Source organism: Janthinobacterium sp. P210006 (assembly GCF_036231885.1).
Classification (GTDB): domain Bacteria; phylum Pseudomonadota; class Gammaproteobacteria; order Burkholderiales; family Burkholderiaceae_D; genus Janthinobacterium; species Janthinobacterium violaceinigrum.
On record NZ_JAZARD010000003.1, the window covers coordinates 115,344 to 173,014 of the forward strand.

Genomic DNA, 57,671 nt, shown 5'->3' on the forward strand with positions numbered 1-57,671 from the left:
GGTCGACCTGCGCCCCGGCATGCGCCTGCGCAGCGAGCCATCGCAGCGCCAGTACCTGGCGCCGCCGAACCAGGCGTTCTCGGCATATGTCGCCACCGGTTCGCTGGCATGGCACGTCAGCACCAATGTGGCCAACGGCACGGCAGTGCAAGCCTTCGATGCCTTCCTCGGCACCATCGCCGCACCGCAACTGGTCCCGCCGCAGTCCCCATCCGGTCCCGTAAACAGCCTGATCGATCTGCAGCAATCAGGCAGCGCATTTCGCCATCACCGCCTGATCTATCCGCAAAACGTCATTGCGGCCGGCGCCCCGGGCAGCAGCAGCGCCAGCACCAACGTCCAGATCACGGGGGCCGCCACGCTGGCCGCCCTGCGCAGCAATCCCGCACTCACCGCCACTTTCTTCGGGCGCGACGTGGTCATTCCCGAGATCGCGGTCCTGCTACAGCTGGGTAACAATGCAAACCCGGAATCGGTATACCTGCCGGTGGGAACCACCGTCGCCAATCTGCTCGAGCGCTACACCACCTGGCTGCCGGTCGCGCAGGCCCAGCGCGTGGTATCGCTCAGCCGGCTTGCGCTGACGACGAATGCCAATCCGGGCGCCGTGGCCTATTTCACCGTCCAGTTTGCCGCGCCCAACGCGCTGGTCAACGACGTGCAGGCGTTCGCGCTGCCGCTGCTGGCCGGCGACTATGTAACCATCGCGTTTGGAAGCCCGTCTTGAACGCCGCTGCCGCCGGCCTGCAGTTCCTGCAGTCGCCAAGCTGTCCGCTGCTGTACGCCGCCTCCGACGATGGCACCGTGCCGCCGCCCGGCTCGGTGCGCCGCGGCTTCCTGCTGCCGCCAGGCGCGCAAGGCGGCGCCATCCTGACCCTGGCCCAGACCTGGGCCATGCCCGGCACCTACCTGTTCCTCGAACAGCCGCTGGCGGCCGGTGGCGAGACGGCCTTTGCCATCGCCGCCTGGAACTTGCTGGGCCAGCCCAGTTTCAGCTCGCCGCGCATCGCCTGGTTCGACAGCGGCGTGCCCGCGAACGGCCAGCTCAACGGCTACGTACTGGCGCTGGCGCAAGGCGGCTTGCGCACTTCGCGCACGCTATACCTGCCTTACCGTAACTACGCGCTGACGGTCGGCGTGGGCACGGCCTTCGGCCTGGACCCGGCGCAGCCAGGGTTCACGCTGTCGCAGAACGCGGGCGCCATTGCGTTCAGCTGCGGCTTTGGCGCCAGTGCGCTGGGCGGCACCGGCCCGGTCAGCATCGCGCTGCAGGGCGAGCATGCCGGCAGCCTGCAATTCCAGCTGGCACTGGGCGCCACCGGCGGCGTGCCCGACCTGGCCTTGCTCGATGTCGGCATGCGCACCTACTATCCCACCGCTGGCAGCGGCACGGACGATGCCACCTTGCTCAGTTCACTGCACTATCCCCTGTTCGACGTGGCCCAGACACCCACGCTGCAAGCGACGCTGGCGCCGTGGAGCGCGGCCGAGGAACGCAGCTTTTTTGCATTCGCGGCGGCCACCGGCGCCCTCACCTCCTGCTATGCGGGCGTCACCGGCCACGCATTGACCCTGGCGCCGCTGCAGGACGCGAGCGGCCCCACGGCCACGCCGGCGCGGCTGGTGCTGGCAGCCCGGCCCAGCGCATTTCCCGCCTCGTCCGACGACCTCTACACCCTGATTCCGAAAGGCGACTTTCTCGTCGCCGCCAGCGGCCAGCCGCAGGCCCAGGCGCCCAGCGCCGCCACGGTCATGGCCACGGCGGCGGGCAGCCGCTTCATGTGCGGCCTGTCGGGCGTCGAATATATCGGCCTGGCCGCAGCCAATGCGCTGTCGTTCTTCAGCGGCGCGCCCGCGTTTGCCGACGGCTTCGATCCCGCGGCGGCCAACGCCGCGCCCACCCGCCTGACGGCTGGCGCGACGACCGCCTGGGCCCTGCCCTGCGCGTGGCTGGCGGGCGAGGCTGCTGCACTCAGCTACTTCGCCCAGCCCGATGGCGCGGTGCTGTACCAGCCGTCCAACGCCGGCGCGCTGGCGCCGCTGGTGTATCTGGAGGTGGGAGCGAACACGCTGCCGGCCGCCGTGACCGCGGCCAACGCCATGCCGCTGCTGCCGTATGCGGGCATCGACGGGCAGGACCTGGCCGCCTGCCGGATGCTGGAAACCCGGGTCATCAGCCCGCTGCGGCGCGCCACGATCGCCGCGCGCGGCAGCGCGCCAGCCGCCGCGGCCTGGCGCGCGCAGCCTGGCGTGGCGGCCAGCGCCAGCACCGGCCTGGGCAGCGTCACCCCGCAAGGCCTGCTCGCGCAGTTTGCCGACCCCACCTTGCACACCATCGAGTCCCTCGTCATCGCGCAAATGGCCGACGGCAGCCGCTTCGCGCTGCACACCATCGCCAACGGCGATCCGCTGCGCACGGCGCTGGCCAGCAACCAGCTGCTGCTGGTCATGAGCAATCCCGCCGCGATTGCCCCCTACCTGTCGCCCGACCCCGCGCAGCGCGAGATCACCATCCAAGACTGGCGCTTCGCGCTCGACGCCGACCAGTGGACCCCGGCCACCACGCCGCCGGCCCTGCACACCGCCATGATCTGGAAATTCGCGCGCGGCGCGCTGGCCGACCTGATCAACGATCCCGGCAGCTGGGCGCAGGCCCGGGTAGCCGGTGCTCCTGCGCCTGTGCCCTTCAACCTGGACGACGGCGCCGCCAGCGCGCGCATCGGCGCGCAGATCAGCGACGCGATCGCCCAGTTCGACAACGGCCGCGGCGACATCGATTTCGCCGCCTTCGTCACGGCCGTCACCGATCCGAACTGGCAAGGCATCCTGTTCCTGAACGTGAGCACGCCGCTGGCCCAGCTCCCCCAGCAATGCAAGGGCTTGGCGGCGGGAATCGACCCGTCGCTGTTTCGCGCCCACCACCTGGCGATCGAGATCAGCAAGATCGACGCCAGCGCCACCCCGCTGACGCTGCGGCCGTCGTCGATGTTCGGCCTGGTCGACTATAACGCGCCCGTCACGCCGCTACGCGCGAGCGGCGCGCCCTACCAGTTCCAGGTCGATTCGCTCAAGGTGCGCTTTCTGAACTCGGCGATCGCCTCGTTCGCCAGCAAGGTCGAACTGATGGTGCGCCAGCTGTTTGGCGACGCGGTCGACCAGGCGCCCGCCGACAGCATACTGTACCTGTTCGGCGCCCTGCAGCGCCAGACCGTGGCCGGCGTCGTGCACGACACCTACCTGTTCCGCACTGCGCAAAACCAGCCGAAGGTCTTCCCCATCGTGGCCGGCAATGTGTTCAACGCCATCGAGGTGGGCAGCGCGCAATTCGTCACCGAATTCGATTCCGCCAACGATGGCTTGACCCATACGTATTTCGCGCTGGCCGGCCTGCTCGATTTTGCCGCGCTCGAGATGGACGTGTTCTCGTTCGGCCGCAGCGGCGGCGACGCGCCCGCCGGCCTGCGCTTCAGCAAGCTGATGATACGCATGGCATTCGCGCCCGACCAGCAGGACAGCGCGCGCTTTGCCTTCGATGCGGGCGGCATGGCGTTCGACCTGGCCACCAGCGTCGCCCGGCCAGACAGCCTGTACCAGCACTTTCCCCTGTCGCTGGCAGCACTGCTGCAAGCCGATTCCGTCAGCACGCCGGGCGGGGCTGGCTATCTGGGCTTGCAAAGCGCGCTGACCCAGAGCGACCTGGCCTATCCCTGGTACGGCCTGGTGTTCGACCTCGATCTGGGCACCCTGGGCGCGCTGGCCGCCAAAGCGGGCTTCATCGCCCAGTTCATCGCGGCCTGGAGTCCGGCCGCCGGCAGCTACCAGGTCTTCGTCGGCCTCAAGCTGCCCGGCAGCGATGGCGGCAAGGACACGATCAGCATCGAAGGCGTGCTCGACCTGGGCTTCCGTGCCCTGGTGCTGGGACAGAACGGCGCCTCCACCTATTACCTGCTGCTCAACGCACTGGCGCTCAAGTTCCTGGGCATCAGCTTTCCCACCGGAGGACAAATCGACATGGCCCTGTTTGGCAATCCCGACGACCAGCACAACTCGAGCCTGGGCTGGTATGCCGCCTACACCAAGGACCAGGCCCAAAAACCCGCCGGCGCCAAGGACCGTTTGGCGCACGCGGCCTTGCGCCAGACCGCGCTGCGGGCGCTGGGCGGGCCGCAGGGGGACGCAACATGAAAGTGCTGGTCTGGAACATCAAATTTTTCTCGAGCAGCCGCATCGTGGGGCAGACTGCCACCGGCTATGCCGAAGCGGAAAACCTGAGCCGCACCAAGAACGACGCCGCGCGCGCCCTGGCCACGCTGAGCTACATCGTCAGCACCGTCAGGCGCACGGCGGCCGACGTGTTTGTCGTGGTCGAGCCGCGCGCCTCCGCCGGCGAACCGGGCACCCTGGCCGACAGCAGCAGCGGCGGTCCGGCCGGACTGATCCTGCTGCTGGCGCACCTGCGTTCGATGCTGGGCAACACCTGGTACCTGGTGCCGCCGCAACGCATCAACTCGACCCAGATCGACATCATCGACGGCGGCAGCCGCTACACCGAGTGCATCGGCGTTTTCTGGAACAGCAAGAACGTCACCTTCACGGGCCCGTGGATCAATACGGCCACCGGGCCGGCTGCGGCGGGCACGCCTGCCGCCTACACGGGCGCCTACGCCAACGTGGTGCCGGCCGATAGCACCTGGGCCGGGACGACCTCGTTCGCCGACATCACGGGGTTTCCCGATCCCACCTCGCGCCGCCCCTTCCTGACCACGTTTACCGAAGTGGCCGCGCCCCAGCGCACGCTCGAACTGTATTCCGTCCATTGCGACACCGCCAACGGCGCGCGTGCCGCCGACGCGATCCGGCGCATCGGGTTTGTCGACGCGGCCAAGAAAATCATCCTGATCGCGGGCGACTTCAACGTCGATGTCAGCGCGCCAACGGGCTCCGGCTACCTGTCGATGAACTCGACATTCAGTAAGGGATTCGCCAAGCTGTATCCGGGGCCGATCCAGACATTCTATAACCGTTTTCCGCAATTCGGCCCCACCATGCTCAGGCGCGGACCCGACGCGACGCCGGGCAATTACAGTAAAAACGAGACGCTCGATTTTGCCCTGATCCATCTGGGCGCCGAAGCGGGCAACATCGACAACTGTCTGTGCGAGGCGATCGACCGGGTCGCTCAGACTCCAAGCCGGATCGGGCGGGCCATGAGCTATGCGCTGTCGGATTTCACGCGCGGCGACAATCCGATACCGGTGGACCGTTTTCGCGACCGCTTCAATTTCGGCAAGATCGGCACGCCCGCGGGCATTCCCAGTGCGCCAGCCGTGCTGGCCGACGGCACCAGCGACCATCTCCCCATACTCCTCACCGTATAAGAACAACCATGCTCACAGCACAGCAGCTCGCGTACGCCCTCAGGCAACAGGCAGGCAGCAACGGCCAGGTCCGGATCGACGATGCCCTGCTGGGCATCAGCGGCTTCGACGACCTGGTGCGCCGCAACCTGCAACGTGACGACGGCGCCGTACTGCTGCTGGTGGACCCGGCCACGATCCCGCTCGACCCGCCGGCGGCCGGCTTTACGCTTGCCGGTGCCGGCGTGCCGTCCGGTGCCGACGGTTTCCTGAACCTGGACGGGCGCGCGGCGTCGATCGCCTTCGCGTTCGGCAGCAGCATCGACGTCACCCTGACCTTGCAGCCGCAGCAGCTGGCCAGCGGCGCGGCAGCCGACTGGGCGCTGGGCAGCAGCTTCCCCGAAATCGCATTCGAGCCCTACGACCAGCTGGCCCTCACCGGCAGCGCGCTGGTGCTCGCCAGCGCCCAGGCGGACCAGGGATTGCGCCTGGCCTGCAGCCTGGTCCCGGACGGCATCCTGCGCGCGCTGGCCGACCTGCTGCAGCTGAAGGCCGCGCTCCCGCTGGGCGGCGATCTGCTGCGCGACGCCAAGGGCCAGCTGGCGTTCCGGCTCGGGGCCGAGCTGAATATCGCGCCGTTCGGCATCGACGGCATCCTGACGCTGGAGCAGCCGCGCGTCGTCGTCCAGTACGCGACCACCACGGGGGCCGACGGCACCGTCCAGCACTTCACCGACGTCGCGCTGGCCGCGACGATCTCGGCCGGATCGGCAAACGACGGCCAGGTGGTGCTCGACGTGACCCTGGCGCTGCCGCTGTCGGACCCGGAATCGCCATTGATCCAGCTGTCGGTGATGCCGCGCGCCTTCAGCGCCAGCCTGCTCAGCCTCGGTTCGCTGGTCGGCGGCCAATCGTGGAACGCATTCTTCAGCGGCCCGGCCCAGGAGCTCAAGCCGTATTTCGACACCTTCGGCTTCATCGGCTACAACATGACCCTGACCACCTCGGCCCAGGTCAACGCGCTGACCCTGGTCGTGGGTACGCTCAAGCCCTGGCCCCTGTGGGACGCCTATACGCTATCGCTCAGGGCAACCTGGGACGTCACTTTCCTCCGGCCTGGCACGGTACAGACGCTGCTGCTGCATGCGGGTTTCGATTACGACGGCAAGATGCAGTTCGACGTCGACGTGTATCTGCCCAGCCTGCACATCACGGGCCGCCAGAGCGGCGCTCCGGTCGTGCTGTCGCTGGCCGCCGTCAACAAGACCCTGTTCGGCGGCGACCTGAACGTGCCGGCCGACCTGCTCACCATTTCGGTGGGCAATTTTTGGATCGATATCGACAAAACCAGCCGCCAGCTGGGCATCGGCGCCATCGCCAGCGCCAGCATCGCGCTGTTCGGCACGCGCCTGCTGACGGTCGAGGACATGGCCATCAGCGTGGCAATCGATGCGTCCGGTCCCGTCAAGAAGTACAGCGCCACTTTGGACGGGGTGATCGGCCTGGGGCCGATCCGGGCCCAGGTCAACGCCGCGCTAAGCAGCGATCCCAAAGTGGGCTGCACCTTCACCGTGCACTTGGTCGACGAGACGGTCGGCACCATGCTGGGCCACCTCGTGCACCTGGTCGACCCCACTTATACGGTGTCGTTCGGCGCGCCGTGGGACAAACTGCTCGACATCTCGCTCGACGCCCTGGTGCTCAAGGTCGACATCACCAACAAAAAGGTCGACATCGACTATGTGAAGACGATCGATCTCGGCTTCCTGACGCTGACCCAGCTCGGCATCTCCTGGCAACAGAACGCCAAGGGCCCCAGCACGACGAAGATCACGCTCGCGGGCAATCTGCTGGGCGTGGAATTCGGCGGCGACTCCGGCAAGCCGCCGCTGGCCTGGGACCCGATCAACGACAACCCTCCCGCTGTGCCGGGCGGCGGCGACAAGCTGCTGGACCTGCGCTATGTGGGCATCGGCCAGCACGTGGGCTTTGCGCCCAGCTGGCAGCCGGCCAACGTGGAAGCCGTCATCGCCAAGCTGGAACAGCTGGCCCTGCCGGCCGGCGGCTCGAACCTGCCCAACCTCACCTCGCCCGACGGACTGCGCTTTCGCAGCGACAGCAGCTGGCTGGTGGGCGCCGACTTTACCGTGCTCGGCACCGTCAAGCTGGCGTTCGTGTTCAACGATCCGAACCTGTACGGCCTCCTGATCAGTCTGGCGGGCGAGCGCGCCAAGAGCTTTGCCGGACTCAAGTTCGAAATCCTGTACCGCAAGGTCACCGACACCATCGGCGTCTACCATATCGAGCTGCAGCTGCCCGACGCCATGCGCCACCTGGAGTTTGGCGAGGTGTCGCTGACCTTGCCGCAAGTCACCATCGACATCTACAGCAACGGCAATTTCCGCATCGACCTGGGCTTCCCCAAGGGCCTGGATTTCAGCAATTCATTCTGCCTGCAAGTGTTCCCCTTTATCGGCTATGGCGGCTTCTACTTCGCCCTGCTCGACGGCGACACCTCGAGCCGCGTCCCCAGGATCAGCAACGGCCGCTTCGACCCCGTCATCGAGTTCGGCATCGCGCTGTCGGTCGGCGTCGGCAAGACCATCGACGAAGGGATACTGTCGGGCGGACTATCGGTGGTCGTGGTCGGCATCGTCGAGGGTGTGATCGGCTGGTTCAACCCCAGCGACGCCGCCGTGGACAAGGTGGAATACTACTGGCTGCAGGGGACCGTCTCCATCGTCGGCCGCCTGTACGGCACCATCGACTTCTACATCATCCAGGCCAGCGTCTCGGTAACGGCCTATGCCAGCGTGATCGTGGTCATCGAAGCCCATCAGCCCATCCTCATTTCGATGTCGGTCGGCGTATCCGTCCAGGTCAGCATCAAGATCGTGTTCTTCACCATCCACTGCTCGTTCAGCGCCACCGTCAGCGCCTCGTTCAGCATCGGATCGGCCTCGCCCACGCCGTGGGTGCTGGCTTCCGGCAGCGGTGCGCCGGCGCGCCTGCAGCTGTTTGCCGACAACGCCGGCGTGCACGCGCCGCAGCAGCGCATGCACGCCGATTTTTCCCGCCTGGCGCGGCGCCAGCTGATCCAGCGCCGCCTGGACGCCGGCGACATCACGCTCGACTGGCAGCCGCAAACCGTCTTCGCCGCGCCGCGCGCCGTCACCCTGCACGCGATGCCCGCCTTCACCAGGGCCAATGGCGGCGTGGCTGGCGTCATGCTGCTCGGCATAGGCAACGGCATCCCGGCTCGCGCGGCCGGCTTGCGCGCGCACACGGCGCTCCAGGCCGGTGCCGCAGATGCCGGCATCGGCGACGTGCTCGAGGGCCTGGTGCGCTGCGCCATCCTCAATGCGCGCGCCACGCTGGGCGAAACCGATGCGACCCTGGTCAGCCACGACGACGTGGCGCTGCTGGCACGCGCGTTCGCCGACGACGCCACGCTGGCGGCCGCGCTCAGCTACGGCGGCTTCCTGGACACCTTCCTGGGGCTGAACTACCGGTTCACCATCGCAGCGCCGGCCGCGCAGGCGAACGGCGACGAGACGGGGGTGGCCGTGTTCCCCATGCCGCCCGTACTCAGCATGACGGCCGGCGCGGGCGCGCCGCTCGATTTCGGCGCCTACAACGCGCTGGACGCCACCACGCTCGAGAAAATGCGCGCCTATTTCGCGCTGCTGGCGGTCGACTACGAACAGTTCGTCGCCCAAAGCGGCGATGCGGCCGCCCCCATGGTGCGCGCCGCCGCGCCCACGCCGATGGCGCAGGTGGTGTTCGAGCAGTACTTCGCCATGCTGATGCGCTCGGTGGTCAAGGCGGCCGGCGACGTCATGCAGAGTTTGCCTTTCAGCCTGGACCAGCCATTCGGCATCACCCAGGTACGCGCGGCACTGGGCGACCCGGGCTTGCCCGCCTTGAATGTGGTCTCGCCGAACCGCGCCAAAACAGCGCTGCTGGCGCAAGGCAGCCGCATCACGTTTGCCGGCGTGCAGCACCAGGTCGCGCTGGGCGAAAGCTTTGCCAGCGTCGCCGCGGCCTTCAACAAGGTGCTCCCGGCCGACGCGCAGCTGAGCGCAGCCGGACTGGCCCGGCGCAACGCCGCCAACGGCGCCCTGCTCGGCGCCGGGATCAGCGTCGCCTTCGGCGGCCTGGCCTGGACCAGCCTGACCGGCGAAAGCGTGAACCTGATCGTCACGCGCCTGCTGGCGCGCGCCGCGCCGCAGAGCTTTTTGCAGCAGCTGCCAGGCCTGCAGACGCAGGCGCAAGCCCTGCTCGAGGCCAATCCCGCGGTGTTTCCCACGCAGGACCCGATCGCGGCCCTGCGCCTGCCCATCGATCCCGTGCGCTTTGCGCAGCTGGCAATGCCGCCGCATTCGCCGTTCGGCCCCTATGCCACGGTTGCGGGCGATACCTTCACCTCGGTCGCCGCTTCGCTGATCGGCCTGGCCGGCGGCCTGATCGACAATGCAGCTGCCGCCGCCTGGGTCATCGCGCACAACACGCTGCCGTCAGCCGACCCGGCCGCGCCGCTGCCGGCCGGTCTTGCCCTGGCCTTGCCCCCCGTAGCGCATACGCTGCTGGCCGGCGACAGCATCGACAGCCTGGCCGATATGCTGATGACCACGCCGGCCACGGTCACTGCGGCGCTGCTGGCGCTGCCGCCGGCGACGGCGCTGCTGGCGCCGCAAGCGATGCTGGACCTGCCGGACCTGGCCTACGCGGTGCGCGCGGGCGACAGCTTCACCAGCCTGGCCTCGCTGTTCAACCTGAGCCTGGACGGCCTGGCCGCTACGCTCGACGCTTCGCAGACGCCGGTCTTTGCCGCCAATGCGCAGATCATCGTCGCCGACGCCGAGCAGATGACGGTCAAGCAGTTGCTTGCCGCGCTGGCCGCCACCCAGTGGCGTACGATTGCGCCGATGGCGTCGCGCTTCATGCTGTCCGGCCTGCGCTTGCCGGACCCAGCCGACAGCGCGTTCCGGAAGCTGACGCTGGAACAGATGCGCGAGCCGCATGCGCTGGGCGCCATCGCCACCCTGCCCCTGTACGCGCAAACCGGGCAGCAGTTCGCGCTGGCCCCGCCGCTGGCCGACGATTACCAGTTCACGCTGGCGCCGGATGGAAAAACCAGCTGGATGGTCAATCCCGCCCCGCTGGCGTTTCCGCTCAGTAGCGAGCAGCGCGACGTCATCGCCGCGATCGGCGGCGCCGCCTTCGCCCCGCCCGTCTCTCTTGCCGCGCTGCCGCTGTTCCGGCTTGCGCCCACGCGCTACACCTTGCAGCGCCACCTGGCCTGGCAGCCTGCCAGCTTGCCGGCCGACGCCGTGTATGCGCCGGCCGCCGCCGGCAGCGTCACCGGCAGCCCCGATATCTGGATGTTCCCGGACGCGCTGTGCGCGCAGCTGCAGGCCGACGGCGCCGCGCAGCCGCCGTACGCCCTTTCCATCGGCACCCAGGAAACCGCCGGCGCCGGCATGAGCGTCCGCGGCGCCAGGGCGTATGCGTGGGCTACGGCGGTACGGGTCGGCGTGCAGCAGCTGTCCGGCGCGGCCGCGGCCAGCGCCAGCGGCGCCTCGACCATCATGGTGACCGGCGTCGACGACAGCGGGCTCGCCCTGCTCGACGCCGTGCTGGCGCAACTGGGCCACGACGACGCCACCCTGTTCCTGCTGTATTCGCCGAATCCCGCATCGACGGCCAGCGGCATGTTCTCGGACGACCTGGGCGCCCCGACCGCGCTGGTCCAGACCAACCTGTCGACCCTCAGTCATAGCGCCGCGCCGCTGCTGCGGTCGCAACGCTCGCCGTTCCTGCTCGACCAGCAAAGCGGCGCCCCGACCTATGTGGCCCCGCTGGCTCAGGCGGCGGCCTTCGTGCAGATGCTGTGGGAATGCTCGATCGTGCGCAGCGGCGGCTACTACCTGCGCTACGCGGCGCCCAATGACGCGCTGCCGGCCGCCTTGTTCAGCAAGGGTGCGCAAGCGGAACTGACGCTGCTGATCGTGCTGAAATCGCAAAATGGCGCGCATGCGCCCATACTGCCCTTCAATAACTGCGCCATCGCCGGCGACAACCTCGATCCCGGCACCAGCAATGTATTCGTACAGCCGGCAACCTGGCTGGTGCCCGGGCAAAGTTCGCTGAACGATGCACAGGCCTATGCCCTGCAGACGTTTGGCCTGGCGCTCGATGCCGGCGCCATTGCCACCATCAACGCGGACGTTCCGCAACTGCTGCGCCCCGGTGCGCTGGCCGAGGTCCCCTCCGGCACCGACGCCGTGCGCCTGGACGACACGCTGGGCACGCTGGCCGCGCGCAATGGCCTGACGCCCGCGGCGCTGGCGAGCTACGCGGGCAATGCCCACGCGGCGCTGCTGGTGCCCACGGGCCTGCTGCAGTTCAGCGCCGGGGCACTGAGCCGCGCCCCCGCCATCGCGGCCGGCAACGCCGGTTTCCAGCTCAACCGCCCGAACCCGGACCCGTCCAACGCGCTTCAGGCAACCGCGATGGATGGCGACAGCATCGTTGCCGAGCTGTTCCACATGCTGGCGCAGCGCGTGGTGCCCAACCTGACCGGCCCGGCCGGATTCTACGCCAGCGGCGCGGCCGTGCCGACCGGCCCGGCCCAAAGCCTGCCGACGGAAAACGGCGCCAACGCGCCATCGGACACGCTCAATGACCACTGGGACTACCACCAGGCAGTGGCGATCGCGCCGTTCGCGCTCAACGCCTGCGGCAGCCGCAGTCCCGCACTGCCGGCGGCAGCGCGCAGCCCGTATGCCGGCGTGGACGCCGGTGCGCAGGTGACGCTCGCGTTCGAATTTGCCGACCCATACGGCAACACCTTGCCGATGCCGGGTGGCGCCCAGACCCTGAGCCAGCCCGTACGCTATTTCGACGAATTGCTCGGCATGGCGCGCTGGCCGGCGACGGCGCTGGCCTACACGCTCAGCGGCGACGGCAGCGCCGATCCCGCGCTGCAAGTGGCACTGTCGATGCAGCTCGATAAGTATTGCGTCTCGCCGACGGTAAGCCCCGATAGCGCGCTACGCAACGCGGCCACCGATCGCGCCACCTACGCGCGCGTCTACTACCAGCTGGCGCAGCCGGATATCGGCTTCACGCTGGCGACCACGCTGGAAGCGCCGCAAGTTCAGCATGCGTTGTCTTCCACGGAGATCCAGGGCTTCGTCATGTCGGCCTGGACCGTGCTCGACGCGCTGTGCGCAACCCGCGCCGCCGTCTTCAGCGCCAGCGGCGGCGAAACGCTGGGCGACGTCGCGGCGCGCCATACGCTGGCGCCGGCCGGGCTGTTCAACGCCAACGGCGCCGCGCTCTACGCCAGCGTGTTCGGCGCGACGCCGCTCGACGTGCCGCAGCTGTACACCACCGTGGCCGGCGATACGCTGGACGGCATTGCAAAAGCCTGGGAGATCGATGCGCAGCTGCTGGTGCGGCAAAATCCATGGGCCTTGCTCGATCCGGCCAACGACCTGGTGGCGCCGCCGCGGCCCCTCATCCCTGGCGCCGGCGACACCCTGGCCGCGCTGGCCGCCGCCAGCCAGTGTTCCGTCAGCGGCCTGGGCACGGCCAACCCGCAGGCGGCGCTGCGCAACGGCCTGGCGCTCGCCGTTGCCGGTGCCCAGCTCACCACGGACAACGACAGCTTTGCCACGCTGGTGGGCAAATTCTCCGGGCTGCAGCGCAATGTCACCATCGGCGAGATCGCCCTCGCCAACCAGAACGTGGCGGGCTTGTTCGCCACGCCCGTGACGCTGTCGGTCGACGACCTGCTGCCGTCCGCGCACGACTCGCTCGGCTCGCTGGCGCAGCGCTTCGGCGTGCCGATCGCCACCCTGGCGGCCGTCAACGCCACCGTGCCGAACCTGTTTGCGGCCGGTACCTCGCTGTATCTGCGCGTGGTCAGCGCGGACGCGCCCGCAGCCGGCACCACGCTGGCCCACTTTGCGGCGAACCAGCCGGTGCCACTGGCGGCGCTGGGCCTGGCGCGCTGGGACGGTCTTGCACCGGCACCCGCCGTCAACGCGGGCGCCGTGCTGGCGCCCAAGGCCGAGCTGGCGCTTCCGTCCTCCATCGACAACCAGGGCCACGACCGTCACGCGGTGTACCGCAGCCAGGCCACGGACAGCACGCTCGCGGCCATCGCGGCCAAGTTCGCCGGCAACGACGCCAGCGCGCTGGGCACCTTGAACATCGACCTGCCCGGCCTGTTCCTGGCCGGCGCGCCGGTGCTGGACGCCGCCAGCGGCGCCACGGTAACGTCGCTTGCCGATTCCACCTTCGCATCGCTGGTGAGCGCTTTTGCGCAAGCGAACCATACTGTCACGCCCGCCTCGCTGGCGCGCGACAATGCCACCACGACGCAACTGATCCGGCCCGGCGCGTGCTGGATCACGCCGCCGATGTGCGCGCTGGCCCAGAGCGACGGCCAGGCCGATACACTGACCCGCATCGCCGCGCGCTATGCGGGCAGCGTGGCGGGCGTGGCGCGCACCAATGCCGGCACGCTGGGCTTGCTGGCGTCGGGAGTTACCTTGCCGCCGTTCGATGGCATAGCCCACACCACCGGCCAGTTCGATACCTTCAACGCCCTGATCGGCCTGTACACGCCGCCCGGCGGCACGGCACCCACGCTCGATGCGCTGGCCGCCGCACTGGCCGACGTCGCCCTGATCGTGCCGGGCGCCCTGATCCTGCCGCCGCCGCTCGCGTGGTCGGCGTCGGTGCAGATCGCGCCGGCGTTCGCCGAACCGATTGTCGAGCTGAAGGTAGCGATCACCGAACGGCGCAATACCGGCCTGATCGCCGACGACTTCAAAGCCATCCCCGGCATCGGCCTGGCGACAGTGAACCTGCCGCCGCAAGCGGCCGCCGGCCAGGCCGCAGCGCTGTCGCTCGACGCCCTGGCCAGCGCGGTGGAAAGCGCCTTGCCCGGCGTGCGCGTGGCTACCGGCGCAGCCGATGCCGAGAGCGACAATCCCGGCCAGCACGCGCTATGGATCGTCAATTTCGGCAATCGGCGCGGTCCCGCGATCGGCTACCGCTTCGATCCGGCATCGACGGTGCGCTCGTTTGCCATTCCACCATTGTTGACCTCGCTGGTGTCGGGCTCGGTGCCGGTCACGCCTTACGTGTCGGGCACGGGACTGAGCGGCGCCGCGCTGCCGCTGAGCTTTGCCGGCATCGACCTCGACGTATGGGGCGCAACCTTCCTGGAAGCCATGGACCGCATGCTGGCTCCCGACTATGCGGTGCCGGCGCAGGAAATCTCGCTGGCTGGCTTCGATACCATCGTCAGCGCCAAACGCACGCTGGCCGCCGCCGTGGCAGGCCGCGTGCAGTACGTGCTGGGTGGCCAGGGCCCCGGCGAATACGGCCAGCCCGACCCGCGCCGCGCGGACGCGGTCGCTTCGATGGAACAGGCGCTGCTGCAGCAACTGTCGAGCGCCTACCTGATCGAGGGCGTGGTGCAGGCCAGCGTCGAGGTCGATGCGCCGTTCACCGATGCACGCATGGCGCCGCGCCTGTCCGGCCGCGCAAGCCTGATCCCAGCCGACTCGTCGGCCCGCCTGAACAATGCCTCGCTGTCCACCGCCAAGGTGGTGCTGGCCGACACGGGCGCGCCGGTGCTCGCGTCGTTCCTGCTCAGCCTGCAGGCGCCGGCCAGCGCGCGCATGGCCACCGTCGATATCGGCTACGAAGTGGCGCAGATCGAACGGCCCACCGCCCTGCCAGACAGCAACGGCTACCAGACCTCCACCTGGCTGACCCTGGTCCATCCGGCCGACAGCGCCACCGGCAGCATCGCCGGCGTGGTACTGCCGATTTCGCTGCGCGCATATCCGTTGCCGCCCACGCTGGTCGGCCAAAACGCCAGCGCGTCCATCCCCGTGCCGCTCAGCGGCAACGACCTGGTGCGCTGGAATGCCGACGCCACCTGGACCCACCAGGATGCCGACCAGGACCAGTGCGCACTGCGCATCGACGTCGGCACCGCTGCGGGCGACGCGCTGGGCCGCCAGGCCGACGCCGGCAATGTCGACGCCCTGTTCGCCGCGCTGGCGCAGTTCATCACAGTCTGGCCCGCGCTTGGCGCCGATGCGGGCCTGCTGGCGGCGCACCGTTGCGGCAGCCCGGCCAGCGCCGCCACCGTGGGTGCGGTGGCCGCCTTCGCCGCGCTGGCTGCGGCCGTGGCCGCCGCATGGCCAACGACGGCAGCGGTGACCCCGCCGCGCTTGACGTCGATGGCCATGGCCGGCACCGAAATCGTCCCCGGCACCTATGCCTACACGCTGACCCGGGCGCCTGGCAGCGGCCCGGACCTGAGCACGCTGCTGGTCCGCGCCGCGTCCGCCAACCCGGCACCGCTGTGGCCGGCGCTGGCGGTGGATGCCAGCGGCGCCGGCATGGCGGCGCTCACCTTGCAGTCGTCGACGCCATCGCAGGCCGTATATGCCTATCCGGCCGGCGTACCGCGCGATAGCGCGCTGCAATACCAGGCCACGGTGGCCAGTCTCGATGCCGTGATGGTGCCTAACTTCACGCTATCGGCCTCGGTGGTGCGCAATGCCGACCTGGTCGACGGCGTTCAGACCAGCCCGCTATTCGTCTACCAGACGCCGTACACGGCCTTTCCTGCACCGCTGATTCCGCTGCTGCAGGCAGACCACGACGTCGATATCGGCAGCGGTTCCATCGACCAGCTGGCAGCGGCGCTGCAAGCTTTCCTGCAAAGCTTGCTAACCCGCAGCGCTGCTACCGGCAATCTGGAGCGCACGCTGAAAATTGCCGTGAGCTACGGTTATGAACTGCTACGCCAGTCAGCCGCAGCAGGCGCCGTGCGTGGCGCGCGCAGCGCCGTGGCCGCCGCCGAAACCAGGCTGGTGCCGCTGCTGCCGATCGCCTTGCTGCCGGCGGTCAAGCTGCAGATCAATGGCGACCACCAGGCCTCGATCGACACGCTGGCGCAAGAGCTGGCTGCCTTTATCGCCACCTGGGATTCGCAGACCCAGCCGTCGCATACGAACGCGGCCCTGTTTTTCGACATCAGCCTGTTTTCCGCCAACGACGACAGCAGCGACAAGCCCCTGATGATGGCCCGCTCGGTACGCTACGTGCTGGCAGGCGCGTGAGGCATGGAAGCGATCAAGGCAGATGGACGTGGCGTGGCTGGCTGGACAGCCGGCCGCCAACACCATCGGCCAGCCTGAACGCATCGGGAATGAGCTCTTCTTGCCGCGCCGGCAAATCGCCGCGAAGATGAGCGAGTTTCCGCTGGTGGCAGGCTGGTTAATGGCAATGTTTTCATTCAATATCTGCTTCGATGCCACAAGCGAATACCGATATATATAAAAATTTTCCTGAAGATAAAATTAATACTTGTGAAATTTTCAACACCTTTCAGTCACACTTAAAAAATCCACCAAATTTTTAACATACTACGCCCACTTAATTAAAGAGCGAGGTCGGACTATCATCGATATTCGATCCATACCATACATACCGATGATATCTGAGCTGGAGTAAGGGGCACTTACGCGGGATGAGAGGCAGGAAGGAAATGAGGGGTAAATCTGTCGCTCAGACACTGAGCAAACATTATTCCAAGAGCCAAATGGCAGACGCATACCGCTTACTGAATCACTCAAACTGTCTTTTTATCCAACGCAGCATGTCTGCGACGACACCTTGGGGAGGAGAAACCCATTCAGGAGCAAGGAATTCATAGACATCGTCATAGTGCGCCAAAGGGCGCACCGGCATCAATGCCATCGGTACCAGGGGGCTGTCGATTTGGACGGGGATACCCCTGATCCAGCATAGCTTGGTCTGCAGCACACCCAGATAGGAAAGGAAATTTTCTTCGGACACATCCGCACTCTTGATGCGCGCACTTCGCGTCTGTATGAAATTCTCCAGGCCAGCTTGCTCACGTTTAAGCAACAGGGAGAAAAAATCCTGGCCTGCAGCACTGTCGGCACGATCTGGCTTGCGGCCGTTCTTGGCCACCTTCTCAATTTTGGACAGCAAGGCAACGTCGTCACCGCGCAATGCAAGTTGGATCATGTGGACATGAAATGCAGTGAGAGTGGGGCCGTTACGCTGTCGAACAAGCTGTTCGGTTTCCGCAACTGCGAGTGCGGCGATCACTTTCTCGTTGTCGGAAAGCATACCATACAACAATTCACCTCCAACACAGAAGCTCGCGCCACCACCCTGTCCAATGCTCGCCAGTGCCAACCGGCTAGCGAGATAACAGTTCTGCTTAAACTTATCGAGATTTCCTTCCACGAAGAAACCGCCAATGGCGCTAATACGCGCGTGTTCAGCCAGAGTTGTGAGAACAGCACCTAGCCGCATTTTCTTGCGCCGATACATGTAGCTATCAACGGAGTCGGCAACTCCCCCCTCCAAAATTGACAAAAGATTTTTCAACCTGTCTGCTGGACTACGTTCCGCCATCACGTCCTACCTCCGTTTGATTTTATGGTCACTGCCACATTATCGCTACATCTGTAGCGCCAGTTTAGTTGAGGTATTCGCTCCATTAAGTTTTATCAGGGCGGGGGCTGATCCCGCATTCGTACACAATCTCAACATTGGCCGTGCCGACCTGCGGCAAGTTGCGCTTCATCCAACGAAGTCGCTGACCCGCTCCGACGATTTGGCGTTCTTAGCGCTCGCAGAACGTTTCAGCCTCAAGACGGCGTCATTGGTTTATCCGCTGCCACAGGCCGACGAAGCGCTGGCGACCTGTCCTCCGGGCGCTTTGACGGCGCCGCCGTGCTGCACCCCGGCCTCAGGCCCTGAGCCATAATTTCCTGCTTGGCCGCTGCCATTGATCCAGGCCGACCGGAAGGAATACGAAACAAGGGCGCTCCCAGGTAGAGAGACGGGATCAGGTCCGCCATTACGACACGGCCTGAGCCATACCGACATAGGAACCTCTGCGCAAGCTCAGTGCCAATGTGCATTGCTCAGATACCGTCTACCGCATGACGCGACCACTACGACTTGAGTTCGCCGCTGCTCTCTAGCACGTTACTTCACGCGGCGACCGGCGTCGCACCATTTACCGGGATGATACCGATCGTCTTGCCTGGCAAAAAGTGCTAGCCCTGGTATGCAAGCCGCACCATTTTGTCATGCATAACTTCTGCCAAATGGGCAATCATTATCATCTGCTCGTTGAAACGGTCGAGGCAAATCTGTCGCAGGGCATGCGCTAACTGAACGGCTTATATACCCAGCATTTCAATTGGCACCACCAGCTTGTCGGACAAATATTGCAGGGCCGCTACAAAGCTATCTTGGTGCAGAAAGAAAACTATCTGTTGGAATTGGCACACTACATCGTACTGAATCCGGTCCGGGCGCACCTGGTGGCACCGCCCGATGAGTGGCACTGGAACAGTCATCGCTATTTTTTGGACGACGCGCCAGCTCCGTACTGGTTGGCGCGTGACCGGCTCTTGAGCCAGTTTGGCGCTACGCGCGACGAGGCGGTCGCCAACTATTCTCGGCTTGTAGCGGCAGGTATGGGCGAAACTAGTCCGTTCGCCCATACCTGCTACCAGAGGCTTCTGAGCGATGACGCCTTCGTTTCGGTACATCAGCAGTCGCAGCGCTCCAATACATTCAAAGATACGCCAAGGCAGCAGCGCTACGCGGTCACACTGTCACTCGGGGCAATATCACGCCCGTAATAGCGCCAGAGACGAGGCAGTGGCACACGCTTATCTGCAACCGCTTTACCATCTCCCACACCGCCGCCACTTTTCACGTCTCGAGCAGGGCAGTCTGTCGGACCGTATCGGCATTTAATAAAGCGCAACTTGCTGCAGATCGCGACGGCCAAGGCTGAGATCGGGTACGAATACCAGACCTACCCCCGGCCCCCAAGGCCTGTTTGACGGGATCAGGCAGGTCGATACTATCAATCATGCATCAATTTTGGGCGAGGCATAGGTGCTGGTATAGGTACCTAATACGCCCCCTGTTCGTCAAACGAGCACTGGCACACGCCCCCATCCGTAAATAATATATAAATTAAAAAATCTTTAAAGCCTTTAGATCACACTTAAAATCTCTCAACTCAACCTCATCATCAATCATTAAAAACAAATCCTCCAATTTATTCAGCCTTAAAATTTCATCAATCTCGCCACGATGAAAATCGAAAAATCGTTGCGAACCTCTACCAGAATCAACAATGAGAGATACAACATGAATCATTAAATATTCAAGAGGCTGCTCAATACCATAATTAAATTGCTCATAGGCATAAGCATATTCAGATTCATTATCAGCCCAAAAATCCGCTGCCGAATTCATACGATCAATACGATTTCGACAATATCTATAGGCATACTTAAAAAACCACCATTTTATTATTTTGTAATTCACTCGCATATCATCAGGAAGGTAATCCTCAAGAAATTCATAGCTCATTTTTTCACCCCATTGGCATAATCCCTAAATGAAGGAGTAACAACCGTCTTTTTACCCAACGTAACACCACGATTATCGACCACCTCAACCTTAATATTTGGATACTTCTTCATAAATTGTTCGACCACTCCCAAGCAACTATCACATGCTGGCCTTTCCGTCAATATTTTAACCCGCCCATTGGTAGAAAAATTACTCCCAAGAATATCAGCAATATTATCTAATATTTTGTACTCAGAGTCAGTAATTCGATCAATGCTTCGACCACTAACATTCTCGATTTTTTGAGCAAAGAAATTACCCCCTCCTTTTCCAACCAACCCTTTCTCAGCTTCATCAACAGCACTATGAGCCGCCATAGTCTTAGGGAGGCCCTCAATATCCACATTAGCAATCGCCATATTTCCGCTGCTTTTGTTATCAGATCGCAAAGCTGCGCGCAATTTTTTTACTTCAATGGCCATAGAAGCTGTTTCAATATTATCTGCAACAAATTTACCGCCAACTTTATCAACAATCTTCTTTGATGCTCCACCAAGCAACATATATGCAATGTCTTTATCTGTGGAACTAATTGATTGAGATGCACCCACCACAATCTCATCCTGAGAAATTCCATCCTTTAAAAGATTTATTTGCTGATCAATTACCTTAATACTACCAACATCACCTTGATAAAGAATTTTAGCATCATTCAATGCCACAATTGCAGCAGATATCGCATCAAATTTATCGCCACACTTATTCGCACAAGGCACTCCAACATAGTCATAAGCTTTAGTAACTTTTTTGCTTGCAAATTCACCTGGCGTCTTGGCACCGAATCGCGCCTGTTGCTCTGGAGATAATGAATTATCTTTATTTCCATTAAGAAATGGATTGGCACGTTCAGCGGCCGTCGCCACAAACAACTCTTTCGGTTTTTTTTCAGAAATATACTGCTTTGCGACTTCATCACTCTTGCCGGCGCGACCTGCATGATCGTCGACAACAGCATAGCCTGCAGACAATAGCCGTTGAAATGATTCTTCTAAAGATATTTTCTCCCCTGTCTTTTCAGAGAGATATTGCATATATTTTTTCGCATTTTCTTTGGCCCATTGCCGTTCAGTTGGATGCAACTGTCGATTGTTCAGGTCAGTATTCAGTGCGCTTGCCGTACCGGCTATACCACCAGTCACTGTACCAATTGCCGTTGCAGTCACTGCTCCCAATGCCTGCTTAACTGGCTCAGGCAGATCCATACCATCGATCATCTCACCGATCTTGGGCATGGCAGCAGCGCTGGCTCCGGCCCCAAGCGCGCCACCGACACCTCCCGCAAGTGCACCGGCCGCCGTATGCGCAGCAACACGATAAACCCCGCCTTCCTCCCATTTCGCAGCCTCCGCCAGATCGCCCGCATCCCTGGCATCTTTCATTTTCCTGTCTGCGTAATCCCCGATCTCCTTCGCAGCCATTGAACCGAACGCCGCCGTGATTGTCATCTGCGCCTGCGTTTCCTTCTCCAGCTTCTTGCCGTCCCATGCCTTATTTAGGGCGCCACTACTATCCTTCTCAGTGCTGACGTCACGGTTCAGTTCAGCCAGCATTTCCGTCGCCGTCTTGCCCGTCAGCGCTTGTTGCTTCTCTGCATCCGTGATGAGAATAGTGCCGCCGCTTATGCCCGAACCCGTCGTGCTGCTCTGGCTGCCCGATACGCTACCGATACCGGCCGAGCCTCCCGGATTGGACTTCATCTTCGCTGCGTCCTTGCCTTCAGTCGTTTTGGCTGTGCTCTGATCGCCCATCTTGCCGCTGACGGATCCGCTCAAGCTGAACCCGCTAGCCGAATGCTCATCCTTGTTTTGCAGCTCGCTCGTCGTCAAAGTACCTGTGATCAGCGAGTTCTTGCCGTCCGTGATCGCCTTGCCAGTGCTGGCAATCACACCCGCCTGCAGGTCGGTATTGCCGGTGACGTTGATCTGGAAGCCGCCGTCGCCCGCCTTGATGCCGCTTTGTTCCGTAACACTGGCAAAGTCGCCGCTGGCCTTGCTTTTCGACACGCTGCCGCCGACACTGCTGGCCCCATAGCAGAACGGAGGAATGCACAAGCTCATGTTGAAACCCGCGCTGCTGCTCTTGCTGGCGTAGGTGCTTGTATCCTGCAGGCTGATAATGTTCAGGTTGCCGCCGATGGCGCCCTTGACCGTGTCTGCCGCCAAAATCGCGCCTTGCAAGGTTGTGTCGCCACCACTGATGATGGTCGCAGTCTTACCTGCCGTCACATAGGTGTTGGTGTAGTAATTGTCCGTGCCATCGGCCTTGCCGCGCGCCTGGTTTGCCGCGATATCAAGGCTGAAACCATTTTGCGTGCCGCCAAAGGTATAGCCGATGCCGATGCTGGAACCGCTGCTGCTGTTCTTGCTCGTTTGCGTCGCCGTATTTTGCGCCGCGAGCAAGTTGATCTTGTCGTCAGCGAACAGGGTGAGATTGCCGCCCGCGCCAATCTTGCTGCCGGCTACCGTCAAGTCACTGTCCGCCCCTCCACCTGTCGCAACGATGCTGACGTTGCCAGCCGCATTGACGGCGCTGCCAACCACCGTGCTGCTGCTCTGATGCATCTCGCTTTCGCTCTTGCTGCTGCCCAGGCTGACGCTGATCTTGATGCCGGCCGTGTTGGTCAATCCCTTCGACGCCATGCCAGCCAGATCCGTGGCCTTCGATGCCAAAGTCACGGCCGCCAACGCCTGCATGCGCGAGTCTTTCGTCTGTTCGGCTGCTTTTGCCAGGCTGCCGATGCTTTTCACAGCATCGACAATTGGCACGTTGACCGTACCGCCAAGGGCCACCTTGCTGAAAGTCGTGTGCTGCTCGCTGGCATTGCTGTTATACGCCTCCTTGATCAACACGTTCTTGCCCACGATGCTGATATCGCCAGGCAAGCCGCCATTCGCACCCGTGCCGGTGGCCAGCACTTCGCTGGCCGTCTGCGTGTACGTCTCGCCCGCGCGCAGCGACACATTGCCGCCCAGGCTGGCAATCTGGCTGCCCACTTGCGCCACGCTTGTGCTCTTGCCATCGCTGGTGGTTTTGACGGTGCCGAAAGCCGGCTGGTTGATGCTGCCGATAAAGCCGGACTTCTTGCTGAAGCTGCTCGACGTCGTGTCCTTGTCGTTCTCGGCGCTGACGATGCTCAGGTTGCGCAAGGCGGTCAAGTCAATGTTGCCATCGGCCACTACCGTGCTGCCCTTGATGGCGACGTCGCGTCCGCCCACCATCGTCACACTGCCACCACTGACGGCACTGCCTGCCTGGTTCGTGGTGCGGCCATCGTCGGCCTGGCTGGTCAGCGACTTGCTCAAGCCAAAGGCGCCGCTCTTTTTCACTTCCTTGGAATGGATTTCCTTGCCGTCCAGCCCGACAGATTCGATGCTGATATCGTTTTTCGCGATTAAATTGGCTGCCTCGTGCGCAAGGATCGAGGAGCCTGCCACCATGAGGTCATGCCCGGCGGCGATATCGACGGTATTACCCGTCAATGAAGTCCCCTGCGCGGTGCTGGTCTGCACGAGATCGCGTGTAGTCGTCGTTTTGCTGGAAAAAGTACCGCTCTTCTTGACCTTGCTTGCCACATCCAGACTGTCGGTGGCCACGCCATTGACCAGGCTGATGTCATGGCCCGCCACCAGTCCCAGCGCCCCGCCCGCCTGCACTTCGGCCGCACGCGCCGACAGGTCATGGCCCGCCTGAAAATTGACATCGCCAGCGCCGATAATCTGGCTTCCCACTTCACCTGTTTTGCTTTCTTTGCGGTAATTGTCTGCATTGCGCACGTCATCGTGCGTCGACGCGACGGCGACGGTGTTGAGGGTCAGGTTATTGCCAGCAATCACGCTGGTCAGGCCATTCACGCCCGCGTTGGCGATAACACCACCCGTCACCGTCACATCGCGCCCTGCCTGGGCGATCAGGGCATTGCCTTCACCCGTGCCTGTCACGTACATGCCGGCGACTTTATCAACGACTGTGCTGGTATCCGTAACAATACTGCTGTCGGTACGTCGCTCTCTGCCGGTGCTGACGGTGGTCGTAACAATGTTGATATCACGTCCGGCACTGGCCAGCAATTGCGTTTCGGCCACGATGCTACTACCGCGGTTATTGATATCGTTGCCTGCAATCAATGTCACTTTATCGCTTTGCACCTCGCTCGCCATATCCTTGACGCGCGCTGCTGAAAGGCCTTCACTGGCAGAGGCAACGACTGTGGTCACGCTCAGGTCACGCCCAGCAGAGATAGTGGTAGCACCGCCTTTGCCAGCATTGCTGACGATGGCGCCGGCGATACTGACGTCTCGCCCGGCCGATAGCATCATGTTGCTACCGCCTGATTCGCCTCCGCTGACATACAGGCCCGCCACGCGGTCAAAATCGCGTCCTTGACCAAACGTCGCTGTGGCGATATTGATATCGCGTCCGGCGCTTGCCTGCAAGGTGCTGTTGGCCGAGATGGTACCGCTGATGTTATTCAAATCGTTACGCGCTGCAATGCCAACGGCATCGCCGTCAATGCGGCCGCCCAGATTATTCACATTCTCAGCATTCAGCAATACCACATTGCGTCCGGCGATGGTGCCACTATTGGTCAGATCGCCCTTGATATTGATGTTGACGTCCTTGCCTGCCAATAGCGCGCCCATGCCATCGATATCATCGGCGCGCAAGCGCACATACACTTGCGGCACCAGCGCCTTCTGCGTGCTGCCATCGGCCAGCGTCACTTCGCGTTCAACCAGCCAGACAATGTCACTGGTCAATGCCGCCATCTGTTCAGCCGTCAACGCCACGCCAGGGCGAAGCCCCCATTGCTGGGCATAACTGACGCCGGCATCCATCAGGCCACGGTATTGTTCCTCGTCGTTCGTATAGTCGCCGGTGAAACGGTGGCCGGTCAGGTCGGCCAACTGCTCCCTGACCAACTGTTGTTCATAGAAGCCATCGCCCAGGCGCTTCTGTGTGACAGCCGGGTCAAGCTGCACCTTGCTGCTCATGTAGTCGGACCCCGTCCAGGTACGGTAGCTGGCGAAACGTGGATCGGTCTCGACCAGATAATGCGCCGAGGCCGACGGGCTGATCTTGAACAGGCTGGCGTTCGGCAACTGCACGGGCTTGGCGCCCGTCCTGACCACCTCGGCCTTGCCATGCGGATTCGCCAGCGCCACCTGCTGTATCTGCGCGGATCGTGCCTGGCCTACCGTGGCGCCGGGGGCAGCCTTCGCCGCCGCTCCCACGGCCGCACCAATGCTGGCGGTTTCGCCAGTATTGATGTCAGTCTGGGCGACAGCGGCCACGCCATCCGCCTTCAATACCGCTTTGGCGGCGACCGCGGCGATACTGTTTGACTTGCCGGCATTGCCTGTCCGATCGCTGCCAGCCGGACCGGCGCCATTTGCGATCCCTGCGGCACTTCCCACTGCCGCCACTGCCAACTTGCCGGCATTGACAACACCACCAGCGCCACGCACCGCCTGCACGCCGCTATTGGCAACTTCGCCGATATTGGCGACCAAGCCCGCGTTATCCGTTCGGTCGCTAGCGTGTATGCCTGCAGCGGCATGCACGCTTTGTGGGCCGCTCTGAGTACCGGCCTCCAGCTTGCTGGGATCCGCAATACCGGCAACAGGCACTGTTCCCGAGGCCGCTCCGGCCGACGCACCCGACACCTTGTCAATACTGCCGTGTTGCCCGGCCGTACCGGCACGGCCGGCAGCATCAGGGGCCTGGACGGCGTTTGCCTGATCAGCACGGATTGCGGCGCCGTTCGTCTCCAAGGACGTCTGATCGATAGTCGAGACATGACCGGCTCCACCTGCACCAGAGACCCGATCGACGACGCGGCCGCCTACCGTCCCCATTGCCCCGGCTTTGCCCGCCTCACCCAATGCATTGCTACCAGACGAACCGCCAGAGCCGGTTACAGCATTGGCGGATTCTCCACTAGTAGGGTTAACGCCTGCCATCGTCAAGGTGGCGCTGCTGACGTTGTTCAATGAAACCTGCACCTTGGTAGCGCCAGCCGCATTGGGAGCATCGCTGGAAGTTACTCCCTGCCGGCTTGCTACGCCATTGACAGGTGCAGGTACGGGATTGCCGCCGGAAACAGGGGCACCATTAATGACTTCTACCTCATGAACTTCTCCCTTACGGAAGTCGTTACTTGGGCCAAGGTTCGACTCTAAATCTTCGACTAGATCCAGGTGCTCATACTCATAGTAGGTGTCTGTACCTACTTTGGTGATCAACGTCTGGTTCCCGGTGTAACGATTCTCTATCTTGTTTTCAACGTTCAACGTCTTGCCAGCGATAAAACGGCTATTTTCGTTAACGCCCGTATTCGCGATCACCGTCAGATTTCCACCTGCCGTTATTAACGCTGGATCAGACTCGGTCACTGTGCTGGTAGTGATCGTGCGGCTATACGTTCGCCAGATAAATTCGCTGAACATGTTTCCATGCACATAGAGTTCAAGTTCACGGCTGGAATTGATCTTGGTATAGACTCCAGGACTTCCGTCTGTATATGTGTTACCGTCATAGGGCATGAACTCTGAGAAATACTCTTTCTTGCCTTGCGTCGTGAATTCAACCTTGAAGTGGTTGTTCAGCAAATAGACTTCGTTGGACCATAAGGCCAGATCGCCAAGCGCCTGAATCGTCGCACTGGCATTAGTCAAGCTTCCAGCCCGACCGCTGGCCCGGCGATTGGTATCCAAGCTACCGCCGATGGCCATATCGCCTGAGCTGAAGATCAACGCATGCTCGCGGTTGCTGATTGTCGTGGCGCCGATATCCAGGCTGCCGCGCGAAGCGATGGTCGCGGCGACGCCGCCTTCGACATCGTTATTCAACCTGCCTGCGGCGATGCTCAGCTCACTACCGTAGATGCGTCCGCTACCAATATTATTCAGGGTGCCCGCGTCGATCTGCGTGTACACGCCATCGATCACCCCGCGGTTAATCAGCGTGCCGCCTACCCTCACCTGGCTGAGATTGGCGTTGATGTCGCCGCTCGCGGTGTTATCGAGATTGCCGGCATTGATCGCCAGCGTGTTGCCTGCCTGTACTTTGCCTGCATTGACGAGATTGCCCGAAACCGCCAGCGTAGCGTTACGATTGGCAATCACTTGCGCCCCGGCATCTACCGTGTAGTTGCCAACCAGGTCGAGATTCAAGTCGCCTTTCGACATCACGTTGCCGGCGCCGCTCAAGGTCGCCGCCCGGATGGCGGCCAGCTGGCCGCCAATCAAGGTACCGCCGGCATTCGCTATCGCCAGAGTACGATTGCTGCCATCGTCCTGCACACTGACGGCATTGTTTGCGCTGATGAGACCAGCAGTGTTGTTCACGCTGCCGCTACTGCGGATAGTCAAATTATTATCAGCACGCAAGCCACCCTGGCTATTGTTCACGCTTGCCGCAGACAGATTGACGTCCCGCCCCTCTATTCCCTGGCTGGCACCCTGTGTGGATTGATTGACAATCGCGCCTGCGCCCAGGGTTACCGTGGTGCCGCTGCGGATCAGGCCGGAGGTATTGTCGATCGTGCCGCTCCCCGCCTGCAAGCCCAGGTTACCCACGACTTGTACTTGTCCACCCTGATTTCCCAGTCCCCCAATGGCAAGATCGAGGCCAGCAGTCGAGACTATTTTCCCGTTGCGGTTATCGATATAGCCGCTGCTGCCGCTGACCTGGCCGGCAGAGCCGAAGTACCCGCCAACGTTGTTCCAGCCGCCTGTCGCCAAGGTCACGCCAGCGCCGCTGCTGATGCCGCCCGCCGCACCCGGATGACGTACCGCATAGGCCGACGCATTGTTGTTATTCAAGGTCTGACCGTGCGTGTTGAGCACCAGCGGGCCTCCTGCCTGGAGCAGGCCGCCTTCATTGTTCAGCGCCCCCGTCTGCAAATTCAGTGTTTGCGTAGCGGCAATAGTCCCCAGGGAATTTCCCAGCGTCTGGCCGTTTGTATCAATACTGACATTGCGGCCCGTAATGCTACCCGCCTCCGCATGGCCTGCCGCCAGAGAATTGCTGAGGCTCGCGCTATGCACGGTGATGTCGCCACCGGCCTGTATTTTCCCGCTATCGTTGAGCAACTGGCCCGTACTGGCGATCAGATTGCCCGTGATACTGGCCAGTTTGCCGTCCGTATTGTCGAGACTGGACGCGCTCAGGTCCAGATTGCCATTGGCCGCCAACAGACCAGCCGAATTGTCGAGCGCCTGCGCAACCGTTACCGTCATGGCACCACTGGCGGTCAGAGAGCCGCCATGGTTGAGCAAATGCCCCACCTGAAGCGTGGCGTTGCTGCCGGCTGCGATCGTGCCGCTGGTATTGTCGAGGCTCGTGCCAGCAGTCAGCTGCAGCGTGGATGTGCCTGCAGCCTGCAAGGTGCCGCCCTGGTTATTCAGCGTCTGTGCGCTCACCGTGGCATTGCCGTTGCTGGCGATCTTGCCGCCTTGATTATTCAGTGTTTGCGAGGCAACGATGCTACTTGCGCCCTGCCCCAGTTGAATCAGCTCGCCTTGATTGTTATCCAGGTTGCCTGTCTTGATCGTCAGTTGTCCAGCTTGCGTGCTGGCATTGCGATGATCGATGCTCGTTGCGGTAATATCCAGTTTCCCGTTGGCCGTGATCTGGCCCCGTTGCCCATTGAAGGCCCCCACATCGATGGCCAACAAGCCGTTGCTGGCGTGCTCAATTTTTCCGCCCACATTGGCCAGGGTGCCCGCCCCCAGTGTCAAGTTGGTACTGTTGACGGCAATACGGCCATCGGTATTGTCAAGAATGCCGCCCGGTGCCCGCATCGCGATGGAGGTATCGCCACTACCGCTTTGCACGATACTGCCCTTGTTGTTGCTCAAGTTCGCTGTTTGCACCTGCAACTGCCCGGCAACAATCTCGCCCGAGCTGTTATTCCAGCGCTGCCCACTATTGGACTGTGCCTCAACACTCAGAGTGCCGATGGTATTGACGATGGCGCCACTGGTACTGATGTTGCCGCCGGTAGCTGTCAGCGCGATATTGGCACCGTTGCTGAGGCTACCGTCCAAGTCAAGCGCACTCCCCTTGAGAACGATATTTCCCGCCGCTAAGTTCTGTCCTGCTGCGCGCAAATCCTGCCCTGTCGTGATCGCAAGATTGCCCGTCGCGGCCAGTTTCCCATCCGCCTGCATGCCTGCCGCAATCAAGCCACCCTTGCTGCTGTCCAGGCTGGCTGCGGAAATGCTGGTATCGCCCAACGCAGCAACCACACCGCTGTTGCTGAACTTGCCAATAGCGGTCAGTGTCTGAGTACCGCCCGCGTACAGGCTGCCCGTGCTGGTGACATTGGCTGCTTGTGTCAACAAATTAGCGCCGGCAAATACACTGCCGCCAATATTGCTGAAGTCCTTCACATGCAAGCTGGCATTGCCAGTCAACGCCTGCAAGCTGCCGCGCGCGTTATTGACATCGCCCGCCGTCAACGACAGGCCCTTGCTGCCGGCCACGGTACCATCGCTGTTATCCAGTCCCCCGCTTGCACCCACCTCCAGCGAGCCGCCGGACACGATGCGCCCGGATTGGTTCAACAACAGGCCCGTGTCCAGCACAGCGCTGCCGTTACTTTCAATCTTGCCGTTTCCGTTATCCAGGCTGATGCTGGCCGTAATCGATGCCTTGCCGGTTCCCAATTGCAAGAGTTCGCCGTGGCGGTTGTCCAGCGTCGCGGTCGCAAAATTTACTTGCTGTGCAATTGCGCTACCGTTGCGGTGATCCACATAATCAGCCCGCACATCCAGTGCGCCATTACCCGTAATCTGGCTCCGCTGCGCATACAAGTTCGCCGCGCTGATCGTCAGTGTGCCGCTACCGGCGTGCTCGATCTTGCCATCCGTATTCGTCAACTTCGCTGCTTTTAATTGCAAGTTCTGGCTGTTGGCGGCAATGCGTCCGCCTGTATTGTCCAGGGTGCCGCCAGTTCCTGTCAGTACAATGGCGCTGTCGCCGCTCCCTGTCTGAATAATGCTGCCGCCGGCATTGTTTACATTGGCCAAGCGGAAGTCGAGCTGTCCGGCGTTCAAGCTACCTTGCTGGTTGAGCAAGGTTTGACCGTTCTGCGCACTGGCCATGATGCTCAGCAGGCCCGGCGTGCTGACCGTGGCGCGCGCGGTGTTGATGTCACCGCTACCGGCGGCCAAGGCGATATTGACACCGCTGGTCTGGCTGCCCGAAAGATCAAGCGCCGCACCGTCCAATACGATGTTGCCGGCAGCGAGATTTTTCCCGCCTAGCTGCAGGGCACCGCCAGCGCGGACACTCAAGTCCCCCGTTTGCGCCAACGATCCGTCCGTCTTCAATCCCGCGGCAAGCAACCCGTTGCCCGTCATGCTGCCCACTACCACAGTGGTGCTGCCCAGCGCCGCAATGGAGCCCGTATTGACGAGCGCACCCGCCACCTTCAGAGACTGTTCGCCCCCGGCATACAACAGGCCGGCATTATTCATGTCGCCGTATACCGTCGCCGTCAGAGCTGTCCCGGCGCTGATTTCACCGCCAGTATTAAGGAGGCTGCCGGCATCGATCCCCAATTTTCCTTTCCCCGCCTGCAGCACGCCATGCGTATTGTCGATGGCTTGCGCTGTCACCTGCGAGGTTTCCCCGCCAGCAATCACGCCCCCCGTATTGTTGAGCGCACCGAGCATCAGGATACTGGCATCGGTGGCAGCATTGATGCTGCCCTTGGTATTATCGAGTCTGGCGGCCGTGACTTGCAACAGACCATTTGCCGCAATGATGCCACCACCGTTTTCCAGACCTTGCTGCACGTGCACTTCGGCCTTGCCGGTCGTCTGCAACTTCCCGCCCTGGTTATTCATCGCCGCGGCCTGAACAAGCAGCTGGTTTGCCGATGTAACTGCCTTACTGTGATTAAATTCCCCAGCAGCGATATCAACAAGACCATTACCGATAATCGTGCCACCGCTACCATCGAGTGTTGGCGCCTTGATAGCCAGGCTTCCCGTACCCGCATGTTCAATCTTGCCGTCCTTGTTGGTGACGGTGACGGCATCGAGGGTCACGTTCGCGCTGTTGACGGCGATGCGGCCGGCCGTATTGTCCAGACTGCCGGTGACGATGCGCGTGTCGCCCGTGCCAGTCTGCAAGATGGTGCCCTTGGCGTTGTCCAGGTTGCCTACATGCATATCCAGTTGACCGGCCTGCACCGTGCCTTCCGTGTTGTGCAAGGTGGCGCTCGTTGTCACATTCAGCGTGCCCGCCGTTGTCACGACCGCCTTGTTCGTGCTGACGTCACCCATTGTTGCCGTCAGGCCGATGTTCGCGGCGCTGGTCTGGCTACCTGCCAGATCCACGCTGGCGCCTGTCAGGGTCGCCTTACCCGCCGCCAGGACCTGGCCGTGCGCGGCCAGCGTTTGTGTCGTGCTGATCGTCAGGTCACCGGTCATGCCCAGCTTGCCATCGGCTTGCATGCCGGCACCGAGCAAGCTGCTTGCGCTGCTGTCGAGGGTTTGCGCCGTCAGGCTGGTGTTGCCCTGTGTTGCGATGACGCCCGTGTTGACGATGGCGCCTGTTGCCGTCAGGGATTGATTCCCAGCCGCATACAGGCTGCCCGTATTGCTCAAGGTATCAAGCGTGGTACTCAGGTTGCCGCCGGCAAACACGTTGCCTGCGGTATTGTTCAAGTTCGCAACAGTCAGGGTAGCATTGCCGGCCACGGCTTGCAGCTGGCCCTTGGTATTGTCGATATCGCCACCGTTCAATGCCAGGTTGCGCCCGGCTGCCACGGTACCTTCCGTGTTATCCAGGCTACCGATGCTCGACTCGGCATCCTGTGCCGCCACGATGCGACCCGTGTTGTTCAGCAAGGTGGTTGCCTTTACCAGCGCATCGCCGTTACCCTCGATCTTGCCGCCCGTATTGTCCAGCTGGCCGGTGGCCGCCACCGTCATCAGGCCGGTACCCGTCTGCGCCAGGCTGCCAGCACGGTTGTCCAGGCTGCCGGCGTTGATGGTCAGCTGATTGGCCACCGTCGTCGCCTTGCGGTGGTCGAAGGTGGCTGCCGTGATATCCAGCTTGCCATTGCCCGTGATCTTGCCATACTGGTTGTTGAACTGGCCCGCGTTGATGGCCAGCACGCCCGCGCCTGCATGCTCCAGCTTGCCATTGACGTTCGTCAACACCATCGCGTTCAAGGCCAGGTTCGCGCTGTTGGCGGCGATGCGGCCCGCCGTGTTGTCCAGCTTGCCTGTCGTGATGACGGTGTCGCCTGTGCCCGTCTGCACGATCTCGCCGCTGGCGTTGTTCAGGTTGGCGACGTTCAGCTGCAACTGGCCGCCCACCAGCTGGCCCTGGCTATTTACCAGTGACTGGGCGTTATGTGCGTTGGCCGTAATGGCCAGCACGTTACTCGCGGAAATCACCGCCTTGTTCGTCACGACATCGCCAGTAGTTGCCGTGATGGCGATGTTTGCGGCGCCCGTCTGGCTGTTCGACAGATCCACACTGGCCCCCGTCAGCGTCGCACTGCCTGCCGCCAGGTTTTGTCCGCTCGCTTGCAGCACGCCATCGGCATTAATCGTCAGATCGCCCGCCGTACCCAGGCTACCATCGGCTTTCACACCGGCGCCCAGCAGGCCGCTGCTGGTGACTTTGCCAGCGGTAATATGGGTGTTGTTGACGGAGGCAATCGATCCCGTGTTGTTCAGCAATCCCCCCACCGTCAGTTGCTGGTGGCGGCCCGCGTACAGCAGGCCAGCGTTGTTCAGGTCACCGCTCACTTTCGCCGTCAAATCCGTGCCGGCACTGACTGTCCCTTGCTGGTTCAGCAAGGTCACAGCGTCCAGACGCAAATTGTCCGCCTGCAACACGCCGCGCGTGTTGTCGATATTCACACCGCCCACATGCAAGTCAGCAGTCGCTGCCATTACGCCATCGGTATTATTCAGTGTCCCCTTGCTGACGATATCGGCCGATGCAGCCGAGGTGATGCGGCCCTTGCTGTTGTCCAGCACGCCCGCTTGCAGATTCAAAAGGCCCGTGCCTGCATGTTCGATCTTGCCATCGCGGTTCGTCAGCGTGGCCACATCGATGTTCAAGTCTTTGCTGTTGACCGCGATGCGGCCCGCTGTATTGTCCAGATTGCCGGTGACGATATTCGTGTCACCCGTACCCGTCTGCAAGATAGTGCCCTTGGCGTTATCCAGATTGCCCGCATGCAGATCGAGCTGGCCCGCCTGCACCGTGCCTTCCGTGTTGTGCAAGGTGACATTGCTCGTGATGCTCAATGTGCCTGGCGTCGTCACCACCGCCTTGTTCGTGCTGACGTCACCCGTTGTTGCCGTCAGGCCGATGTTGGCCGCACTGGTCTGGCTGCCTGCCAGGTCCACGCTGGCGGCTGTCAGGGTCGCCTTGCCCCCAGCCAGGTTCTGGCCGTGCGCGGCCAGCGTTTGTGTTGTGCTGATCGTCAGGTCGCCACTTGTGCCCAGCTTGCCATCAGCCTGCATGCCCGCGCCAATCAAGCTGCTTGCGCTGCTGTCGAGAGTTTTCGCCGTCAGGCTGGTGTTGCCCTGCGCCGCGATCACGCCTGTGTTGATGATGCCGCCGCTGGCGGTCAAGGTCTGGTTGCCGGCTGCGTACAGGCTGCCCGTGTTGTTCAGGCTGGCCAGTGTCGCATCCAGGTTGGCGCCGGCAAACACGTTGCCTGCGGTATTGTTCAAGTTCGCCACGTTCAAGGTGGCGTTGCCGGCTACGGCCTGCAATTGCCCCTTGGTATTGTCGATATCGCCACCGGACAGTTGCAGATGGCGCCCCGCTGCCACCGTGCCTTGCGTATTATCCAGGCTGCCCACCGTAAGCTCGGCGTCCTGCGCCGCCACGATGCGGCCCGTATGGTTCAGCAATACCTGGGCGTTTACCAGCGCATCGCCATTGCCTTCGATCTTGCCGCCCGTGTTGTCCAGCTGGCCGGTAGCGCTCACCGTCATCCGTCCGGTGCCTGTCTGTGCCAGGCTGCCGCCGAGGTTGTCCAGGCTGCCGGCATTGACGGTCAGCTGATTGGCCACCGTCGTCGCATTGCGGTGGTCCAGGGTGGCTGCCGTGATATCGAGCTTGCCATTGCCCGTGATCTTGCCGGACTGGTTGTTGAACTGGCCCGCGTTGATGGCCAGGATGCCCGCGCCAGCGTGCTCCAGCTTGCCATTGATGTTCGTCAACACCGTCGCGTTCAAGGCCAGGTTCGCGCTGTTGGCGGCGATGCGGCCTGCCGTGTTGTCGAGTTTTCCGGTGGTGATGACGGTGTCGCCCGTGCCCGTCTGCACGATCTCGCCGCTGGCGTTGTTCAGGTTGGCCACATTCAGTTGCAGCTGGCCGCCCACCAGCTGGCCCTGGTTGTTCACCAGTGACTGCGCGTTGTTCGCGTTGGCGGTGATAGACAGCAGATTGCTAGCGGAAATCACCGCCTTGTTCGTCACGACATCACCAGTAGCTGCCGTGATGGCGATGTTTGCCGCACCCGTCTGGCTGTTCGACAGATCCACACTGGAACCCGTCAGCGTCGCACTGCCCGCCGCCAGGTTCTGTCCGTTCGCTTGTAGCACGCCATCGGCATTAATCGTCAGATCGCCCGCCGTACCCAGGCTGCCGTCCGCTTTCACGCCAGCGCCCAGCAAGCCGCTGCTGGTGACTTTGCCAGCGGAAATAATGGTGTTACCAACGGAGGCGATGGAACCGCTGTTCTTCAGCAAGCCACCGGCCGTCAGTTGCTGATGGCGGCCTGCATACAGCAGCCCCGCGTTGTTCAGGTCACCGCTCACTTTCGCTGTCAGGTCCGTACCGGCGCTCACTGTTCCCTGCTGGTTCAGCAACGATGCCGCATCGAGACGCAAATTGTCCGCCTGCAATACGCCACGCGTGTTGTCGATAGTCACACCGCCCACATGCAAGTCGGCAGTCGCTGCCATCACGCCATCGGTATTGTTCAGTACACCTTTGCTGACGATGTCGGCCGACGCAGCCGAGGTAATACGGCCCTTGCTGTTGTCCAGCACGCCTGCCTGCAGATTCAAGAGGCCCGTACCCGCGTGCTCGATCTTGCCGTCCTTGTTGCTGACGCTGACGGCATCGATGTTCAAATCCTTGCTGTTGACGGCAATGCGTCCGGCTGTATTGTCCAGATTGCCGGTGACGATGCGCGTGTCGCCCGTGCCCGTCTGCAAGATAGTGCCCTTGGCGTTATCCAGATTGCCCACATGCAAATCGAGCTGGCCTGCCTGCAACGTGCCTTCCGTGTTGTGCAGGGAGGCGCTCGTCGTCACGTTCAGCGCGCCCGCCGTTGTCACGACCGCCTTGGTCGTGCTGACGTCACCCGTTGTTGCCGTCAGGCCGATGTTCGCGGCGCTGGTCTGGCTACCTGCCAGATCCACGCTGGCGCCTGTCAGGGTCGCCTTACCCGCCGCCAGGACCTGGCCATGCGCGGCCAGCGCTTGTGTCGTGCTGATCGTCAGCTCGCCTGCCGTGCCCAGTTTGCCATCAGCCTGCATCCCGGCGCCAATCAGGCTGCTTGCGCTGCTGTCGAGGGTTTTCGCCGTCAGGCTGGTGTTGCCCTGCGCCGCGATCACGCCCGTGTTGACGATGGCGCCGCTGGCGGTCAAAGTCTGGTTGCCGGCAGCATACAGGCTGCCCGTATTGCTCAAGGTGTCGAGCGTGCTGCTCAAGTTGGCGCCGGCAAACACGTTGCCTGCGGTATTGTTCAAGTTCGCCACATTCAAGGTGGCGTTGCCGGCCACGGCTTGCAATTGGCCCTTGGTGTTATCAATGTCGCCACCGGACAGCTGCAGATGACGTCCCGCCGCCACCGTGCCCTGCGTATTGTCCAGGCTGCCCACGTTCAATGTGGCATCCTGCGCCGCCACGATGCGGCCCGTGCTGTTCAGCAAGGTGGTTGCCTTTACCAGCGCATCGCCATTGCCCTCGATCTTGCCGCCCGTGTTGTCCAGCTGGCCGGTAGCGTTCACCGTCATCAAGCCGCTACCCGTCTGCGCCAGGCTGCCGGCACGGTTATCCAGGCTGCCGGCGTTGATGGTCAGTTGGTTCGCCACCGTCGTCGCATTGCGGTGGTCGAAGGTCGCTGCCGTGATATCGAGCTTGCCATTGCCCGTGATCTTGCCGGACTGGTTGTTGAACTGGCCTGCGTTAATCGCCAGGATGCCTGCCCCCGCGTGCTCCAGCTTGCCATTGACGTTCGTCAACACCGTCGCATTCAGGGCCAGGTTAGCGCTATTGGCGGCGATGCGGCCCGCCGTGTTGTCGAGTTTGCCGGTGGTGATGACGGTGTCGCCCGTGCCCGTCTGCACGATCTCGCCACTGGCGTTGTTCAGGTTCGCCACGTTCAGCTGCAACTGTCCGGCCACCAGTTGGCCCTGGTTGTTCACCAGAGCTTGGCCATTGGCAGCATTAGCGGTGATGGCCAGCACGTTACTCGCGGAAATCACTGCCTTGTTCGTCACGACATCACCAGCAGTTGCCGTGATGGCGATGTTCGCCGCACCCGTCTGGCTACCCGACAGATCGACCGATGCACCTGTCAACTGAGCGCCGCCTGCCGCCAAGTTCTGTCCGCTCGCTTGCAGCACGCCATCGGCGTTGATGGTCAAGTCGCCTGCCGTACCCAGGCTGCCATCCGCTTTCACGCCAGCGCCCAGCAAGCCGCTACTGGTCACTTTGCCAGCGGAAATAATGGTGTTACCAACGGAGGCAATGGAACCGCTGTTATTCAGCAAGCCACCGACCGTCAGTTGCTGGTTGCGGCCCGCGTACAGCAGGCCAGCATTCGTTAAATCACCGCTGATGCGCGCGGTCAGGTCCGTGCCGGCGCTCACTGTTCCCTGCTGGTTCAGCAAGGTCACAGCATCCAGACGCAAATTGTCCGCCTGCAACACGCCGCGCGTGTTGTCCAGCGCATTACCACCCACCTGCAGGCCAGTGGTCGCGGCGATCACGCCATCGGTATTGTTCAGTACACCCTTGCTGACGATGTCGGCCGACGCAGCCGAGGTGATCCGGCCCTTGCTGTTGTCCAGCACGCCAGCCTGCACCTGTACACTGCCATTGCCGGCAATGCTGCCGCGCGTATTGTCCAGCGCCTGCGCTACGTCCACGCGCATCTGTCCTGGTCCCGTCTGCTGCATGGTGCCGTCGCGGTTGTCCAGATTGCCGGCCTGCACGGTGACCTGCTGCCCGGACGTGATTGCCTGGCGGTGATCGAGCGTGCCCGCCTGGATATCAACCAGCCCATTGCCTGTCACCTTGCCCCGTTCATCATCGAAGCGCGTTGCTTCAAGGTGCAAGCTGCCCGTGCCCGCGTGCTCGATGCTGCCGTCGCGGTTGGTCAGCTGTTCCGCCGTCAACGCCAGGTTGGCACTGTTGACGGCAATGCGTCCGCCCGTGTTGTCCAGGGTGCTGCCTGTTAACTCCGTATCGCCAGTGCCCGTCTGGATCAACGTACCGCCGCGGTTGTCCAGCGATCCCGTTTTCAGGTCCAGCTGACCCGCGCTCAAGGTGCCGCGCACGTTCGACAGGGCCTGGCTGCTGCCGGCCGCCGTCACGGACAGCAAACCCGTGGTCGTCACCAGTGCGGTATCGGTAACGACATGGCCGGTACTGGCGTTCAGGGTAATCGCCGCGCCGCCCGTCTGGCTGCCGCTCAGATCGATGGCGGCAGCATGCATGCTGGTCTTGCCTGCCGCCAGATTCTGGCCATGGGCGCCGATCGCTTGCGTGGCCGTCAGGGCCAACTGGCCGTTGCCGGCCAGGCTGCCGTCGGCGCGCACGCCGGCGCCCAGCAGGCTGCCGGCCGCGCTGTCGATGCGGCGGGCATCGATGCGGTTGTCGCCTTGCGCAGCGATCACGCCGCTGTTGCTGATCGCACCGCGCACTTGCAGCGCCTGGCTGCCGGCCGCATACAGGTTGCCACTGTTGAACACGTCGCTGGCCTGGGTGGCCAGATTGCCGCCGGCAAACACGCTGCCGGCAGAATTGTTCAGTTTTGCGACCGTCAGGGCCGCATCGTCCGCCAGCGCCTGGATCTGTCCCCGCGTATTATCCACGTCGCCACTGTCGAGGCGCAGCTTGCCGCCGGCCGCCAGGGTCGCTTCCGTGTTGTCCAGCACGCCCGTCGACAGCACCACATCCGTGGCCGAGACAATGCGGCCCTTCTGGTTTTGCACGCTGCCCGCCTGCACGCTCAAAGCGCCATTGCTTTCCAGCGTGCCACCGCGATTGTCCAGCGCACCGCGCACCTGTACGCGTGTGTCACTCTGGCCGCTCTGCGCCAGACTGCCGCCCCGGTTGTCCAAGGTCCCGGCGTCAATGCTGAGCTGCCCCGCTACCGTGCGGGCATCGCGGTGATCGACCTGTTCCCCACTCAACGCCATGGCGCCATTGCTGACGATGCTGCCGCGCTGCAAGTTGATCTGCGCTGCGCCAATCTCCAGCGCACCCGTGCCCGCATGCTGGATCTGCCCGTCCTGGTTGCTCAGACTCGCGGCCTGCAGGCGCAAGGCCTGGCTATTCGTGGCGATGACGCCGCGCGTGTTGTCCAGCGCTCCCGGCAATTGAATAGACAGGTCGCCAGCACCCAGCTGCGTGAGCTGGCCGCCTACGTTCGACAGGTCGTGCGCATGCACGCCCAATTGCTGGCCCGTCAGTTGCGCCGCATCGCTGCGCACGGTGCGCGCCGCGTCCAGCTGCAGGCGTTCGCGCGCGCTGACCTGCGCGCGGCCCGCGTCGAGGTCGCCCGCGCTGGCGCCCAAAGCCACATTCACGCCCGACACTTGCGCCCCAGTTAAATCGAGCTGACGCGCCGCCAGGCTGCTGTCGCCGCCCGCCACGGCTGTGCCGTGCACGGCAATGGTGTCGCCAGCAGAAACGTTCAGCTTGCCGCTAGCCGTCAAGCTGTTGTCCAGGTTCAGACCTGCGGCCAGCACGGAACCCGCCGCCCCGTCGATGCGCGCCGCGGCACCCGTGGCGTGCACCTCGACATTGTTCTGCGCGCCGATCACGCCGCTGTTGGCAATATTGCCCTGCGCCTGCACCTGGCTGTCGCCGCCCGCATACACGGTACCGCTGTTGGCCACATCGCCCGTCACCGCAATGCTGGTCTGGCTGCCGCTGCCGGCCGACTGGATGTTGCCGCTGTTGCTTAACCAGCCATTCGATTGCAGCACCAGGTTGCCGGCCGTGGCCGCCAACACGCCCGCGTTGCGCACGCCCAGGCCCGCTTCCGTGCCGATCAGGGTGATCTTGCCCGCGTACATGCCGCCCAGCTGCGCCACGTCCAGCGCATACGCCGGGGCCGGCCCTACGCCAGCCGCGGCACCCGCCACACCATGCGCCGCATCGATCTGGTTGCTGCCCGTCACCACCTTCAGTTCCTGCGCCCAGATGCCGCCATTGATCTGTGCGGCGCGCGCCAGGATGGCCGTGTAGTCGCTCAGCGACGTGTCCAGGCCGCGGCCGTTGATGGTGACCACGCCGCGCTGCACCATGTAGCCATCCAGGCTGCCATCGTTGAGCATCGGCGTGCCCGTCGTCAGCACGACCCGGCTGGCGTTAATAAAACCGCCGCCATCGACGCTCACGCCGGCCGGATTGGCGATGACGACTTCGGCCCGCTGGCCCGCCACTTCCACATAGCCACGCAGCTGGCTGGGGTTGGCCGAGTTGACTTCGTTGAGGATCACGCGCGCGCTACCGCCCGCCAGCCATGGATTGCCTTGCACCCAGCCACCCGTCTGCGTCTGCACGTTGCCGCGGCTGTTGTTGAGGATGGCGCCATTCGCCGTCACGTCGAACTGGCTGTAGGTGTTGCGCGATACACCTGCCGCGCTCGGCGTCTGGATGTTCACCTGCGTCACGCCGTTCGCGCTTTGCACCACGGTCGGGCGCTGGCGGCCCGGCGCGTTCGGATCGGCCACGATCTGTCCCATGGCCGGGCCCGCAACAAAACTCACCATGCCCAGCGCGGCAAATATCGCCAAGGCCAGCGGCCGCAAGCGCCCATTGAGCCCGCCGCCCCCATCGCCTTCAAACACGCCATGCGTCAAGCTGCCTTCGCCCTTGGCCGCCTTGCCTTGCGAGGATGCATTTTCGGCGACGACCATCAGTTGGCCACGGCGTTTATTGAAGATGATGCGGTACAGGTTCTTGTTCATGAAATGTCCTAATGACAATTAAATGATGCGATAGAGAGAAGAGAACGGCTGATCAGTCGCGGTGTCTCACATTAATAGCTGGCGTTCAGGCTGAAGCCAGCCGTATGGCTGGCCGTACGGAACAGCTCGGGCTTGCGCACGGGCCAGCCGACAAAGGCGTCGTACTGCACACCCAGCCACTGGCCGCGCAGGCCCACGAAGGCACCTGTCAAATTGGTGGCGATCAGCCAGGCGGCAGATGGTCCGGCCACTTCGCCATGGTCGACGCCCGCATACGCTTCCTGGCCGCTGCTGCCCAGCGGCACGCCCAACTCGTTGCGCAACAGCCAGCCCCGTTCGGCCGACAGGCTGCTTTCGCCGTCATAGCCGCGCACGGTATACCGCCCGCCGATGGCAAAGCGGTCCTGCGGCACCAGCGGTGTGCGGTTGTGCTGCATGCGCCAGCTGCCGGAATAGCGCAGCGACTGGCCGGCCAGCGTGAACGGCGCTGCCAGGGCCGCGTCGGCCAGCAGCAGCTTGAAGCGCGACGTGCCTTCGCCGAACGCTTCCTCGGGCGCGGCCAGCGCATCCATCGCGCCCGTGCCGCGCCGGTATTGCAGGTTCAGGTCCAGGGTGGCCTGGCCCAGGAATTCGCGGTGGCCAAGCCCCAGTTCCCAGCCCGCCATGCGGCGGCGCTGTACTTCCACTTCCGTGTCGTCGATGAAGTTCTGCGCAGAACGCTGCCAACCCCGTAGCGACACCATCGTCTTGCGCGAGGCGTCGCGGTAGATCAGGCGCGACAACTTGACTTCGCGGTTCTGGCTGGCGCCGCTGTAGTTGTAGTCCTGGCTGATGCCTGCCACGGACTGGTGGTAGCGGCTGTCGCTGGCCGTGAAGGCCAGCAGCCAGTAGGCATAGGGAATCGAATAGTGGGCCACCATGCCGCCCGTGCCGCGCGGACCCTGGCGGTTGCCGTCGACGTTCTGATTCAGACTCAGATAAAACAGGTCGTTCAGGGTCAGCCAGTGGTCGTACGACAGGGTCACGCTGCCCTGCAGCTTGCCCGTCGAACGCGAGCCGCCGTCGTCAAGGCCCAGCGCCAGGCGGAATGGCAAGCCCTGCTTCCACTGGATCTGCAGGTCGCTCTCGCCCGGCTTCGCATTGCCGCCCTCGGCCGGCATGATCTGGATATCGGCTTCGGCCGTCGGCACGCGCTTGAAATTCTCCAGCGCCTGCTCCGTGTCACGCACATTGAGCAAGTCGCCGGGCCGCGCCGGCACGGCATTCCACCAAGTGGCGCGGGGATTGGTGCCGGGCGCAAAGCCGATCTGGCGGATGCGCCCCGGTATCAACGTCAAGGCCAGGGTGCCACGGCTTAAATCCTGCGGCTCGGCCAGCACGCGCGTGGTGACAAAGCCGCGCGCGATGATGGCGTTCTGCATGCGGCCCATCAGCACATTGATGGCTTGCGTGCCCAGGCAGCGGCCCAGCGCAGAGTCCGGCGCAGAGTCCGGCGCACCCAGGTCGTCGCGGCTGGCGGCGCCCAGCGCCCACTGGAATTGCGCGGCATCCTCGCCCCGCAACTCCAGGTGATCGATGGTAAAGCATGGCGATTCGCCCGCGGGCAGGCGGTTGGCTGACGCGGCCGTAGGCGCCTCGAGCAGGCGCACGTCGGGCGTGCGTTCCTGCTGCTGGCGCAGGACGCGCTCGCGTTCTTGCTGGCGTATCAGTTCTTGGCTGGCATCGTCGCGCTGGCTGCTGCCAGGCGGGGTGGGAAGGGGCGGCGCGATTTCAGGACGGGTCTGCGCGGACACGGCGGCACACAAGGTGCCGCTAAACAAAAATACACCGCACCATGGCGTCAAGCGCAGGTGCATATGTTGCCTTACGTAATTATTTTCTTAAGTAGATTATAAAATAATTATTTCCGCATGGCAATTTTATTTATTTCTTGAGAACTTTAGCTCTTTGGTAACTGTCATTCAACTATCCAATTACCACTAGTAAAACAGGTGGGCAGGCGATGGTGATGCGTACCGTATTAACCAAGATCGCGTCAGAATGCCCCCAGCCTTCCCACCGTCTTGATCGGCAAGCTAGGCATCCCACGCATGCAGCGGGACAAGGCCAAGGTCGTGTAAGATTTACGAAGCTGACCACGCCCCACTTTCACCAGTCAGGCCATCCACCTTGCCACCCTCCTCGCGGGTCCACCGGCATGGGCTATCCACCGGCGACGCATGGCTGGCAGAAAGATTGCTTAGGCCACGCGCAGGAGTCGGGCGGCACTGTCAGCATCATGTTCAAACTCGCCGGGATTCTCCCTGGCTTCAACCAAGGTAACAATGCAACAAGATGATCAGCGCCCAACATCAGCCATCCCTGAACGTCAGATCAGGGCCACCTACGACGAATCGACCATCCGTGTCTATCAAGCCTATCCGGATGCGATCGCGGATGGAGCATTGACGAACGGCACATTTACTTCGCCCCCGTTCAAGATGGAACGCATGACCTGGATTAAACCGTCTTTCTTATGGATGATGTATCGCGCGGGCTGGGGATTCAAAGACGCTGGTCAGCAACGCATACTGGCGATCGATATCAGCAGAGCGGGATTTGAATGGGCGCTGGAGCACGGCTGCCTGAGCCACGCGGATGCATCCATGAGCAAGGAAGAATGGTCGGCGAAGAAAGAGGCATCGCCCGTGCGCATCCAATGGGACCCGGAGCGGGACCTGCTGTTGCGGCCGCAAGCTCACAGAGCCATTCAGATCGGCCTCAGCAAAAAGGCGGTAGAACTTTACGTAAATCAATGGATAACCAGGGTGGCGGATGTGACGCCGCTGGCCCACGCAATCCATGCGCTGCTCGCCCAAGAAAAGTTTGAGGAAGCAAAGCACATGCTTCCGCAAGAAAAACCGTATTCGTCAGTATTTCATCCATCCTGAGCGCTGACATCCAGGACCTGAGAGCGAGGTCAAGCAAGGTAGCTCATGCAGCGCAGGCCGTCTTTTGACAAGCTCTACTGCGCCCAACGCCCTCCCCTGCGGGGCAGGGTCAGTTCCGGCACTCGTACACGATCTCGACCTTGGCCGGGCCGACCGGAAGGAATACGAAACCAGGGATGCCGCCATGCCGCTCCCGGGCGGTAAAATCACTGCTGTTGACCAGGCTGTGGCTAGCAAGACGCTCTCGTTCCTTTCATCACTGTGGAGACAGCTGCGTCACAGCCGGTCATTCACGAACGTTGTATATTGAAAGGCAATATGTATGTCTGGCAACACCCATGTTTCTGAGCGCCTCAAAAGCTGCCGCGAGAATCTTCATATCTCACAAGTGCAGCTTGCCGAACGGGCGGGCATCAATCCCACGCAACTGTATCGCTATGAATCAGGCAAAGCCAAACTGCTTATGGACGCGGCAGACAAGATTGCCGCGGCCCTCGGCGTCAGCACCGCCTGGCTTATGCATGGGACGTTGCCCATCGCCAGAGCGACGCAAATCGACCCGCCAGTGCCGGCCGGAGGGGCGCTGATCCTGCATTTTCTGGAACTTCCCCCCGTGCTTGCCTCCGCCGTGAAGCGCCTGTCCATGCAAAATGGCAGCACCGTAGAAATAGAGCTGCTGCACCTCGCGCGTCAAGGCCTCGATGCCATCCCCAAAAAAGCCGCGGATTGCGCCGAGTCCGCAAGCAAGAGCGAGAAATAGCGGGATCACTACCTTGCTGAAAAATCGCGGTAGATGGAGTGGTGCAACTCTCGGGGAAATACGCCGAGCGTGATCCATGCGTTGACCTGTGCAGTCAAAAAACTGCCTGATGGCTGGGTGGAGTCATTGACCTGGGATCGCGGTGCAGACGTCAATGCACGCATGTCCTCGGCGCGACGGATCAACCGCACGCACATTAAAAAATGGCCATTGATAACTTTTTGAATTATCAACGGCCATCAATTTTTCACTTTAAATCAAGCAGTTAAAGCGAACCCATCACTCCCATTCGATGGTCGCCGGCGGCTTGCCCGAAATATCGTAGACGACGCGGTTGATGCCGCGTACTTCGTTGATGATGCGGTTCGACACCTTGCCCAGCAAGCTGTGCGGCAAGTGCGCCCAGTGGGCCGTCATGAAGTCCTGCGTTTGCACGGCGCGCAGGGCCACCACGTATTCGTAGGTGCGGCCATCGCCCATCACGCCCACCGATTTGACGGGCAGGAACACGGCGAAAGCCTGGCTGGTCGCTTCGTACCAGTTCGCTGGCAGCGCATCCGGATCGACGGCCTGGCCGGCGACGAATTCGTATGGCGTGTTGCGCAATTCTTCGATGAAGATGGCATCGGCGCGGCGCAGCAGGTCGGCGTAGTCTTTCTTGACTTCGCCGAGGATGCGCACGCCCAGGCCCGGGCCCGGGAATGGGTGGCGGTAGACCATGTCATGCGGCAAGCCGAGCGCGACGCCGAGCTTGCGCACTTCATCCTTGAACAGTTCGCGCAGCGGTTCGAGCAGCTTGAGCTTCATGGTGTCCGGCAAGCCGCCCACGTTGTGGTGGCTCTTGATGGTCTGGCCTTTTTTGCCCTTGCCCGCCGATTCGATGACGTCCGGATAAATCGTGCCTTGCGCCAACCATTTGGCGTTGACCAGCTTGCCAGACTCGACCTGGAACACTTCGACGAATTCGCGGCCGATGATCTTGCGCTTCTGCTCGGGATCGGTGACGCCGGCCAGGTGGCCCATGAACTGGTCTTCCGCATCGACGCGGATGACTTTCACGCCCAGGTTCTTGGCGAACATATCCATCACCATCTTGCCTTCGTCCAGGCGCAGCAGGCCGTGGTCGACGAACACGCAGGTCAGCTGGTCGCCGATGGCGCGGTGGATCAGCGCTGCCGCGACGGACGAATCGACGCCGCCGGACAGGCCCAGGATGACTTCATCCGTCCCCACTTGCGCGCGGATCTTTTCCACCGCTTCGCTGATGTAGTCGGGCATGTTCCAGTCCGACTTGCAGCCGCAGATTTCATGCACGAAGCGGCCGATCATGGCCTTGCCCTGCACCGTGTGGGTCACTTCCGGGTGGAATTGCACGCCGTAGAACTGGCGCTCTTCGTCGGCCATGGCGGCGATCGGGCAGCTCGGGGTGTTGCCCATCAGCTTGAAGCCTGGCGGCATTTCCAGCACCTTGTCGCCGTGGCTCATCCACACTTTCAGCATGCCATGGCCTTCGTCGGTGACGAAGTCGGCAATACCGTTGAGCAGCTTGGTATGGCTGCGGGCGCGCACCTCGGCGTAGCCGAATTCGCGTACCAGGCCGTTTTCCACCTTGCCGCCCAGCTGGGCCGCCATGGTTTGCATGCCGTAGCAGATGCCCAGCACGGGCACGCCCAGCTCGAACACGGCTTGCGGCGCGCGCGGCGAATCGCCGTCCAGGGTGGAATTGTGGCTGCCCGACAGGATCACGCCGGCAGCACCGTAGTTGCGCACGAATTCGTCGCTGACGTCATACGGGAAGACTTCGGAAAACACGCCGGAATCGCGCACTCGGCGGGCGATCAACTGGGTGACTTGGGAACCGAAATCGAGAATGAGGATTTTAGAATGCATGATGGGGACTTTATTCAGGGTCAATTGCAAGACCGGCGCCTAAGGCGCCGGTCCGGACTATCGCTACCGCTTATTCGGAGCGGTAGTTCGGTGCTTCTTTCGTGATCTGCACATCATGGACATGCGACTCGCGCATGCCGGCCGAGGTGATTTCCACGAATTCCGCTTTTTCGCGCAATTCGTCGATGGTGGCGCAACCGCAGTAACCCATCGATTGACGCACGCCGCCCACCAGCTGGAAGATGATCGCCAGCACGCTGCCCTTGTAGGCGACGCGGCCTTCGATACCTTCCGGTACGAACTTGTCGGCCTTCATGGTGGCGTCCTGGAAATAACGGTCAGCCGAACCATCGGACATCGCGCCCAGCGAACCCATGCCGCGGTAGGACTTGTAGCTGCGGCCCTGGTACAGGATCACTTCGCCTGGCGCTTCTTCCGTGCCGGCAAACATGGAGCCCATCATGACGGTCGAGGCGCCAGCGGCCAGCGCTTTCGAAATATCGCCCGAGAAGCGGATGCCGCCGTCGGCGATACATGGCACGCCCGTGCCTTCCAGTGCTTCCGCCACGTTCGAGATGGCCGTGATTTGCGGCACGCCCACACCGGCGACGATACGCGTGGTGCAGATGGAGCCAGGACCGATGCCGACCTTGACGGCGTCGGCGCCGTATTCCACCAGCGCCTTGGCGGCAGCGGCGGTAGCGATATTGCCGCCAATCACTTCCACTTGCGGGTACTTGGTCTTGATCCAGCGTACGCGGTCGAGGATGCCTTGCGAGTGGCCGTGGGCCGTATCGACCACCAGCACGTCGACGCCGGCAGCGACCAGCAGGTCGATGCGCTCTTCATCCTTGGCGCCCACGCCGACGGCAGCGCCGACCAGCAGTTTGCCCTGGCTGTCTTTCGACGCGAACGGGTGCGAAGTCGACTTCTGGATATCCTTGACGGTGATCAGACCGCGCAGTTCGAACGCGTCATTAACGACCAGCACGCGCTCGAGGCGGTGCTTGTTCATCAGGCGCTTGGCTTCGGCCGTGTCCGCATCTTCGTTGACGACGACGAGTTTTTCGCGCGGGGTCATCTTGGCGGAGGCTTCCGCGTCGAGTTCCTTTTCAAAGCGCAAATCGCGGTTGGTAATGATGCCGACCACTTCCTTGCCCTTGACGACAGGGAAACCGCTGATGCCGTATTGTTCCGTCAGCGCGATCACGTCGCGGATTTTCATGTCTGGCGGAATCGTGATCGGATCGCGCAGCACGCCGGCTTCGAAACGTTTTACACGGGCCACTTCACGTGCCTGGTCCTTCGGATTCAAATTCTTGTGGATGATACCGATGCCGCCTTCCTGGGCCATCGCGATCGCCAGACGGGCTTCCGTCACCGTATCCATGGCTGCGGACAGCAAGGGAATATTCAGGGTGATATTGCGGGTCAGGCGAGTTTTGAGGGACGTATCGGCGGGCAGAACGTTGGAGTAGGCTGGGACGAGCAGCACGTCATCGAATGTGAGTGCTTTTTGAAGTAGACGCATAGCATTTCCTATTGGCGCAAAAGCAGATTATACAGAAAAAAGCGCCCTCCGTCCTTGCAGCATAGAAAAGATATTTGAAAATAGCAAAAAATGTCGCCGCCTGGCAGGGGTCAGGCTGCTGCCGTCCTGCCCGCTCAACCCTTGGCAGGCTTGCTGCTGGCGCGGCGCCGGCGCGCCTCTTTCGGGTCCGCCTGCAGGGGCCGGTACACTTCCACCCGGTCATGCTCGTGCAAGACGGTATCGGGCGTCTTCTTCTTGCCATAGATGCCGACCATATTGATGGCCAGGTCGATGCCGGGAATGGCTTGCAGCAAGCCGCTCTGCGCCACGGCCTGCTCGATGGTCGTGCCCGCAGGCACCGTCAAGGTGCGCAGGAAGCTGCTATCCGGCAAGGCGTGGCAGACTTGCACCTGGATGTCGGCCTCAGCCATACACCGTCTCCGCACGCTTGCAGAAGGAGTCGACCATGCTGTTGGCGATCATGCCGAAGACGGGACCGATGATCTGCTCGAGCACGCGGCTGGAAAACTCGTAGTGCAGATCCAGTTCGATCTTGCAGGCGTCTTCACGCAAGGCCTTGAAGGTCCATACGCCATCGAGGGTCTTGAAAGGACCGTCCACCAGCTTCATCTTGATGGAGCTCGGTGGCACGTTCTCGTTGGACGTGGTGAAGCTTTGGCGCACGCCGTGGTAATGTATGCCCACGCTGGCGACAACCGTGTTCTCGCCCCGCTCGCGAATCTCGACCGCACCGCACCAGGGCAGGAATTTGGGATAATCCTCCACCGCCGCCACCAGCGCGAACATTTGTTCGGCGCTATAGCCGAGAAAAACTGATTTATGTACTACTGCCATTGAAGAACCATTTGCTATGATGTTGGATACATTTGATTTTATCGCGCTTGCGCGAGACAGTAGTTTAACCGACCCGCGCACATTTACCATCTCATGACCATAGCAGACAACAGAAAAGCCTTCCACGACTACTTTATCGAGGATCGCTACGAAGCGGGCATCGTGCTGGAAGGCTGGGAAGTCAAAGCCATCCGCGACGCCCGCGTACAAATCAAGGAAGCCTACGTTGTCGTCCGCGGCGACGAACTCTTCCTGTTCGGCGCGCATATCAGCGCCCTGCCGACCGCCTCCACCCATATCCACCCGGAAGCCGTACGCACGCGCAAGCTGCTGCTGCACCGCGCGGAAATGGATAAACTGATCGGCAAGGTGGAACGTTCCGGCTATACGCTGGTGCCGCTCAACCTGCACTACAAGGGCGGCCGCGTGAAATGCGAAATCGGCCTGGCCAAAGGCAAGAAACAGCACGACAAGCGGGCAGCAGAACGCGACCGCGATGGCGCGCGCGAAGTGCAGGCAGCAATGAAGTCGCACCGCCGCTGATCCGGCACTGCGCGCAGTGTGCTGCGTCCGTAACAGCAAACCCGGCTAGATGCCGGGTTTTATTTTGCCCATTGCCTGCGGCAAGCGGAAAGCACAGCGCGACGGAATTAAAACAGGGAGGGGAAAATAGATAAGGCGGAAAAAGACTGGTATAGACAAAAATACCATGAAGATAAGCAGAGATGAATGAAACTGGCCTGGCTGGCCAAGGACGACGAATAAAGAAAGTTCCGGATGCTTGCATGCTGCCTTGTACTACACCTGTACTACTTCACAGGACAAGCATCCGAATGAACGGTTTTTTAACCCTTCAGGATCAAACCTTCAGCAGATCACGCGACTTGCCCGAATCGGTCCACTCTTTGACCCATTTCGGTTGACGGCCACGGCCAGTCCACTGCTGCGTCGCATCATCCGGATTGCGATAACGTACTGCGACCGTGCCGGTTTTAGCGCGAATACCCGTGCCAACCAGATCTTTTACGGAAACGCCCACGCTCTGGGCAATCGCCAGGATTTGCTCGCGCGCTTTGGACAGATCGTCTTGTTCGCGTTTCTTCATTTGTTTCTTGATGTCGTCCTGCAAGGTGCGCAGTTCGGACAGGGATAAGCTGGACAGATCCATGATATTTCCTTGTGTGAGTTGAAAAATATAACTGAACAGTTAAATTCTATCCAATTGTAACGCGACTGAGGTGATTTTTCTTAAGATTTGATTGTTTTTTACAATTCTTTTACCAAAAACCCGACTCTCCCTGCTTTCAGACCCTGAAAATCGTCAATCCCGGGAACCGCCATCGCGCATGGACCGGCTGCGTAAGCGTCCCTGCTTTGTGCGGCTGGAATTCAATACAACGCCATCGGCAGCATTTATTCTGCAGTACTTTTTGTTTCATTGCAATTTATAGTAATTATAAATGGCAATTGAAAATACACATGGAGGCAATACTATCGCCAATTACGCATCGGCTGCCAAAATACCGCCCGGATATTCGTCGCGGCTATCGGCACAACCATCGCCACGCATGAGCAGCAGATTCTATTCCAATCGAAAAGACAAGCGCCGCACGACAGAGCATATAGTCCCGAAAGTGCGCACAGCATAACATGAAGAAAAGATTTTCAACGTTACTGCTCCACGCGCAGATACTGCTGCCCTGGCATCGCCATATATTCCAGCCAGCGTAAATGCAAACTGCCCGCCATAAGGCGGGCAGTATTGACAACAAACTTGCTACGGACTTGCTATTCACCAAGCCAGCAGACAATCAGGGAATAGCCACGCCGCCTTTCGGCTTCTGCGTTTTTACCACCTGCATCGCCGTGGCAATCAAACCGCTCATGTCGCCCAGATTGGCCGGCACGATAATCGAGTTATTCGTTTTCGCCAATTGCGCGAATGCGCCCACATACTGCTCGGCCACTTTCAGGTTGACGGCATCCTCGCCGCCCGGCTCGCGGATGGCGGCGCCCACCTGGCGCAGCGCCTCGGCACTGGCCTGCGCCAGCGCGACGATGGCCGTGGCCTGGCCTTCGGCGCGGTTGATCGATGCCTGCTTTTCACCTTCCGAGCGGGCAATCGCCGCTTCGCGCTCGCCGCTGGCGATATTGATCTGTTCCTGCTTGCGCCCTTCCGAGGCGGCAATCAGGGCACGCTTTTCGCGCTCGGCCGTAATCTGCGCCTGCATCGCATGCAGGATTTCCTTGGGCGGCGTCAAATCCTTGATTTCATAGCGCAATACCTTGACACCCCAATTCGCCGCCGATTCATCGATGGCATTCACGATGGCCGTATTGATATGGTCGCGCTCTTCAAATGTCTTGTCGAGTTCCATTTTACCGATCACCGAACGCAAGGTCGTTTGCGCCAGTTGCGTAATGGCGGCAATATAATTCGACGAACCATATGAAGCACGCATGGCGTCGGTAATCTGGAAATACAGAATGCCATCGACCTGCAATTGCGTATTGTCGCGCGTAATGCATACCTGCGGCGGTACGTCGAGCGGGATTTCCTTGAGCACGTGCTTGTAAGCGATGCGGTCAACAAAAGGCACGACGATATTCAGGCCGGGACCCAATACCGCATGGAACTTGCCCAGGCGCTCTACCACCCAGGCATGCTGCTGCGGCACCACATTGACGGTCTTGAAGACAAATACCAATGCCAGCAATAACAAGATCAGCGACACGCTTCCGATGCTTACTTCCATAATCCACTCTCCAGGTTATCCAACAATCAAACGGCTGCCACGCACGGCGCGGATGGTGTAATGCCCCGCCTGCGCATCGCTGCCGGGAATCAGTTCCACATCCCACAAGGCGCCGCGATACATGACGCGCGCAGCGCCATCGACCCAATGCGCGACTGCCACGCTTTGGCCGATATCGAGATTCACATTCGGGTCCTGCGCCGCATCGCGCCGCGCCGCCTTGCCAAAACGGCTGCGCCGCAGTAACAGCGTGGCCGCCACGCCGACAATGGCGGCCGTCAGGGCCTGCCAGCTGCCATTGCCGCCCGCCAGCGCCACCAATCCTCCGGCACCGATGCCGATGGCGATCATCAGCAGATAAAACGTGCCCGTAAACAGTTCCAGGATCAATACCGCGCCAGCCGCCACAAACCAGCCTACCCATTCAGCCATGATGCCTCCATCTTTATGAATCCGAAAATAAAAAACCCCGCAGCCTATATAAGCGACGGGGTTTAATGCGCAGTACTGCCTGATATTATTCTTGCCAAACACCTATATACAAGCAGTCTAACGCAATTCCTGATGGCGTCAATAGCCTGGGGCGAATTAGCACCGCCAGCCCGGCAATTACTCTTCCAGCAGGCTGCGCAGCATCCACGCCGTCTTTTCATGCAGATCCAGGCGCTGCGTGATCAGGTCGGCCGTCGGCTGGTCATTGGCTTTTTCCAGCAAAGGGAACAGGCGGCGCGCCGTGCGCGCGGTCGCTTCCTGTGCCGCCACCAGGTGGCTGACCATGTCCAGCGCCGGCGGCACGCCGTCGATTTCCTTGATCGAGGCCAGCTTGACGAATTCCTTGTAGGTGCCCGGTGCCGGATAACCGAGGGCGCGGATGCGCTCTGCGATCAGGTCCAGCGCGCCCCACTGCTCCGTGTATTGCGTCATGAACATCAGGTGCAGGGTGTTGAACATCGGCCCCTTGACGTTCCAGTGAAAGTTATGGGTCATCAGGTACAAGGTGTAGCTGTCGGCCAGCAGGCCGGACAGGCCTTCCGCGATCTTCGCGCGGTCCGCTTCGGAAATGCCGATGTCGATCTTTGCAGCTTTGCTCGGTTTCTTGCTTGCCATGAGAACTCCCGTTTCAATGTATTGGTGGAATCATTTTAGCTGATCTGGCGCAAAGCCATCGAATACAGGCGTGCGCCGCATGGTTATCGCCTCGCCGGCATGGCAGGCATAAAAAAACCCGCTGCCAGGTCAACGGCAGCGGGTTTTCAGGAAGCAAGCAGGACGCTTACGCTTTCAGCGCAGCGAGCTTCTGCCAGGTATCAATCACCGAGTCCGGATTCAGGGACATCGATTCGATGCCCTGCTCCATCAGCCAGACGGCGAAGTCCGGATGATCGGAAGGACCCTGGCCGCAAATGCCGATGTACTTGCCGCGTGCCAGGCAAGCCTTGATGGCCAGGGCCAGCAGGGCTTTCACGGCTGGATCGCGCTCGTCGAAGTCGGCCGCCAGCAATTCCATGCCGGAATCGCGGTCCAGGCCCAGGGTCAGCTGGGTCAGGTCGTTCGAACCAATCGAGAAGCCGTCGAAATGGTCGAGGAACTGGTCGGCCAGGATGGCGTTCGACGGCACTTCGCACATCATGATGACGCGCAGGTCGTTCTCGCCACGCTTCAAGCCATTCTTCGCCAGCAGGTCGATGACTTTCTCGGCCTGGCCCAGGGTGCGCACGAATGGCACCATGATTTCCACGTTGGTCAGGCCCATGTCGTTGCGCACGCGCTTCATCGCTTCGCATTCCATGTTGAATGCTTCGGAGAAGTCGGCCGACAGGTAGCGCGCCGCGCCGCGGAAGCCCAGCATCGGGTTTTCCTCGTCCGGCTCGTAGCGCGAACCGCCGATCAGCTTCTTGTACTCGTTCGACTTGAAGTCGGACAGGCGCACGATGACTTTTTTCGGCCAGAACGCGGCAGCGATGGTGGCGATGCCTTCGGCCAGCTTGTCGATATAGAACGCCTTTGGCGAAGCGTGGCCGCGCGCCACCGATTCCACGGCCTTTTTCAGGTCGGCATCGATGTTCGGGTATTCGAGGATCGCGCGCGGATGCACACCAATATTGTTATTGATGATGAATTCCAGGCGCGCCAGGCCCACGCCCGCATTCGGCACGGACTGGAAGTCGAACGCCAGCTGCGGATTGCCCACGTTGAGCATGATCTTGGTGTCGAGCTTCGGCAATTCGCCGCGCGACACTTCCGACACTTCCGTTTCCAGCAAGCCATCGTAGATCTTGCCCTCGTCGCCTTCGGAGCACACGACGGTGACGAAGGTGCCGTCTTTCAGCACGTCGGTAGCGTTGCCGCAGCCGACGACGGCCGGCACGCCCAGCTCACGCGCGATAATTGCAGCATGGCAAGTACGGCCGCCACGGTTGGTGACGATGGCCGACGCGCGCTTCATGACCGGCTCCCAGTTCGGGTCCGTCATGTCGGCAACGAGGACGTCGCCTGGCTGCACGCGTTCCATGTCGGCCGGGTCGTGAATCACGCGCACGGGGCCGGCGCCGATCTTCTGGCCGATGGCGCGGCCGGACGTCAGCACGGTGCCCGTGCTTTTCAGCTTGAAGCGTTCCTGCACGTCGGTCGCCTTTTGCTGCGACTTGACGGTCTCGGGACGCGCCTGCAGGATGTACAGCTTGCCGTCGCGGCCATCCTTGCCCCACTCGATGTCCATCGGACGGCCGTAGTGGTTCTCGATGATGACGGCGTACTTTGCCAGTTCCACCACTTCGCTGTCGTTCAGCGAGTAGCGGTTGCGCATTTCAACGGGCACATCGACGGTTTTCACGGAACGGCCGGCTTTCGCTTCGTTCGTGAATTCCATCTTCAGCAGCTTCGAGCCGATATTGCGGCGGATCACGGGCGACTTGCCCTTTTCCAGCATCGGCTTGTGCACATAGAATTCGTCGGGATTGACGGCGCCCTGCACCACGGTCTCGCCCAGGCCATAGCTGGAAGTGACGAAGACCACGTCCTTGAAGCCCGATTCGGTATCGATGGTAAACATCACGCCGGCCGCGCCCAGGTCGGAACGCACCATGCGCTGCACGCCGGCCGACAAGGCCACTTCAGCGTGCGTGAAACCCTTGTGCACGCGGTAGGAGATGGCGCGGTCGTTGTACAGCGACGCGAACACCTGTTTCATGGCCTCGAGCACATTGTCGATGCCGACCACGTTCAGGAAGGTTTCTTGCTGGCCGGCAAAAGAAGCGTCGGGCAAGTCTTCCGCCGTAGCTGACGAGCGCACGGCAAACGACATTTCCGTGTCGGAATCGGCCACCAGCTTGGCGTAGAACTGGTCGATTTCGGCAGCCAGGCGTGGCTGGAATGGCGTTTCCACGATCCATTGACGGATCTCGGCACCGGCTTGCGCCAGCGAACGCACGTCATCGATGTTCAGCCCTTCGAGGCGCTGGGCGATGCGTTCGGCCAGCGGCAGGCCGCCGTTGGCGCTGTACGACAGGAAATCGCGGAAGGCCTGCGCCGTGGTGGCAAAGCCGCCAGGCACGCGTACGCCGGCTTCCGCCAGCTGGCTGATCATTTCGCCCAGGGAGGCGTTCTTGCCGCCGACGGATTCGACATCCGTCATGCGCAAATGCTCGAACGAGGCAACATACGCCGCGTCCTTGTCTTCCTGCTGTTGCGATACTGCGTTGGTCATAATGACACCCTTACTGATGATAGAAATCTTTACGCGAGGCGCACAGACAGTCTTCTTGTTATTCTTGGCGTCGTGCAGCACAATCATACCGTTGCAGCCATTTTACCTTGTGCGGCGCAAATTGACGACGCACAATCTTGATCCGAAAACCCATGACACAAGATCCACGCCCCCCTCTGCCCTCCGCGGCCCGCACCGTCTTCTTCGTTTCCGACGGCACCGGCATCACCGCCGAGACGTTCGGCCACTCGGTGCTGACGCAGTTCGATCTGCGCTTCCGCCAGATCCGCCTGCCCTTCATCGATACCATGGACAAGGCCTACGAGGCGGCGCGCAAGATCAACGAAGCGTTCGCCGCCGATGGCCAGCGCCCGATCATTTTCTCCACGCTGGTGAAGAACGACCTGTCGGCCGTGATCCGCAAGTCCAGCGGCATGCACATGGACCTGATCCAGACCTTTGTCGCCCCGCTGGAGCAGGAACTGGGCGTGATGTCGACCCACACCATCGGCCGCTCGCACAATATCGTCGACAGCGAGGAGTACAAGAACCGCATCGAGGCGATCAACTATTCGCTGGCGCACGACGACGGCCAGTCGCACAAGAACCTGTCCTCGGCCGATGTCATTCTGGTCGGTGTTTCCCGCTCTGGCAAGACCCCGACCAGCCTGTATCTGGCCATGCAATATGGCATCAAGGCGGCCAATTATCCGCTGATTCCCGACGATTTCGAGCGCGACAAGCTGCCTTCGGCCTTGCTGGAATTTAAGAATAAAATTTTTGGATTGAGCATTACGCCCGAACGTTTGTCGGAAATACGCAACGAAAGACGCGCTGGAAGCAAGTATGCAGCCATCGAAAATTGCCGTTACGAGGTCAACGAGGCGGAAAAAATGATGAAACGCGAGGGTATCCGCTGGCTCTCCTCGACCACCAAGTCGATCGAAGAGATCTCCACGACGATCCTGCAGGAGATCAAGCCGAACCGCCGCGAGTACTAGAACGCTTGACCAAACCTGCTGCGCGTCCGCTCGCGATAGTTTTGTCAGGCGTTCGTTTCGCGCGAAAGCACCGTTAGCGCGGCGACCAGCTGATCGAGTTCACTGGTCTGCGTCGTAATGGCCACCGTGGCGCGCACGACATCGGTGTCGCCGATATTGCGTTCGACGGTAAACACGCCGAAGCGGTGCAATAAAGCCTGCTGCAGTTCGCGCGCACGCATGCCGTCGACGGCAAAGGCCACCAGCGCCGTGCCCCGCTTCGCATCGAGCGGCGACAGCAGCCGCACGCCGGGCAGTTGCGCGACGCGGCTGACCCAGTACGTGCGCAGCCAGGCCAGGCGTTCCGTCTTGGCCGGCGTGCCGCCCAGGCGCGCATGGAAGTCCAGTGCGGCTGGCGCGGCCAGGATGGCGCCGATCGGCGGCATGCCCATGTGCAGGCGGCTGCGGATATCCGTTGGCGCATAATCGTCGTCGCCAAAATGCGGTTCGATCTTGTGCAGCTGCGATGCGCGGATGTACACGACGCCCAGTCCCGCCGGCGCGCCCAGCCATTTGTGCAGATTGAACCCGGCGAAATCGACGCCCAGGGCCTGCACGTCCACGTCGACCTGTCCCAGCGCATGGGCGCTGTCGAGCAGCACGTCGATGCCGTGTTCGCGCGCCAGCGCCATGATTTCCCGCACCGGCAGTTGCTGGCCGTTGGCCGGCGTTACCTGCGACAGCAGCAGCAATCTGGGCTTGACGGCCTGGCGCATGGCTTGCGCGTAGCGGGCGACGATCTCGTCATCGCTGATGGGCAAGCGCAATGCGACTTGCGTGCTGGTGACGCCGCGGCGCTGCGCCAGCCAGCGCATCGCCGTGCGCATGGCAGGATAGTCGAGATTACTCCACAGCACGGTATCGCCGGGCGCCAGGCCATGGTATTGCGTGATCAGCACCTGCATGGACTCGGTGCCGCTGCGCGTCAGCAGGATCTCGTGCGGTTCGGCATGGATCAGTTCAGCGACACGCTGGCGCAGAATATCCACATGCGTGCGCGTGAATTCGCCGCGCACGAAAGGACTCAGCTGCTCATTCGTGTAGCGCACGGCCTGTTCGAAGGCCGCTTGCACGGGTGCGGCCATGGCGCCGAAATAGCCGTGTTCGAGATTGACGAGGGCGTCCGGCGGCGCGGGATAGAACGCGGCGGCCTGGCGCCACCAGGCCTCGTCACGCGTGGCACCGTCGGCAAGCAAAGGCAGAACTGGATGGTCAGGCATGGCGGGCTTGGCTTTCAACGTATCAGGACTGGCCCTGGCGCAGCTGTTCGAAGAAGCACACGGCGGCGCAGGCGGCCACGTTCAGCGATTCGATCTGGCCCAGGTGGGGAATGACCACCTGGTGCGTGGCCATCGACAGCAGGTCGTCGGCCACGCCCTGCCCTTCATGGCCGAACAGCCAGGCCACGGGCTGGCGCAGGTCGACGTCGTACAAGCGCTGCGTGGCATAGCCGCTGGTGGCCAGGGTCGCCACCTTCGCGCTGGAAACCAGCGCGGCCAGGTCGACGTTTTCAAAGATGTCGAGCACGAAGTGCGCGCCCATCGCCGCGCGCAGCACCTTCGGCGACCAGCAGAAAGCCGTGCCGGCGCTGCAGTACACCTGCGTGATGCCGGCGGCGGCCGCGCTGCGCAGGATGGACCCCACGTTGCCCGGGTCTTGCAGGTTATCGAGCAGCACGGCCGACACGCTCAGGGGCTGTGTGACGGCCCGTTCCGGCGTCTCGATGAGGAACATCACACCCACGCCGTGTTCCACCTGGCTGACCGCGTTGTACAGCGCATCGGGCAAGCCCAGCACATGTGCGCGCTGGCTTTCCAGCTGGCCGACGATGTCCGCCACTTCCGGGTTCTGCAAGGCGCTTTCGCTGACGATGCATTGTTCCGGCATGCCGCGCAGCTGCAGGTAGGACTGGCACAGGTGCACGCCATCGAGCAGGGTGCGGCCCGACTTGCGGCGCGCCTGCGAACTGCCCGCCAGCTTCAGCAAGTCCTTGTATTGCGCATTGTCGCGCGAAGTGATCGTCTTCATGCCACCACCTCCTGCGCGCCGAACAGCGCAATGACGTTGCGCACGGGCGCGAACGAACGGCGGTGCACGGGCGAGGCGCCGTGCAGGT

At 62.1% G+C, this 57,671-nt stretch carries 26 protein-coding genes (2 of these 26 cut by a window edge); 10 read left to right on the forward strand and 16 right to left on the reverse strand.

The window, feature by feature from the left end:
- The 5 genes in view from VPH41_RS14650 to VPH41_RS14670 are tightly spaced (at most 22 nt apart) and all read left to right on the forward strand, a layout consistent with a single transcriptional unit that may run on beyond the window.
- Positions 1–727, forward strand: partial view of a hypothetical protein gene (locus VPH41_RS14650; protein WP_328570597.1) — the 3' portion only. 503 nt of this gene lie to the left of the window's left edge; 727 of the gene's 1,230 nt are visible here — the last part of the coding sequence; its start codon lies beyond the left edge, outside the window; its stop codon occupies positions 725–727.
- Entirely contained in the window at positions 724–4,185 is a 3,462-nt protein-coding gene (locus VPH41_RS14655) for a hypothetical protein (RefSeq protein ID WP_328570598.1), read from the forward strand. Before VPH41_RS14650 ends, VPH41_RS14655 begins: the two co-directional genes overlap by 4 nt.
- Positions 4,182–5,378: a hypothetical protein gene (locus VPH41_RS14660; protein WP_328570599.1), complete on the forward strand. Its 1,197-nt coding sequence runs from the start codon at positions 4,182–4,184 to the stop codon at positions 5,376–5,378. The genes VPH41_RS14655 and VPH41_RS14660 overlap by 4 nt, the downstream gene beginning before the upstream one ends.
- A gap of 8 nt (positions 5,379–5,386) precedes the next feature.
- Positions 5,387–16,519 carry a LysM peptidoglycan-binding domain-containing protein gene (locus VPH41_RS14665; RefSeq protein WP_328570600.1) on the forward strand — a complete coding sequence of 3,711 codons (11,133 nt, stop codon included), beginning with the start codon at positions 5,387–5,389 and terminating at the stop codon, positions 16,517–16,519.
- Between the two features lie 22 nt (positions 16,520–16,541).
- A complete protein-coding gene (locus tag VPH41_RS14670; RefSeq protein ID WP_328570601.1) occupies positions 16,542–16,739 on the forward strand; it encodes a hypothetical protein in 198 nt (65 codons plus the stop codon).
- Positions 16,740–17,027: 288 nt separating this feature from the next.
- Here VPH41_RS14670 and VPH41_RS14675 read toward each other — a convergent pair whose 3' ends face one another.
- Positions 17,028–17,849: an Imm49 family immunity protein gene (locus VPH41_RS14675; RefSeq protein WP_328571225.1), complete on the reverse strand. Its 822-nt coding sequence runs from the start codon at positions 17,847–17,849 to the stop codon at positions 17,028–17,030.
- An 848-nt stretch (positions 17,850–18,697) separates the two neighbouring features.
- Here VPH41_RS14675 and VPH41_RS14680 point away from each other — a divergent pair.
- Positions 18,698–19,093 (forward strand): hypothetical protein, encoded by a 396-nt coding sequence (locus VPH41_RS14680; protein ID WP_328570602.1) that lies wholly within the window; start codon positions 18,698–18,700, stop codon positions 19,091–19,093.
- Positions 19,094–19,436: 343 nt separating this feature from the next.
- Here VPH41_RS14680 and VPH41_RS14685 read toward each other — a convergent pair whose 3' ends face one another.
- The 3 genes from VPH41_RS14685 to VPH41_RS14695 form a co-directional block, all read right to left on the reverse strand.
- Positions 19,437–19,838, reverse strand: a complete 402-nt coding sequence (locus VPH41_RS14685; protein WP_328570603.1) for a hypothetical protein — start codon at positions 19,836–19,838, stop codon at positions 19,437–19,439.
- Complete coding sequence (locus tag VPH41_RS14690) at positions 19,835–40,087, reverse strand: two-partner secretion domain-containing protein (RefSeq protein WP_328570604.1); 20,253 nt, start codon at positions 40,085–40,087, stop codon at positions 19,835–19,837. The genes VPH41_RS14685 and VPH41_RS14690 overlap by 4 nt, the downstream gene beginning before the upstream one ends.
- Before the next feature lie 71 nt (positions 40,088–40,158).
- On the reverse strand, positions 40,159–41,943 hold the full coding sequence (locus tag VPH41_RS14695) for a ShlB/FhaC/HecB family hemolysin secretion/activation protein (protein ID WP_328570605.1): 1,785 nt from the start codon (positions 41,941–41,943) through the stop codon (positions 40,159–40,161).
- A gap of 468 nt (positions 41,944–42,411) precedes the next feature.
- On the opposite strand from VPH41_RS14695, the gene VPH41_RS14700 reads away from it, so the two are divergent.
- Positions 42,412–43,017, forward strand: a complete 606-nt coding sequence (locus VPH41_RS14700) for a DUF4291 domain-containing protein (RefSeq protein WP_328570606.1) — start codon at positions 42,412–42,414, stop codon at positions 43,015–43,017.
- A gap of 322 nt (positions 43,018–43,339) precedes the next feature.
- Positions 43,340–43,777 carry a helix-turn-helix domain-containing protein gene (locus tag VPH41_RS14705; protein WP_328570607.1) on the forward strand — a complete coding sequence of 146 codons (438 nt, stop codon included), beginning with the start codon at positions 43,340–43,342 and terminating at the stop codon, positions 43,775–43,777.
- Between the two features lie 279 nt (positions 43,778–44,056).
- On the opposite strand, the gene guaA is transcribed toward VPH41_RS14705, so the two are convergent.
- The 4 genes from guaA to VPH41_RS14725 form a co-directional block, all read right to left on the reverse strand.
- On the reverse strand, positions 44,057–45,667 hold the full coding sequence (guaA, locus tag VPH41_RS14710; RefSeq protein ID WP_152283274.1) for a glutamine-hydrolyzing GMP synthase: 1,611 nt from the start codon (positions 45,665–45,667) through the stop codon (positions 44,057–44,059).
- 70 nt (positions 45,668–45,737) lie between these two features.
- Entirely contained in the window at positions 45,738–47,198 is a 1,461-nt protein-coding gene (guaB, locus tag VPH41_RS14715) for an IMP dehydrogenase (protein ID WP_071077665.1), read from the reverse strand.
- A 134-nt stretch (positions 47,199–47,332) separates the two neighbouring features.
- A complete protein-coding gene (locus tag VPH41_RS14720; protein ID WP_328570608.1) occupies positions 47,333–47,629 on the reverse strand; it encodes an RnfH family protein in 297 nt (98 codons plus the stop codon).
- On the reverse strand, positions 47,622–48,053 hold the full coding sequence (locus VPH41_RS14725) for a type II toxin-antitoxin system RatA family toxin (protein WP_034752216.1): 432 nt from the start codon (positions 48,051–48,053) through the stop codon (positions 47,622–47,624). Before VPH41_RS14725 ends, VPH41_RS14720 begins: the two co-directional genes overlap by 8 nt.
- Positions 48,054–48,146: 93 nt before the next feature.
- Between VPH41_RS14725 and smpB the strand changes: the two genes are divergently transcribed.
- Positions 48,147–48,596, forward strand: a complete 450-nt coding sequence (gene smpB, locus VPH41_RS14730) for an SsrA-binding protein SmpB (protein WP_034784131.1) — start codon at positions 48,147–48,149, stop codon at positions 48,594–48,596.
- Positions 48,597–48,912: 316 nt separating this feature from the next.
- On the opposite strand, the gene VPH41_RS14735 is transcribed toward smpB, so the two are convergent.
- From VPH41_RS14735 to ppsA, 5 genes are all read right to left on the reverse strand, one after another.
- Entirely contained in the window at positions 48,913–49,221 is a 309-nt protein-coding gene (locus VPH41_RS14735) for an H-NS histone family protein (protein ID WP_010397665.1), read from the reverse strand.
- A gap of 643 nt (positions 49,222–49,864) precedes the next feature.
- The gene (locus VPH41_RS14740; protein WP_034752220.1) at positions 49,865–50,809 is read right to left on the reverse strand and encodes an SPFH domain-containing protein; all 945 of its coding nucleotides are present in this window, start codon (positions 50,807–50,809) and stop codon (positions 49,865–49,867) included.
- Between the two features lie 15 nt (positions 50,810–50,824).
- Positions 50,825–51,241, reverse strand: a complete 417-nt coding sequence (locus VPH41_RS14745) for an NfeD family protein (protein WP_152283272.1) — start codon at positions 51,239–51,241, stop codon at positions 50,825–50,827.
- Between the two features lie 177 nt (positions 51,242–51,418).
- Entirely contained in the window at positions 51,419–51,916 is a 498-nt protein-coding gene (locus VPH41_RS14750) for a Dps family protein (RefSeq protein ID WP_152255343.1), read from the reverse strand.
- 166 nt (positions 51,917–52,082) lie between these two features.
- Positions 52,083–54,515, reverse strand: coding sequence for a phosphoenolpyruvate synthase (gene ppsA, locus VPH41_RS14755; RefSeq protein WP_328570609.1), 2,433 nt, complete (start codon positions 54,513–54,515; stop codon positions 52,083–52,085).
- A gap of 152 nt (positions 54,516–54,667) precedes the next feature.
- Here ppsA and ppsR point away from each other — a divergent pair, with 152 nt between their 5' ends.
- Positions 54,668–55,516, forward strand: a complete 849-nt coding sequence (ppsR, locus tag VPH41_RS14760; protein WP_010397654.1) for a posphoenolpyruvate synthetase regulatory kinase/phosphorylase PpsR — start codon at positions 54,668–54,670, stop codon at positions 55,514–55,516.
- Between the two features lie 44 nt (positions 55,517–55,560).
- On the opposite strand, the gene VPH41_RS14765 is transcribed toward ppsR, so the two are convergent.
- The 3 genes in view from VPH41_RS14765 to rnhB are tightly spaced (at most 22 nt apart) and all read right to left on the reverse strand, a layout consistent with a single transcriptional unit that may run on beyond the window.
- A complete protein-coding gene (locus VPH41_RS14765) occupies positions 55,561–56,775 on the reverse strand; it encodes an aminotransferase class V-fold PLP-dependent enzyme (protein WP_328570610.1) in 1,215 nt (404 codons plus the stop codon).
- Between the two features lie 22 nt (positions 56,776–56,797).
- Positions 56,798–57,583, reverse strand: a complete 786-nt coding sequence (locus VPH41_RS14770; RefSeq protein WP_328570611.1) for a TrmH family RNA methyltransferase — start codon at positions 57,581–57,583, stop codon at positions 56,798–56,800.
- Positions 57,580–57,671, reverse strand: the 3' portion of a protein-coding gene (gene rnhB / locus VPH41_RS14775) for a ribonuclease HII (protein WP_328570612.1). 547 nt of this gene lie beyond the right edge of the window; only the last 92 of its 639 coding nucleotides appear in the window; its start codon lies beyond the right edge, outside the window; its stop codon occupies positions 57,580–57,582. The genes VPH41_RS14770 and rnhB overlap by 4 nt, the downstream gene beginning before the upstream one ends.

Bases quoted from the DNA above. Each gene is read 5' to 3' on its own strand.
- VPH41_RS14660 (WP_328570599.1), top strand. From the start codon at position 4,182: ATGAAAGTGCTGGTCTGGAACATCAAATTTTTCTCGAGCAGCCGCATC.
- VPH41_RS14665 (WP_328570600.1), top strand. From the start codon at position 5,387: ATGCTCACAGCACAGCAGCTCGCGTACGCCCTCAGGCAACAGGCAGGC.
- VPH41_RS14670 (WP_328570601.1), top strand. From the start codon at position 16,542: ATGGACGTGGCGTGGCTGGCTGGACAGCCGGCCGCCAACACCATCGGC.
- VPH41_RS14675 (WP_328571225.1), bottom strand. From the start codon at position 17,849: ATGGCGGAACGTAGTCCAGCAGACAGGTTGAAAAATCTTTTGTCAATT.
- VPH41_RS14685 (WP_328570603.1), bottom strand. From the start codon at position 19,838: ATGAGCTATGAATTTCTTGAGGATTACCTTCCTGATGATATGCGAGTG.
- VPH41_RS14690 (WP_328570604.1), bottom strand. From the start codon at position 40,087: ATGAACAAGAACCTGTACCGCATCATCTTCAATAAACGCCGTGGCCAA.
- VPH41_RS14695 (WP_328570605.1), bottom strand. From the start codon at position 41,943: ATGCACCTGCGCTTGACGCCATGGTGCGGTGTATTTTTGTTTAGCGGC.
- VPH41_RS14700 (WP_328570606.1), top strand. From the start codon at position 42,412: ATGCAACAAGATGATCAGCGCCCAACATCAGCCATCCCTGAACGTCAG.
- VPH41_RS14705 (WP_328570607.1), top strand. From the start codon at position 43,340: ATGTCTGGCAACACCCATGTTTCTGAGCGCCTCAAAAGCTGCCGCGAG.
- guaA (WP_152283274.1), bottom strand. From the start codon at position 45,667: ATGCATTCTAAAATCCTCATTCTCGATTTCGGTTCCCAAGTCACCCAG.
- guaB (WP_071077665.1), bottom strand. From the start codon at position 47,198: ATGCGTCTACTTCAAAAAGCACTCACATTCGATGACGTGCTGCTCGTC.
- VPH41_RS14720 (WP_328570608.1), bottom strand. From the start codon at position 47,629: ATGGCTGAGGCCGACATCCAGGTGCAAGTCTGCCACGCCTTGCCGGAT.
- VPH41_RS14725 (WP_034752216.1), bottom strand. From the start codon at position 48,053: ATGGCAGTAGTACATAAATCAGTTTTTCTCGGCTATAGCGCCGAACAA.
- smpB (WP_034784131.1), top strand. From the start codon at position 48,147: ATGACCATAGCAGACAACAGAAAAGCCTTCCACGACTACTTTATCGAG.
- VPH41_RS14735 (WP_010397665.1), bottom strand. From the start codon at position 49,221: ATGGATCTGTCCAGCTTATCCCTGTCCGAACTGCGCACCTTGCAGGAC.
- VPH41_RS14740 (WP_034752220.1), bottom strand. From the start codon at position 50,809: ATGGAAGTAAGCATCGGAAGCGTGTCGCTGATCTTGTTATTGCTGGCA.
- VPH41_RS14745 (WP_152283272.1), bottom strand. From the start codon at position 51,241: ATGGCTGAATGGGTAGGCTGGTTTGTGGCGGCTGGCGCGGTATTGATC.
- VPH41_RS14750 (WP_152255343.1), bottom strand. From the start codon at position 51,916: ATGGCAAGCAAGAAACCGAGCAAAGCTGCAAAGATCGACATCGGCATT.
- ppsA (WP_328570609.1), bottom strand. From the start codon at position 54,515: ATGACCAACGCAGTATCGCAACAGCAGGAAGACAAGGACGCGGCGTAT.
- ppsR (WP_010397654.1), top strand. From the start codon at position 54,668: ATGACACAAGATCCACGCCCCCCTCTGCCCTCCGCGGCCCGCACCGTC.
- VPH41_RS14765 (WP_328570610.1), bottom strand. From the start codon at position 56,775: ATGCCTGACCATCCAGTTCTGCCTTTGCTTGCCGACGGTGCCACGCGT.
- VPH41_RS14770 (WP_328570611.1), bottom strand. From the start codon at position 57,583: ATGAAGACGATCACTTCGCGCGACAATGCGCAATACAAGGACTTGCTG.